63 protein-coding genes (2 of these 63 cut by a window edge) are annotated in these 54,007 nt (G+C 65.7%); 52 read left to right on the top strand and 11 right to left on the bottom strand.

Features of this window, described 5'->3' with window-relative positions:
* From rpsL to rplQ, 33 genes are all read left to right on the top strand, one after another.
* Positions 1 to 33: the end of a 30S ribosomal protein S12 gene (gene rpsL, locus ACF66B_RS06430; RefSeq protein WP_111432137.1), read on the top strand. It extends 339 nt beyond the left edge of the window; the window shows 33 of its 372 coding nt (coding positions 340-372); its start codon lies off the left edge, out of view; its stop codon occupies positions 31 to 33.
* Between the two features lie 12 nt (positions 34 to 45).
* Positions 46 to 516 carry a 30S ribosomal protein S7 gene (gene rpsG, locus ACF66B_RS06425; RefSeq protein ID WP_111432136.1) on the top strand — a complete coding sequence of 157 codons (471 nt, stop codon included), beginning with the start codon at positions 46 to 48 and terminating at the stop codon, positions 514 to 516.
* Between the two features lie 24 nt (positions 517 to 540).
* Entirely contained in the window at positions 541 to 2,658 is a 2,118-nt protein-coding gene (fusA, locus tag ACF66B_RS06420; protein WP_111432135.1) for an elongation factor G, read from the top strand.
* A 47-nt stretch (positions 2,659 to 2,705) separates the two neighbouring features.
* Entirely contained in the window at positions 2,706 to 3,881 is a 1,176-nt protein-coding gene (tuf, locus tag ACF66B_RS06415; protein ID WP_392664398.1) for an elongation factor Tu, read from the top strand.
* An 81-nt stretch (positions 3,882 to 3,962) separates the two neighbouring features.
* On the top strand, positions 3,963 to 4,271 hold the full coding sequence (gene rpsJ / locus ACF66B_RS06410) for a 30S ribosomal protein S10 (RefSeq protein ID WP_111431876.1): 309 nt from the start codon (positions 3,963 to 3,965) through the stop codon (positions 4,269 to 4,271).
* Between the two features lie 11 nt (positions 4,272 to 4,282).
* Entirely contained in the window at positions 4,283 to 5,017 is a 735-nt protein-coding gene (rplC, locus tag ACF66B_RS06405; protein ID WP_111431875.1) for a 50S ribosomal protein L3, read from the top strand.
* Positions 5,014 to 5,634, top strand: a complete 621-nt coding sequence (rplD, locus tag ACF66B_RS06400; RefSeq protein WP_111431874.1) for a 50S ribosomal protein L4 — start codon at positions 5,014 to 5,016, stop codon at positions 5,632 to 5,634. The genes rplC and rplD overlap by 4 nt, the downstream gene beginning before the upstream one ends.
* Positions 5,631 to 5,927, top strand: a complete 297-nt coding sequence (locus ACF66B_RS06395) for a 50S ribosomal protein L23 (protein ID WP_111431873.1) — start codon at positions 5,631 to 5,633, stop codon at positions 5,925 to 5,927. Before rplD ends, ACF66B_RS06395 begins: the two co-directional genes overlap by 4 nt.
* Positions 5,928 to 6,080: 153 nt before the next feature.
* Positions 6,081 to 6,917 (top strand): 50S ribosomal protein L2, encoded by an 837-nt coding sequence (gene rplB, locus ACF66B_RS06390; RefSeq protein ID WP_111431872.1) that lies wholly within the window; start codon positions 6,081 to 6,083, stop codon positions 6,915 to 6,917.
* 12 nt (positions 6,918 to 6,929) lie between these two features.
* Positions 6,930 to 7,208, top strand: coding sequence for a 30S ribosomal protein S19 (gene rpsS, locus ACF66B_RS06385; protein ID WP_111431871.1), 279 nt, complete (start codon positions 6,930 to 6,932; stop codon positions 7,206 to 7,208).
* A gap of 3 nt (positions 7,209 to 7,211) precedes the next feature.
* Positions 7,212 to 7,595 (top strand): 50S ribosomal protein L22, encoded by a 384-nt coding sequence (gene rplV / locus ACF66B_RS06380; protein WP_111431870.1) that lies wholly within the window; start codon positions 7,212 to 7,214, stop codon positions 7,593 to 7,595.
* Positions 7,595 to 8,296, top strand: coding sequence for a 30S ribosomal protein S3 (gene rpsC / locus ACF66B_RS06375; RefSeq protein ID WP_111431869.1), 702 nt, complete (start codon positions 7,595 to 7,597; stop codon positions 8,294 to 8,296). The genes rplV and rpsC overlap by 1 nt, the downstream gene beginning before the upstream one ends.
* A 26-nt stretch (positions 8,297 to 8,322) precedes the next feature.
* Positions 8,323 to 8,736 carry a 50S ribosomal protein L16 gene (rplP, locus tag ACF66B_RS06370; RefSeq protein ID WP_111431868.1) on the top strand — a complete coding sequence of 138 codons (414 nt, stop codon included), beginning with the start codon at positions 8,323 to 8,325 and terminating at the stop codon, positions 8,734 to 8,736.
* Positions 8,737 to 8,831: 95 nt separating this feature from the next.
* A complete protein-coding gene (gene rpmC / locus ACF66B_RS06365; protein WP_111431867.1) occupies positions 8,832 to 9,038 on the top strand; it encodes a 50S ribosomal protein L29 in 207 nt (68 codons plus the stop codon).
* A gap of 2 nt (positions 9,039 to 9,040) precedes the next feature.
* Positions 9,041 to 9,286, top strand: coding sequence for a 30S ribosomal protein S17 (gene rpsQ, locus ACF66B_RS06360; protein WP_111431866.1), 246 nt, complete (start codon positions 9,041 to 9,043; stop codon positions 9,284 to 9,286).
* Positions 9,287 to 9,367: 81 nt separating this feature from the next.
* Positions 9,368 to 9,736 carry a 50S ribosomal protein L14 gene (gene rplN / locus ACF66B_RS06355; protein ID WP_111431865.1) on the top strand — a complete coding sequence of 123 codons (369 nt, stop codon included), beginning with the start codon at positions 9,368 to 9,370 and terminating at the stop codon, positions 9,734 to 9,736.
* Positions 9,736 to 10,050: a 50S ribosomal protein L24 gene (rplX, locus tag ACF66B_RS06350; protein WP_111431864.1), complete on the top strand. Its 315-nt coding sequence runs from the start codon at positions 9,736 to 9,738 to the stop codon at positions 10,048 to 10,050. Before rplN ends, rplX begins: the two co-directional genes overlap by 1 nt.
* A complete protein-coding gene (gene rplE / locus ACF66B_RS06345) occupies positions 10,043 to 10,594 on the top strand; it encodes a 50S ribosomal protein L5 (RefSeq protein ID WP_111431863.1) in 552 nt (183 codons plus the stop codon). The genes rplX and rplE overlap by 8 nt, the downstream gene beginning before the upstream one ends.
* Before the next feature lie 15 nt (positions 10,595 to 10,609).
* Positions 10,610 to 10,915, top strand: coding sequence for a 30S ribosomal protein S14 (gene rpsN, locus ACF66B_RS06340; protein ID WP_111431862.1), 306 nt, complete (start codon positions 10,610 to 10,612; stop codon positions 10,913 to 10,915).
* 12 nt (positions 10,916 to 10,927) lie between these two features.
* A complete protein-coding gene (gene rpsH, locus ACF66B_RS06335) occupies positions 10,928 to 11,326 on the top strand; it encodes a 30S ribosomal protein S8 (protein WP_111431861.1) in 399 nt (132 codons plus the stop codon).
* 10 nt (positions 11,327 to 11,336) lie between these two features.
* Complete coding sequence (rplF, locus tag ACF66B_RS06330; protein ID WP_111431860.1) at positions 11,337 to 11,870, top strand: 50S ribosomal protein L6; 534 nt, start codon at positions 11,337 to 11,339, stop codon at positions 11,868 to 11,870.
* An 11-nt stretch (positions 11,871 to 11,881) separates the two neighbouring features.
* Complete coding sequence (rplR, locus tag ACF66B_RS06325) at positions 11,882 to 12,241, top strand: 50S ribosomal protein L18 (RefSeq protein ID WP_111431859.1); 360 nt, start codon at positions 11,882 to 11,884, stop codon at positions 12,239 to 12,241.
* A 12-nt stretch (positions 12,242 to 12,253) separates the two neighbouring features.
* A complete protein-coding gene (gene rpsE / locus ACF66B_RS06320; RefSeq protein ID WP_111431858.1) occupies positions 12,254 to 12,823 on the top strand; it encodes a 30S ribosomal protein S5 in 570 nt (189 codons plus the stop codon).
* Positions 12,824 to 12,834: 11 nt separating this feature from the next.
* Positions 12,835 to 13,023 carry a 50S ribosomal protein L30 gene (rpmD, locus tag ACF66B_RS06315; protein WP_111431857.1) on the top strand — a complete coding sequence of 63 codons (189 nt, stop codon included), beginning with the start codon at positions 12,835 to 12,837 and terminating at the stop codon, positions 13,021 to 13,023.
* 228 nt (positions 13,024 to 13,251) lie between these two features.
* Positions 13,252 to 13,701 (top strand): SgcJ/EcaC family oxidoreductase, encoded by a 450-nt coding sequence (locus ACF66B_RS06310; protein ID WP_111431856.1) that lies wholly within the window; start codon positions 13,252 to 13,254, stop codon positions 13,699 to 13,701.
* A gap of 213 nt (positions 13,702 to 13,914) precedes the next feature.
* Positions 13,915 to 15,111, top strand: a complete 1,197-nt coding sequence (locus ACF66B_RS06305; RefSeq protein ID WP_111431855.1) for a hypothetical protein — start codon at positions 13,915 to 13,917, stop codon at positions 15,109 to 15,111.
* A 155-nt stretch (positions 15,112 to 15,266) separates the two neighbouring features.
* Positions 15,267 to 15,752 carry a 50S ribosomal protein L15 gene (rplO, locus tag ACF66B_RS06300; RefSeq protein ID WP_111431854.1) on the top strand — a complete coding sequence of 162 codons (486 nt, stop codon included), beginning with the start codon at positions 15,267 to 15,269 and terminating at the stop codon, positions 15,750 to 15,752.
* 114 nt (positions 15,753 to 15,866) lie between these two features.
* A complete protein-coding gene (secY, locus tag ACF66B_RS06295; RefSeq protein ID WP_111431853.1) occupies positions 15,867 to 17,231 on the top strand; it encodes a preprotein translocase subunit SecY in 1,365 nt (454 codons plus the stop codon).
* The gene (locus ACF66B_RS06290) at positions 17,228 to 17,794 is read left to right on the top strand and encodes an adenylate kinase (RefSeq protein WP_111431852.1); all 567 of its coding nucleotides are present in this window, start codon (positions 17,228 to 17,230) and stop codon (positions 17,792 to 17,794) included. The genes secY and ACF66B_RS06290 overlap by 4 nt, the downstream gene beginning before the upstream one ends.
* Before the next feature lie 328 nt (positions 17,795 to 18,122).
* Positions 18,123 to 18,491: a 30S ribosomal protein S13 gene (gene rpsM / locus ACF66B_RS06285; protein ID WP_111431851.1), complete on the top strand. Its 369-nt coding sequence runs from the start codon at positions 18,123 to 18,125 to the stop codon at positions 18,489 to 18,491.
* 12 nt (positions 18,492 to 18,503) lie between these two features.
* Complete coding sequence (gene rpsK, locus ACF66B_RS06280) at positions 18,504 to 18,893, top strand: 30S ribosomal protein S11 (RefSeq protein ID WP_111431850.1); 390 nt, start codon at positions 18,504 to 18,506, stop codon at positions 18,891 to 18,893.
* Between the two features lie 122 nt (positions 18,894 to 19,015).
* A complete protein-coding gene (locus tag ACF66B_RS06275) occupies positions 19,016 to 20,032 on the top strand; it encodes a DNA-directed RNA polymerase subunit alpha (RefSeq protein ID WP_111431883.1) in 1,017 nt (338 codons plus the stop codon).
* A 121-nt stretch (positions 20,033 to 20,153) separates the two neighbouring features.
* Positions 20,154 to 20,576 (top strand): 50S ribosomal protein L17, encoded by a 423-nt coding sequence (gene rplQ / locus ACF66B_RS06270; protein ID WP_111431849.1) that lies wholly within the window; start codon positions 20,154 to 20,156, stop codon positions 20,574 to 20,576.
* 235 nt (positions 20,577 to 20,811) lie between these two features.
* Here the strand turns inward: rplQ and ggt are convergent, their stop codons facing one another.
* Positions 20,812 to 22,542 (bottom strand): gamma-glutamyltransferase, encoded by a 1,731-nt coding sequence (gene ggt / locus ACF66B_RS06265; RefSeq protein ID WP_111431848.1) that lies wholly within the window; start codon positions 22,540 to 22,542, stop codon positions 20,812 to 20,814.
* Positions 22,543 to 22,710: 168 nt separating this feature from the next.
* On the opposite strand from ggt, the gene mfd reads away from it, so the two are divergent.
* The 3 genes from mfd to ACF66B_RS06250 all read left to right on the top strand — a co-directional run bounded on the left by mfd (position 22,711) and on the right by ACF66B_RS06250 (position 27,605).
* A complete protein-coding gene (gene mfd, locus ACF66B_RS06260; RefSeq protein ID WP_111431882.1) occupies positions 22,711 to 26,187 on the top strand; it encodes a transcription-repair coupling factor in 3,477 nt (1,158 codons plus the stop codon).
* Between the two features lie 77 nt (positions 26,188 to 26,264).
* A complete protein-coding gene (locus ACF66B_RS06255) occupies positions 26,265 to 27,092 on the top strand; it encodes a hypothetical protein (protein ID WP_111431847.1) in 828 nt (275 codons plus the stop codon).
* Between the two features lie 99 nt (positions 27,093 to 27,191).
* Positions 27,192 to 27,605, top strand: a complete 414-nt coding sequence (locus tag ACF66B_RS06250; protein WP_111431846.1) for a hypothetical protein — start codon at positions 27,192 to 27,194, stop codon at positions 27,603 to 27,605.
* A 41-nt stretch (positions 27,606 to 27,646) separates the two neighbouring features.
* On the opposite strand, the gene ACF66B_RS06245 is transcribed toward ACF66B_RS06250, so the two are convergent.
* Positions 27,647 to 28,117, bottom strand: coding sequence for an Lrp/AsnC family transcriptional regulator (locus tag ACF66B_RS06245; protein ID WP_111431845.1), 471 nt, complete (start codon positions 28,115 to 28,117; stop codon positions 27,647 to 27,649).
* 102 nt (positions 28,118 to 28,219) lie between these two features.
* Here ACF66B_RS06245 and ACF66B_RS06240 point away from each other — a divergent pair, with 102 nt between their 5' ends.
* Positions 28,220 to 29,392, top strand: a complete 1,173-nt coding sequence (locus ACF66B_RS06240) for an MFS transporter (protein WP_111431844.1) — start codon at positions 28,220 to 28,222, stop codon at positions 29,390 to 29,392.
* Between the two features lie 118 nt (positions 29,393 to 29,510).
* Here the strand turns inward: ACF66B_RS06240 and xth are convergent, their stop codons facing one another.
* Entirely contained in the window at positions 29,511 to 30,290 is a 780-nt protein-coding gene (gene xth / locus ACF66B_RS06235; protein WP_111431843.1) for an exodeoxyribonuclease III, read from the bottom strand.
* A gap of 317 nt (positions 30,291 to 30,607) precedes the next feature.
* On the opposite strand from xth, the gene ACF66B_RS06230 reads away from it, so the two are divergent.
* A complete protein-coding gene (locus tag ACF66B_RS06230) occupies positions 30,608 to 32,476 on the top strand; it encodes an ATP-binding protein (protein WP_111431842.1) in 1,869 nt (622 codons plus the stop codon).
* A gap of 63 nt (positions 32,477 to 32,539) precedes the next feature.
* Here ACF66B_RS06230 and erpA read toward each other — a convergent pair whose 3' ends face one another.
* A complete protein-coding gene (erpA, locus tag ACF66B_RS06225; protein ID WP_111431841.1) occupies positions 32,540 to 32,872 on the bottom strand; it encodes an iron-sulfur cluster insertion protein ErpA in 333 nt (110 codons plus the stop codon).
* A 74-nt stretch (positions 32,873 to 32,946) separates the two neighbouring features.
* Here erpA and ACF66B_RS06220 point away from each other — a divergent pair, with 74 nt between their 5' ends.
* From ACF66B_RS06220 to ACF66B_RS06180, 9 genes are all read left to right on the top strand, one after another.
* The gene (locus ACF66B_RS06220) at positions 32,947 to 34,098 is read left to right on the top strand and encodes a deoxyguanosinetriphosphate triphosphohydrolase (protein WP_111431840.1); all 1,152 of its coding nucleotides are present in this window, start codon (positions 32,947 to 32,949) and stop codon (positions 34,096 to 34,098) included.
* A gap of 205 nt (positions 34,099 to 34,303) precedes the next feature.
* Entirely contained in the window at positions 34,304 to 35,434 is a 1,131-nt protein-coding gene (locus ACF66B_RS06215; protein WP_111431839.1) for a TRAP transporter substrate-binding protein, read from the top strand.
* A gap of 68 nt (positions 35,435 to 35,502) precedes the next feature.
* On the top strand, positions 35,503 to 36,075 hold the full coding sequence (locus ACF66B_RS06210; RefSeq protein ID WP_111431838.1) for a TRAP transporter small permease subunit: 573 nt from the start codon (positions 35,503 to 35,505) through the stop codon (positions 36,073 to 36,075).
* Positions 36,076 to 36,108: 33 nt separating this feature from the next.
* The gene (locus ACF66B_RS06205; RefSeq protein WP_111431837.1) at positions 36,109 to 37,527 is read left to right on the top strand and encodes a TRAP transporter large permease subunit; all 1,419 of its coding nucleotides are present in this window, start codon (positions 36,109 to 36,111) and stop codon (positions 37,525 to 37,527) included.
* Positions 37,517 to 38,884, top strand: coding sequence for an amidase (locus tag ACF66B_RS06200; RefSeq protein WP_111431836.1), 1,368 nt, complete (start codon positions 37,517 to 37,519; stop codon positions 38,882 to 38,884). The genes ACF66B_RS06205 and ACF66B_RS06200 overlap by 11 nt, the downstream gene beginning before the upstream one ends.
* Entirely contained in the window at positions 38,881 to 39,042 is a 162-nt protein-coding gene (locus ACF66B_RS06195; RefSeq protein ID WP_392664377.1) for a hypothetical protein, read from the top strand. The genes ACF66B_RS06200 and ACF66B_RS06195 overlap by 4 nt, the downstream gene beginning before the upstream one ends.
* Before the next feature lie 77 nt (positions 39,043 to 39,119).
* Positions 39,120 to 40,022 carry a D-amino acid aminotransferase gene (locus ACF66B_RS06190; RefSeq protein ID WP_111431835.1) on the top strand — a complete coding sequence of 301 codons (903 nt, stop codon included), beginning with the start codon at positions 39,120 to 39,122 and terminating at the stop codon, positions 40,020 to 40,022.
* Positions 40,023 to 40,042: 20 nt separating this feature from the next.
* Entirely contained in the window at positions 40,043 to 40,738 is a 696-nt protein-coding gene (locus ACF66B_RS06185) for an HAD family hydrolase (RefSeq protein WP_111431881.1), read from the top strand.
* A gap of 98 nt (positions 40,739 to 40,836) precedes the next feature.
* Positions 40,837 to 41,583 (top strand): hypothetical protein, encoded by a 747-nt coding sequence (locus ACF66B_RS06180; RefSeq protein WP_111431834.1) that lies wholly within the window; start codon positions 40,837 to 40,839, stop codon positions 41,581 to 41,583.
* Between the two features lie 75 nt (positions 41,584 to 41,658).
* Here ACF66B_RS06180 and ACF66B_RS06175 read toward each other — a convergent pair whose 3' ends face one another.
* From ACF66B_RS06175 to ACF66B_RS06145, 7 genes are all read right to left on the bottom strand, one after another.
* Positions 41,659 to 43,260, bottom strand: a complete 1,602-nt coding sequence (locus ACF66B_RS06175) for an alpha-amylase family glycosyl hydrolase (RefSeq protein ID WP_111431833.1) — start codon at positions 43,258 to 43,260, stop codon at positions 41,659 to 41,661.
* Between the two features lie 86 nt (positions 43,261 to 43,346).
* The gene (locus tag ACF66B_RS06170) at positions 43,347 to 45,008 is read right to left on the bottom strand and encodes an alpha-glucosidase (protein ID WP_392664373.1); all 1,662 of its coding nucleotides are present in this window, start codon (positions 45,006 to 45,008) and stop codon (positions 43,347 to 43,349) included.
* 58 nt (positions 45,009 to 45,066) lie between these two features.
* Entirely contained in the window at positions 45,067 to 46,071 is a 1,005-nt protein-coding gene (locus ACF66B_RS06165; protein ID WP_111431832.1) for a sn-glycerol-3-phosphate ABC transporter ATP-binding protein UgpC, read from the bottom strand.
* A 16-nt stretch (positions 46,072 to 46,087) separates the two neighbouring features.
* Positions 46,088 to 46,921 (bottom strand): carbohydrate ABC transporter permease, encoded by an 834-nt coding sequence (locus ACF66B_RS06160; protein WP_162683439.1) that lies wholly within the window; start codon positions 46,919 to 46,921, stop codon positions 46,088 to 46,090.
* Positions 46,918 to 47,901 (bottom strand): carbohydrate ABC transporter permease, encoded by a 984-nt coding sequence (locus ACF66B_RS06155; protein ID WP_392664371.1) that lies wholly within the window; start codon positions 47,899 to 47,901, stop codon positions 46,918 to 46,920. The genes ACF66B_RS06160 and ACF66B_RS06155 overlap by 4 nt, the downstream gene beginning before the upstream one ends.
* Positions 47,902 to 48,059: 158 nt before the next feature.
* Positions 48,060 to 49,343: an ABC transporter substrate-binding protein gene (locus tag ACF66B_RS06150; RefSeq protein WP_111431830.1), complete on the bottom strand. Its 1,284-nt coding sequence runs from the start codon at positions 49,341 to 49,343 to the stop codon at positions 48,060 to 48,062.
* A gap of 146 nt (positions 49,344 to 49,489) precedes the next feature.
* A complete protein-coding gene (locus ACF66B_RS06145) occupies positions 49,490 to 50,524 on the bottom strand; it encodes a substrate-binding domain-containing protein (RefSeq protein ID WP_111431829.1) in 1,035 nt (344 codons plus the stop codon).
* Between the two features lie 216 nt (positions 50,525 to 50,740).
* Here ACF66B_RS06145 and ACF66B_RS06140 point away from each other — a divergent pair, with 216 nt between their 5' ends.
* From ACF66B_RS06140 to ACF66B_RS06120, 5 genes are all read left to right on the top strand, one after another.
* Complete coding sequence (locus ACF66B_RS06140) at positions 50,741 to 51,166, top strand: heme-binding protein (protein WP_111431828.1); 426 nt, start codon at positions 50,741 to 50,743, stop codon at positions 51,164 to 51,166.
* A gap of 180 nt (positions 51,167 to 51,346) precedes the next feature.
* On the top strand, positions 51,347 to 51,940 hold the full coding sequence (locus ACF66B_RS06135) for a TetR/AcrR family transcriptional regulator (protein WP_392664368.1): 594 nt from the start codon (positions 51,347 to 51,349) through the stop codon (positions 51,938 to 51,940).
* The gene (locus ACF66B_RS06130) at positions 51,922 to 52,914 is read left to right on the top strand and encodes an MDR family oxidoreductase (protein ID WP_111431826.1); all 993 of its coding nucleotides are present in this window, start codon (positions 51,922 to 51,924) and stop codon (positions 52,912 to 52,914) included. Before ACF66B_RS06135 ends, ACF66B_RS06130 begins: the two co-directional genes overlap by 19 nt.
* Positions 52,915 to 53,033: 119 nt before the next feature.
* Complete coding sequence (locus ACF66B_RS06125) at positions 53,034 to 53,603, top strand: peroxidase-related enzyme (RefSeq protein WP_111431825.1); 570 nt, start codon at positions 53,034 to 53,036, stop codon at positions 53,601 to 53,603.
* A gap of 222 nt (positions 53,604 to 53,825) precedes the next feature.
* Positions 53,826 to 54,007, top strand: the 5' end (the start) of a protein-coding gene (locus ACF66B_RS06120) for a M10 family metallopeptidase C-terminal domain-containing protein (RefSeq protein WP_111431824.1). 1,264 nt of this gene lie beyond the right edge of the window; the window shows 182 of its 1,446 coding nt (coding positions 1-182); its start codon is at positions 53,826 to 53,828; its stop codon lies beyond the right edge, outside the window.

The following is a 54,007-nucleotide window of genomic DNA, read 5'->3' as shown; positions in this document are numbered from 1 at the left end:
CGCTCGAAGTACGGCGCGAAGCGTCCGAAATAAGGAGAGCGAGAGATGTCGCGACGTCACAGCGCAGAGAAGCGCGAGATCCTGCCGGACGCCAAATATGGCGACCGCGTGCTCTCGAAGTTCATGAACAACCTGATGTACGACGGCAAGAAGTCTGCCGCCGAAGGCATCGTCTATGGCGCGCTTGACCGCGTCGAGCAGAAGCTGCGCCGCGCGCCGGTGGAAGTGTTCCACGAAGCGCTCGACAACGTGAAGCCCTCGGTCGAGGTCCGCTCCCGCCGCGTCGGCGGTGCGACCTACCAGGTGCCGGTCGAAGTGCGCCCCGAGCGCCGCGAGGCCCTGGCGATCCGCTGGCTCATCAAGGCGAGCCGCGCCCGCAACGAGCACACGATGGAAGAGCGCCTCGCCGGCGAGCTCCTCGACGCCGCGAACTCCCGTGGCGCGGCCGTGAAGAAGCGCGAAGACACCCACAAGATGGCCGATGCCAACAAGGCATTCAGCCACTACCGCTGGTAACCAGAGAGATTCAGGAGCCCCACGATGGCCCGCGACTATCCCCTCGAAAGATACCGCAATTTCGGGATCATGGCGCATATTGACGCCGGCAAGACCACCACGACCGAGCGGATCCTGTTCTACACCGGCAAGTCGCACAAGCTTGGCGAAGTGCACGACGGTGCTGCGACCATGGACTGGATGGAGCAGGAGCAGGAGCGGGGCATCACCATCACCTCGGCTGCGACGACCACCTTCTGGGAGCGCACCGAAGACGGCAAGACTCCGGACAGCCAGAAGCACCGCTTCAACATCATCGACACCCCCGGCCACGTTGACTTCACCATCGAAGTCGAGCGTTCGCTTGCCGTGCTCGACGGTGCCGTCTGCGTGCTCGACGCCAATGCCGGTGTTGAGCCCCAGACCGAAACCGTGTGGCGCCAGGCCGACCGCTACAAGGTGCCGCGCATCGTGTTCGTCAACAAGATGGACAAGATCGGTGCGGACTTCTTCAACTGCGTCCACATGATCAAGGACCGGACCGGCGCGATCCCGTGCCCGATCCAGCTCCCGATCGGTGCCGAAAACGAGCTTGCGGGCCACATCGACCTCATCACCATGGAAGAATGGGTGTGGGAAGGTGAGGATCTGGGCGCGACCTGGGCGCATCACCCGATCCGTCCCGAGCTGGCCGACAAGGCCGCCGAGATGCGGGCCGAGATGATCGAGATCGCCGTCGAGATGGACGACGACGTGATGGAGGCCTACCTCGAAGGCGAGGAGCCCGATGTCCCCACGCTGCGCCGTCTGATCCGCAAGGGCACGCTCGAGATGAAGTTCGTGCCCGTCCTTTGCGGCTCGGCGTTCAAGAACAAGGGCGTGCAGCCGATGCTGAACGCCGTGATCGACTTCCTGCCGAGCCCGCTCGACGTGCCCGCCTACATGGGCTTCCTGCCGGGCGACGAGGAAGAAGTGCGTAACATCGCCCGCTCGGCGGACGATAACCAGCCCTTCTCGGCGCTGGCCTTCAAGATCATGAACGACCCGTTCGTCGGTTCGCTCACCTTCACCCGCATCTACTCGGGCATGATCAAGAAGGGCGATCAGCTCCTGAACTCGACCAAGGGCAAGGCCGAGCGCGTCGGGCGCATGATGATGATGCACTCGAACAACCGCGAAGAGATCGATGAAGCCTTTGCCGGCGACATCATCGCGCTTGCCGGTCTGAAGGACACCACGACGGGCGACACGATTTGCGACAAGGCAAAGCCGGTCGTGCTCGAAACGATGACCTTCCCCGATCCGGTGATCGAGATCGCCATCGAGCCGAAGACCAAGAACGACCAGGAAAAGATGTCGCAGGGCCTGCAGCGCCTCGCGGCAGAAGACCCGTCGTTCCGCGTCGAGACCGACATCGAAAGCGGTCAGACGATCATGAAGGGGATGGGCGAGCTTCACCTCGACATTCTCGTCGATCGCCTGAAGCGCGAGTTCAAGGTCGAGGCCAACATCGGCGCGCCGCAGGTTGCCTATCGTGAAACGATCAGCAAGCAGGCCGAAATCGACTACACGCACAAGAAGCAGTCCGGCGGTTCGGGCCAGTTCGCCCGCGTCAAGCTCGTCATCACCCCGACCGAGCCCGGCGAAGGCTACAGCTTCGAGAGCAAGATCGTCGGCGGCTCGGTTCCGAAGGAATACATCCCCGGCGTCGAGAAGGGCATCCAGTCCGTCATGGATTCGGGTCCGCTCGCGGGCTTCCCGGTCATCGACTTCAAGGTCGCGCTGATCGACGGTGCGTTCCACGACGTCGACTCGAGCGTTCTCGCCTTCGAGATCGCGGCGCGTGCGGCAATGCGTGAAGGCCTCAAGAAGGCCGGCGCGAAGCTGCTCGAGCCGGTGATGAAGGTCGAGGTCGTGACGCCCGAGGATTACACCGGCGGCATCATCGGTGACCTCACCAGCCGCCGTGGCCAGGTCCAGGGCCAGGACACCCGCGGCAACGCGATCGCGATCGCCGCGATGGTCCCGCTTGCGAACATGTTCGGCTACATCAACACGCTGCGCTCGATGTCCTCGGGCCGTGCGCAGTTCACGATGCAGTTCGACCACTACGAAGCGGTGCCGCAGAACATTTCGGATGAGATCCAGGCCAAATACGCCTGAGCAGGAACAAGCGGGCCCCGGGTCCCGGAGAATGAAGGAGAGCCATTATGGCGAAGGCAAAGTTTGAGCGCACGAAGCCGCATGTTAACATCGGCACGATCGGCCACGTTGACCACGGCAAGACGACGCTGACGGCGGCGATCACGAAGTATTTCGGTGACTTCAAGGCGTATGACCAGATCGACGCGGCCCCCGAGGAAAAGGCGCGCGGGATCACGATCTCGACGGCGCATGTGGAGTATGAGACGGACGCGCGTCACTACGCCCACGTCGACTGCCCCGGCCACGCGGACTACGTGAAGAACATGATCACGGGCGCGGCGCAGATGGACGGCGCGATCCTGGTGGTGAACGCGGCCGATGGCCCGATGCCGCAGACCCGCGAGCACATCCTGCTGGCCAAGCAGGTCGGTGTTCCGGCGATGGTGGTGTTCCTCAACAAGGTCGACCAGGTCGATGACGAGGAGCTTCTCGAGCTCGTCGAGATGGAAGTGCGCGAGCTTCTGACCTCCTACGAGTTCCCGGGCGACGACATCCCGATCATCGCGGGCTCCGCGCTGGCGGCGATGGAAGGCCGTGATCCGGAAATCGGCGAGAACAAGATCCGCGAACTGATGGCGGCGGTCGACGAATACATCCCGACGCCCGAGCGTCCGGTGGACCAGCCCTTCCTGATGCCGGTCGAGGACGTGTTCTCGATCTCCGGCCGCGGCACCGTGGCGACGGGCCGCATCGAGCGCGGCATCGTGAAGGTGGGCGACGAAATCGAGATCGTCGGCATCCGTCCGTCGAAGAAGACCACCTGCACCGGTGTCGAGATGTTCCGCAAGCTGCTCGACCAGGGCCAGGCGGGCGACAACGTCGGCCTCCTGCTGCGCGGCGTCGAGCGTGAAGGCATCGAGCGCGGCCAGGTGCTCTCCAAGCCCGGCTCGGTCACCCCGCACACCAACTTCGAGGCGGAAGCCTACATCCTCACCAAGGAAGAAGGCGGACGGCACACCCCGTTCTTCGCCAACTACCGCCCGCAGTTCTACTTCCGCACCACCGACGTGACCGGAACCGTGGAACTGCCGGAAGGCACCGAAATGGTGATGCCGGGCGACAACCTGAAGTTCAACGTCGAACTCATCGCCCCCATCGCCATGGAAGAAAAGCTCCGCTTCGCCATCCGTGAAGGCGGCCGCACCGTCGGCGCAGGCGTCGTCTCCAAGATCATCAAGTAAGAGGGCGAAAGCCTTCCCCCGCAGCCGGGGCACATGTCCCGGCTGCGCTGTTTCAACCCATGAGCCCAAGAGGCGCCAGACATGCAAGGTCAGAATATCCGCATCCGGCTGAAGGCCTTCGATTACCGGGTGCTCGACGCGAGCACGGCCGAGATTGTGAATACGGCCAAGCGTACCGGCGCGCGGGTGCGCGGTCCGATCCCGCTGCCGAACAAGATCGAGAAATTCACCGTTCTGCGTGGTCCCCACGTGGACAAGAAAAGCCGTGAACAGTTCGAGATCCGCACGCACAAGCGGCTCCTCGACATCGTCGATCCGACCCCCCAGACCGTGGACGCGCTCATGAAGCTCGACCTGGCGGCGGGCGTCGACGTGGAAATCAAGCTCTGAGGTTGCGAGATATGCGTTCCGGAGTTCTAGCCAAGAAGCTGGGTATGACCCGGCTGTTCCTGGAGGATGGTCGGCAGGTTCCCGTCACCGTCCTGCAGATGGAAAATGTTCAGGTCGTCGCGCAGCGCACGGCCGAGAAGGATGGCTATTCGGCCGTTCAGCTCGGTGCGGGCTCCGCGAAGGCGAAGCGGACGAGCCAGGCCATGCGCGGTCATTTCGCGAAGGCCCAGGTCGAACCGAAGCGGAAGCTCGCCGAGTTCCGCGTGAGCCCCGAAAACCTCATCGAGGTCGGTGCCGAGATCACGGCGGACCACTACGTGTCCGGCCAGTTCGTCGACATTGCCGGCACCTCGATCGGTAAGGGCTTTGCGGGCAGCATGAAGCGGCACAACTTCGGCGGTCTGCGCGCCTCGCACGGCGTGTCGATCAGCCACCGCTCCCACGGTTCGACCGGCCAGTGCCAGGACCCCGGCAAGGTGTTCAAGGGCAAGAAGATGGCCGGCCACATGGGGGCCGTGCGCGTCACGACCCAGAACCTTGAGGTCGTCCGCACCGATGCCGAGCGCGGCCTCATCATGGTGAAGGGCGCCGTGCCCGGCTCCAAGGGCGGCTGGGTCACCATCAAGGACGCGGTGAAGAAGGCTGCGCCCAAGGATCTTCCGATGCCGGCCGCGATCCGTGCCGCTGCGCAGGAAGCTCCGGCCGAGGCGCCTGTGGAAGCCCCCGAAGGAGGCGCTGAAGAATGAAGATGGATGTGATCAAGCTGGACGCGAGCCCGGCGGGGTCGATCGAGCTCGACGAGTCCGTCTTCGGGCTTGAGCCCCGCGCGGACATCCTGCACCGCGTCGTCCGCTGGCAGCTCGCAAAGCGCCAGCAGGGCACGCATTCGGTGCTGGGCCGTTCCGACGTCAGCTACTCGACGAAGAAGATCTATCGCCAGAAGGGCACGGGCGGCGCTCGCCACGGCTCGCGCAAGGCGCCGATCTTCCGCAAGGGCGGCACCTACAAGGGGCCGACCCCGCGCAGCCACGCCCATGACCTGACCAAGAAGTTCCGGGCGCTCGGTCTGCGTCACGCGCTCTCGGCCAAGGCCGGGGCAGGGGATCTGGTCGTGATCGAGACGGCGGAGATCGCGGAAGCCAAGACCCGCGTTCTTGCGAAGACCATCGGCGATCTCGGCTGGAAGAAGGTCCTGATCATCGACGGCGCCCAGGTGAACGAGGAGTTCGCCCGCGCCGCTCGCAACATCGACGGGCTCGACGTGCTGCCGAGCATCGGTGCGAATGTCTATGACATCCTGCGCCGCGACAAACTCGTGCTGACCCGGGCCGCTGTGGAAGCGCTGGAGGCGCGACTGAAATGAGCGTGAATCCGGATCTCTACGACGTCATCCGCAAGCCGATCATCACCGAGAAGGCCACCATGGCCTCCGAGGCTGGTGCCGTCGTCTTCGAGGTGAGCATCGACGCGACGAAGCCGCAGATCAAGCAGGCGGTCGAGACGCTGTTCAATGTCAAGGTGAAGGCGATCAACACCGTCCTCACCAAAGGCAAGGTGAAGAAGTTCCGCGGCCGTCCCGGCCGTCGGCGCGACGTGAAGAAGGCCTATGTGACGCTCGTCGAGGGCAACACCATCGACGTGACCACCGGTCTTTGATTTCCGGGCCTTCTCACTGGTCTTCGGAGCGGGGCTCTGCTATAGGGCCCCACCCCTCGGAAAACCGAGTCGCGTTCTTCGCCGCCCCCCGGGCGGCGAGCGAGTTTAAATCGACCCCCGCAAGGGGAAACTAGCAACGGAAGACAGCAAGACATGGCGTTAAAATCGTACAAGCCGACGACGCCGGGCCAGCGCGGGCTGGTTCTGATCGACCGTTCCGAGCTTTGGAAAGGCCGCCCCGTGAAGTCCCTCACCGAGGGGCTTTCGTCGAAGGGCGGCCGGAACAACACCGGACGGATCACCATGCGCCGCCGTGGCGGCGGCGTGAAGCGGCTCTATCGCATCGTGGATTTCAAGCGGCGCAAGTTCGACGTGCCGGCGAAGGTGATCCGCATCGAATACGACCCGAACCGGACCGCGTTCATCGCGCTCATCGGGTATGCGGACGGCGAGCAGGCCTACATCCTCGCGCCCCAGCGGCTCGCGGTGGGCGACAACGTGATCTCGGGTGCCAAGGCCGACATCAAGCCGGGCAACGCGATGCCGTTCTCGGCCATGCCCATCGGCACGATCGTCCACAACATCGAGATGAAGCCGGGCAAGGGCGGCCAGATCGCGCGCGCCGCCGGCACCTATGCGCAGTTCGTCGGCCGTGACGGCGGTTACGCGCAGGTCCGTCTCTCCTCGGGCGAGCTCCGCATCGTGCGCCAGGAATGCATGGCCACCGTTGGCGCGGTCTCGAACCCCGACAACTCGAACCAGAACTTCGGCAAGGCCGGCCGCAACCGCCTCAAGGGCATCCGCCCGAGCGTCCGCGGCGTCGTCATGAACCCGATCGACCACCCCCATGGTGGTGGTGAGGGTCGGACCTCCGGCGGCCGCCACCCGGTCACCCCGTGGGGCAAGCCGACCAAGGGCGCCCGTACGCGTTCGAACAAGACGACCGACAAGTTCATCCTGCGGTCGCGTCACCAGAAGAAGAAGCGGTAAGGAGCCTCACACATGGCACGTTCTGTCTGGAAAGGCCCCTTCGTCGATTCCTACGTCCTGAAAAAGGCCGAGAAGGTTCGGGAATCGGGCCGCAACGAAGTCATCAAGATCTGGTCGCGCCGTTCGACCATTCTGCCCCAGTTCGTGGGGCTGACCTTCGGCGTCTACAACGGCAAGAAGCACATCCCGGTGAACGTCTCCGAGGATATGATCGGTCAGAAGTTCGGCGAATACAGCCCGACCCGTACCTACTACGGGCATGCGGCCGACAAGAAAGCGAAGCGGAAGTAAGACATGGGCAAGGAAAAGAACCCCCGCCGCGTCGCGGACAATGAAGCGATCGCCGTGAGCCGCATGCTGCGCACGAGCCCGCAGAAGCTGAACCTCGTCGCCGCGATGATCCGCAACAAGCCGGTCGAGAAGGCGCTTGCCGATCTCACCTTCTCCAAGCGCCGCATCGCCGAGGACGTGAAGAAGACCCTGCAGTCCGCGATCGCGAACGCCGAGAACAACCACGGCCTCGATGTCGACGAGCTCGTCGTCGCCGAAGCCTGGGTCGGCAAGAACCTCGTGATGAAGCGCGGCCGTCCGCGCGCCCGCGGCCGGTTCGGCAAGATCATGAAGCCGTTCAGCCAGGTCACGATCAAGGTGCGTCAGGTCGAAGAGGAGCAGATCTAATGGGTCAGAAGATCAACCCCATCGGCCTGCGCCTGCAGGTCAACCGCACCTGGGACAGCCGCTGGTTCGCCGACGGTGCGGAATACGGCAAGCTTCTCCATGAAGACCTCGCCGTCCGCGACTTCGTGAAGAAGAACTGCGCTCAGGCCGGCGTCAGCCGCGTCGTCATCGAGCGTCCGCACAAGAAGTGCCGCGTCACGATCCACGCTGCCCGTCCCGGTGTCATCATCGGCAAGAAGGGCGCGGATATCGAGGTGCTGCGCAAGAAGCTCTCGAAGCTGACCGATTCCGAGCTGCACCTCAACATCGTCGAGGTCCGCAAGCCCGAGATCGACGCCGCGCTCGTTGCCGAGAACGTGGCCCAGCAGCTCGAGCGCCGCGTGTCCTTCCGCCGCGCCATGAAGCGCGCGGTGCAGAACGCCATGCGCATGGGTGCGCTCGGCATCCGGATCAACGTGGCCGGCCGTCTCGGCGGCGCGGAAATCGCCCGGACCGAGTGGTATCGTGAAGGCCGCGTGCCGCTGCACACGCTGCGCGCCGACATCGATTACGCGCTCGCGGAGGCCAAGACGGCCTACGGCATCATCGGGATCAAGGTCTGGATCTTCAAGGGCGAGATCATGGAACATGATCCTCAGGCCCGCGATCGGCGCCAGGCGGAACTTCAGGAAGGGGGCATGCGTCCGCAGCGTGGCCGCTGACGCACTGACCCCTCGGGAGAGAGAGAATGCTTTCACCTAAGCGCACGAAATTCCGCAAGCAGCACAAGGGCCGGATCCATGGCCTCGCGAAGGGCGGTTCGGACCTCAACTTCGGCCATTACGGTCTGAAGGCGGTCGAGCCCGAGCGTATCACTGCGCGTCAGATCGAGGCAGCCCGCCGGGCGCTCACCCGTCACATGAAGCGTCAGGGCCGGGTCTGGATCCGGATCTTCCCCGACGTTCCGGTGTCGAAGAAGCCCACCGAAGTCCGTATGGGTAAGGGCAAGGGTTCCGTCGAATACTGGGCGGCCAAGGTCAAGCCGGGCCGTATCATGTTTGAGATTGACGGCGTTGCCGAAGATGTGGCAAAGGAAGCGCTCCGCTTGGCAGCGATGAAGCTGCCGGTCAAGTGTCGCTTTGTCACACGCGAAGACTGGTGAGGAATGGCCCCGGCTCGGTTCGGGGCTATTGCTCTTTTTGATTTGGAACAGCGCCGGGGCGTGCCTCGGTAGCTTCTGATGAAGGGAATAGGGCCATGAAACCGGCCGAGCTTCGGGACAAGACGCCCGACCAGCTGCGTGATGAACTCGCGAAGCTGAAGAAAGAATCCTTCAACCTGCGCTTCCAGCAGGCGACCGGCCAGCTCGAGAACACCTCGCGCATGCAGTCCGTCCGCCGCGAAGCCGCGCGGGTGAAGACCATCCTGAACGAAAAGGCCGCTGCCGCGGCGGGAGAGGCGTAAACATGCCCAAGCGCATCCTGCAAGGCACCGTGACGAGCGACACGAACGAGCAGACGGTGACCGTCTCGGTCGAACGTCGCTTCACGCACCCGGTGCTGAAGAAGACCGTCCGTAAGTCGAAGAAATACCGTGCGCATGACGCCGAGAACCGCTTCAAGGTGGGCGACTCCGTTCGCATCATCGAATGCGCGCCGGTCTCGAAGAACAAGCGTTGGGAGGTCCTGGTGGACGCCGCCCCCGAGGCGTGATCCATCAAGCCCTTCCAGCATAGTCGAAACCGCGGGGCGCCCGGATTGGGATGGGTGTCCTCGCAGGTCGGGAGATAGCTTATGATCCAGATGCAGACCAATCTGGATGTCGCTGACAACTCCGGCGCCCGCCGGGTTCAGTGCATCAAGGTCCTGGGTGGCTCGAAGCGGAAATACGCTTCCGTCGGCGACATCATCGTGGTGTCGGTCAAGGAAGCCATTCCGCGCGGCCGCGTGAAGAAGGGCGACGTGCGCAAGGCCGTCGTCGTGCGCACCGCCAAGGAAGTGCGCCGCGAAGATGGCACCGCCATCCGCTTCGACCGCAATGCCGCCGTCATCCTCAACAACCAGAACGAGCCGCTTGGCACCCGTATCTTCGGGCCGGTGGTTCGCGAACTGCGCGCGAAGAACTTCATGAAGATCATCTCGCTCGCGCCGGAGGTGCTGTAATGGCTGCAAAACTCCGCAAGGGCGATAACGTGATCGTTCTCGCCGGCAAGGACAAGGGCAAGAAGGGCGAGATCAGCCAGGTTCTGCCCAAGGACGGCAAGGCGATCGTCTCCGGCGTCAACGTGGCCGTGCGCCATCAGCGCCAGAGCCAGACGCATCAGGGCGGCCGTATCGCCAAGGAAATGCCGATCGACCTCTCGAACCTCGCGCTCGTCGATCCGAAGAGCGGTGAAGCCACCCGCGTGGGCTTCCGCATCGAGGACGGCAAGAAGGTTCGCTTCGCCAAGAAATCGGGGGAGGTTATCAATGGCTGAGTATACGCCCCGCCTGCAGCAGCAGTATGTCTCCGACATCCGCGCTGCGCTGAAGGAAGAGTTCGGCTACAAGAACGACATGCAGATCCCGCGGCTCGACAAGATCGTGCTGAACATGGGTGTCGGCGAAGCCGTTTCCGACTCGAAGAAGATCCGTGCGGCGGAAGCCGATCTCGCGCTGATCGCCGGCCAGAAGCCGATCGTGACCAAGGCCAAGAAGTCGATCGCCGGCTTCAAGGTGCGTGAAGAGATGCCGCTCGGCGTAAAGGTCACCCTGCGCCGCGACCAGATGTACGAGTTCCTCGATCGTCTGATCACGGTTGCGATGCCCCGCGTCCGCGACTTCCGCGGCGTGAACCCGAAGAGCTTCGACGGCCGTGGCAACTACGCCATGGGCCTCAAGGAGCACATCGTGTTCCCCGAGATCAACTTCGACAAGATCGAACAGGTCTGGGGCATGGACATCGTGATCTGCACCACGGCGAAGACCGACGCCGAGGCGCGCTCGCTGCTCAAGCATTTCAACATGCCGTTCACGGCCTGAGGCGCGGAGAGAAACATGGCAAAAGTCAGCATGATCGAGCGCCAGAAGAAGCGTGAGGCACTCGTCGAGAAATACGCCGCGAAGCGTGCGGAACTGAAGGAAATCGCGAAGGACGAAAGCCGTCCGATGGAGGAGCGTTTCAAGGCGCGCCTCAAGCTCGCGAAGCTTCCCCGCAATTCGTCGCCCACCCGGCTCCACAACCGGTGCGAAGTGACCGGCCGTCCGAAGGCCTACTATCGCAAGCTGCGCATGTCGCGTATCGCGCTGCGCGACCTCGCCTCCAAGGGCCAGGTTCCCGGCATGGTCAAGTCGAGCTGGTAAGGGGAGAGACACATGTCAGTGAATGATCCCATCGGCGATATGCTCGCCCGCATCCGCAACGCCTCCATGCGCGGCAAGTCCACGGTCCGCACGCCCGCCTCGAAGATCCGCAAGTGGGTCCTCGACGTGCTGCAGTCCGAAGGCTACATCCGCGGCTACGAGGAAGTGAAGAACGAGCGCGGTCTCGGTGAAATCGAGATCTCGCTCAAGTATTTCGACGGCGAATCGGTGATCCGCGAACTGCGCCGCGTCTCCACGCCCGGCCGCCGCGTCTACACCAGCGTCAAGGAAATGCCGCAGGTCCGCCAGGGCCTCGGCGTCGCGATCGTCTCGACGCCCAAGGGCGTCATGTCCGATGCACAGGCCCGCTCCGCGAATGTCGGCGGCGAAGTCCTGTGCATGGTGTTCTGAGGAGGGGTGCATGTCTCGTATTGGTAAGAAACCGGTCGAGCTGCCGAAGGGCGTGACCGCGTCCCTCTCCGGCCAGACCATCGAAGTGAAGGGCCCGAAGGGCACCCGCACCTTCACCGCAACCGACGACGTGACCATCACGATCGACGGCGACACGGTGAAGGTCGATCCGCGCGGCAAGTCCAAGCGGGCGCGCCAGCAGTGGGGCATGTCGCGGACCCAGGTCGCGAACCTCGTTGCCGGTGTGACCCAGGGCTTCAAGAAGGAACTCGAGATCAACGGCGTCGGCTATCGTGCTCAGGTTCAGGGCAAGACCCTGAAGCTCGCGCTCGGCTACAGCCACGATGTCGATTTCGCGATCCCCGATGGTGTCACCATCACCGCGCCGAAGCCCACGGAGATCATCGTCGAGGGCAACGACCAGCAGGTCGTCGGCCAGGTGGCGGCGAATATCCGCGAATGGCGCCGGCCCGAGCCCTACAAGGGCAAGGGGATCAAGTACAAGGGCGAGTTCATCTTCCGTAAGGAAGGCAAGAAGAAGTAGGAGCGCTAGACATGGCGAACAGCAAGAGAGACCTGTTCCAGAAGCGCCGTCTGCGCACCCGGAACAAACTGCGCAAGCTTGCGGGCGGCCGCCCGCGGCTGAGCGTCCATCGGTCTTCGAAGAACATCTCGGTGCAGCTCATCGACGATGCGCAGGGCCGGACGATCGTTGCCGCCTCGACCCTCGAGAAGGATCTTGGCTTCGTGGGCAAGAACAACAAGGAAGCGGCGGCCAAGGTCGGTGCCGAGATCGCGGCGCGCGCCAAGGCGGCCGGGGTCGAGGAAGTCTATTTCGACCGCGGCGGTTTCCTGTTCCACGGCAAGGTCAAGGCCTTGGCGGATGCCGCCCGCGAGGGCGGACTGAAATTCTAAGGGGGTACCGGAATGGCTAGAGAAGACAACCGCCGGGATCGCCGCGACCGCGACGAAACCCCGGAATTCGCCGATCGCCTCGTTGCGATCAACCGCGTTTCGAAGACCGTGAAGGGCGGCAAGCGCTTCGGCTTTGCCGCGCTCGTGGTCGTGGGCGACCAGAAGGGCCGCGTCGGCTACGGCAAGGGCAAGGCCCGCGAAGTGCCCGAGGCGATCCGCAAGGCGACCGAACAGGCCAAGCGGCAGATGATCCGCGTGCCGCTCCGCGAGGGCCGGACGCTGCATCACGACATGTATGGCCGCCACGGTGCAGGCAAGGTCGTGCTCCGCACGGCTCCCGCCGGCACCGGCATCATCGCGGGCGGCCCGATGCGTGCCGTCTTCGAGATGCTCGGCGTGCAGGACGTGGTCGCGAAGTCTCTGGGGTCGCAGAACCCCTACAACATGATCCGGGCGACCATCGAAGGCCTGAAGCGCGAAACCAGCCCCCGCATGGTGGCACAGCGCCGTGGCCGCAAGGTCTCCGACATCCTGCCGAAAACGGCCTCCGACGCGCCGGCTGACGCCGCTGCGGAAGCTTGAGGAGCGAGCCCATGGCAAAGACCATCGTCGTGAAGCAGATCGGTTCGCCGATCCGCCGTCCGGCCGTCCAGCGCCAGGTCCTGGTCGGCCTCGGCCTCAACAAGATGCACCGCACCCGCGAGCTCGAGGATACGCCCTCGGTGCGCGGCATGGTTGCGAAGATCCCGCATCTCGTCGAGATCGTGGAAGAGCGCGGCTGAGCCGCAGGCGTCCAGCCTGAAGAGATCCGGAGCGCCTCGCGGGAAACCGCGGGGCGTTTCGCCGTTTTCAGGGCCGGAATTTCCGGCCGGAGGCGTATCGGCAGGGCCGGTTCTGCGCTAAGCTCCTCGGGCCCAGTGGGGCCCGCTCGTGAGCCGGAGAGGGCCCCCCGGGAGCCAGAGGCCCGGTGGCCGGTCCGGCCGCACGGGCACAGCCAGGGAGGAGAGACCATGAACAGGATCTGCCGGACGGCCCTTGCCGCGGCCGTCGTCTTGCAGGCGGCCACGCCGGTCCTTGCCGACACGGGCGAGATGGAAGCGGCGCAGGCGCGCTGGGAGGCGGCCTTTGCCGCCGGCGACGGCGCTGCGGCCGCGGCCGATGTCTTCACCGAGGATGCCCGCCTCCTGCCGCCCGGGGCTCCGGTCGTCGAGGGGCGCGAGGCGATCGCGGCCTACTGGCAGGGCGGCTGGGACGCCGGCGTCAAGGATCTGAAGCTCGGGCTCATCGCGGTGGACCGGCCGAGCGACGACACCATGATCGAGACCGGCACCTGGACGGTGACCGTGCCCACCGAGGACGGCAGCACCATGGAGGTGAGCGGCAAGGCCCTCGTGATCTGGAAGAAGGAGGCCGACGGCGTCTGGCGCATGGCCCAGGACATGTGGAACGGCGACAGCTAGGCCCGCCACGACCCTTTCGGATTGCGCGGCCCCCTGAAGCGGCACCAAGGCCCCCTTGAGGGGGTCGCGCCCCAAGTCCTCGGTTTGGTGTTCCGGTCCCCGCCCATGCCTCAGGGCCGGGTGGGGCAGGGGCGCGGCCCGCTCTTGCCCCCGGGCGCCGCATCCGCGATCCTGAGAGGCGCGCAAGGCACGGCAACAGGTTAACGGGGGCGCATGACACTCGCATTTCTGCTGACCGCAGCCGGGGGGCTTGCCTTCCTGCTGCTCTCGCCCTTTTCGCGCACGCCGCTCTGGCGCGCCACCGTCACGCCGCTCGCCTCGATCATCGGCAGCGGCTTTCTCGTCTCCGCACCGCTTCTCGCCCGCGAGTTCGGCGGTTTCGCCGCACCCGCCATGGCGCTGCTGATCGGCGTGGCAGCCCTCATCGGCTGGACCATCCGCTACAACATCCGCGTCGTCGAGCCCGAGCTCGCCCGCGGCCATGACCGCCTGCTCGCCTCCTTCGAGGAGTTGAGCCATCTCGCGCTCGTCTTCGCCTATTTCATCTCCGTTGCCTATTATCTCTCCCTGCTCGGCCATTTCCTCCTCGAGGCCGCCGGGGTGCAGAACGGCGCGCTCGCCAACGGCATCGCAATCGCGCTCGTCGCGGGCCTCGGCCTGCTCGGCTGGAGCGGAGGGGCGGCGCGCGTCGCCTCCGTCGAGCGCTATGCCACCGCCCTCAACCTCTCGGTCATCGCGGGCTTTCTCGTGGCGCTCGCCGTCTTCGGCCTCACGCGCCTCCGGGAAGGGGCCTCCGTCCTGCCGCCGCCGGGCCATCTGAGCCTCGGCACGCTGCCGGTGCTCCTCGGCCTCCTCATCGTGGTGCAGGGCTTCGAGACCACGCGCTTCATGGGCGCAAGCTTCCCCGCCGAGATCCGCATCCAGGCGATGCGCAATGCGCAGGCGATCTCGGCGGTGGTCTATATCGTCTTCTTTCTGCTTCTCTCGCCGCTCTTTCCCGAGCTCCAGAAGGGCGACGGCGTGGCGGCCGTCATCTCCGTCTCGGCCGCCGTGGCCGCGATCCTGCCCCTCGCGCTCACGGTGGCCGCCACCGGCAGCCAGCTCAGCGCCTCCGTCGCCGACAGCATCGGCGATGTCGGCCTTATCCGCGAGCTCACCCATGGCAAGGTCGATGCCCGCCACGCCTATGTCCTCATCGCCGTGGTCGGCGTCGGCCTCCTTGCGGCAACGCGGGTCGCGGGCGTGATCGCGCTCGCAAGCCGCGCCTTCGCGCTCTTCTACATGCTGCAGTGCCTCGTGGCCTGGGAGGCCGCGCGCAAGCGCCCCGCAGACAGGCGCAAGTCCTGGGCCTTCCTCGCGCTCGCGTTCACCTCCGGCGCGGTCTTTCTCTTCGGCACCTCGGCCGGTTAGCCCGCCGGATGCGCTCCCCCCTTGAAACGCGCGCCCGGCCCGTGTAAAGGCCGCGGGTGCTCCCGGTCCGGGAGCCGGTACTCTATTCGCATGACATGCCGTGGCCGTCCCATTTCCGTCGCTGGCGGGGCGCGTCCGGCTCGAGGAGAAGCGACATGAAACTGAACGAACTGCGCGACAATCCCGGCGCAACGAAATCCCGCAAGCGCGTCGGCCGCGGCCCGGGCTCCGGCCTCGGCAAGACCGGCGGCCGCGGCATCAAGGGTCAGAAGTCCCGTTCGGGCGTGGCGATCAACGCCTACGAGGGCGGCCAGATGCCGCTCTACCAGCGCCTGCCGAAGCGCGGCTTCAACAACATCAACGCCAAGCGCCACGCGGTGATCAACCTGGGCCTGCTCCAGAAGTTCATCGACGCCGGCAAGATCGACGCGACCGCGCCGGTCGACGAGGATGTGCTGATCCAGAGCGGCCTCGTGCGCCGCAAGCGCGACGGCATCCGCCTGCTCGCCAAGGGCGAACTGACCGCTTCGGTCAACCTCACGCTCACCGGCGCCTCCAAGGCGGCCGTCGAGGCGATCGAGAAGGCCGGTGGCAGCTTCACGGCGCTTGCGCCCGCGAAAGCCGAAGCTCCCGCCGAATGAGACTTGTGGTCGCCCGCCGGGCGGCCTAAGTCATAGCCGACTTTTTGCGCCGCCGGTGCCGCGGGGACCCATTCCGAGACCCTAGCCCGGCGGCGAGCTTTTGGGAGGGCCTTCATGGCATCGGCAGCAGAACAGATGGCCGCCAACCTCAGCTGGGGCACCTTCGGCAAGGCCAAGGATCTCCAGCACCGCATCCTTTTCGCCATCGGCCTGCTCATTGTCTACCGGGTGGGGACCTACATCCCCGTTCCGGGGATCGACGCCGCCCGACTGGCTGCGTTCTTCGATCAGGCGAGCGCCGGAATCGGGGGCATGCTCAACATGTTCACCGGGGGTGCGGTCGGCCGGATGGCGATCTTCGCGCTCGGCATCATGCCCTACATCTCGGCCTCGATCATCATCCAGCTCATGGCCTCGATGGTGCCGAGCCTGATGGCGCTCAAGAAAGAGGGCGAGGCGGGCCGCAAGAAGATCAACCAGTATACCCGCTACGGCACCGTCTTCCTCGCCACCTTCCAGGCCTACGGGCTCGCGGTCGGGCTCGAGGCGGAGAACATGGCGCATGATCCGGGCTGGTTCTTCCGCATCAGCGTCGTCATCACGCTCGTCGGCGGCACCATGTTCCTGATGTGGCTCGGCGAGCAGATCACCTCGCGCGGCATCGGCAACGGCATCTCCCTCATCATCTTCACCGGCATCGTCGCGAACTTCCCCGGCGCGCTGGCCCGCTTCTTCACCCAGGGCCGCACCGGGGCGCTGAGCCCGGTCGTCATCATCGGCGTCATCATCATGGCGGTGCTGGTGGTGGCCTTCGTGGTCTTCATGGAGCGCGCGCTCCGCAAGATCCACATCCAGTATCCCAAGCGCCAGGTCGGCATGAAGGTCTATGGCGGCGAGAGCTCGCATCTGCCGGTCAAGGTGAACCCGGCCGGCGTGATCCCGGCGATCTTCGCCTCCTCGCTGCTGCTCCTGCCTGCGACGATCACCACCTTCTCGGGGGCGGCCGCCAGCGGCGGCAACGGCTTCCTGAGCTATGTCGCGGCATACATGGGCCGTGGCCAGCCGCTGCACATCCTCTTCTTCGGCGCGCTGATCGTGTTCTTCGCCTACTTCTATACCGCGAACGTGGCGTTCAAATCCGACGACGTCGCCGACAACCTCAAGAAGCAGGGCGGGTTCATTCCCGGCATCCGGCCGGGCCAGAAGACGATCGAATATCTCGATTACGTCGTCTCGCGCATCCTGGTGATCGGTTCGGCCTATCTCGCCGCCGTCTGTCTTCTCCCCGAGGTGCTCATCTCCCAGCTTTCTGTGCCATTCTACTTTGGAGGCACTTCCCTGCTGATCGTCGTGTCGGTAACTATGGACACCATCACGCAGATTCAGTCACATCTGCTTGCTCATCAGTATGAGGGGCTGATCGAGAGGTCGCAGCTACGCGGCAGGGGAAACAAGGGACGGAGGAAAACTCGGCGATGAACATTATACTGCTTGGCCCGCCGGGCGCCGGCAAGGGCACGCAGGCACTGCGCCTCGTGGCAAATCACGGACTGATTCAGCTTTCCACCGGAGACATGCTCCGGGCGGCGGTTGCCGCGGGATCGGAAGTCGGACTGAAGGCGAAGGCGGTGATGGAGGCGGGCCAGCTCGTGTCCGACGACATCGTCATCGGCGTCGTCTCGGAACGTCTTGACCAGCCGGACACGAAGAACGGGGTGATCTTTGACGGCTTTCCGCGCACCACGGCCCAGGCCGAGGCGCTCGACAAGCTTCTCGCCGAGAAGGGCATGACCCTCGATGCCGTGGTCGAGATGCAGGTGGATGACGAGCTTCTCGTCGGCCGCATCGAGAAGCGTGCCGCCGAAACCGGTGGCACCCGCGCCGACGACAATGCCGAGACGCTGAAGAAGCGCCTCAAGGTCTACCATGCCGAGACGGCGCCGCTCATCGACTACTACCGCGGCACCGGGAAGCTCAGGACGGTCGACGGGGCGAAGAGCATCGACGACGTGACCTCGGCGATCTCGGGCGTCCTGGCCTGACCGCCGCGCGGGAGCCCGCGTTTTGGCTCCCGCCCGTGCAACACCATTCCTGCGACCCGGCCCCCGGCCGGGTCGCCTCGTTTTCGGGGGAAAGAACCCCGGTTTCCGGCCTTGCATCTTTGCGCAAATCCGCCCTTGACGGCAGGTTCACGGTTTCTATACTCCGCGCTCTCTCCGGAAGGAGAGTCGTTCCCTCTACATTTCACCTCGGGGACGCGGGATGTCTGGCCCAGGGAGTTGGGTATCGGGAGCCTGCCGCAGGGCGGCGGGCATTGGCATATGAGAAAGGGCCTCTTGAGGGGGGCCGAGATGGAACGGAGCTTGAACCTTGGCGCGCATAGCTGGCGTTAACATTCCGACGAACAAGAGGGTGCTGATCGCGCTCACCTACATCCATGGCATCGGCCGCACGAGCGCGCAGGCGCTGTGTGATTCACTCGAGATCCCCGCCGACCGCCGCGTGAACGAACTGAGCGATGCGGACGTGCTGCGGATTCGCGAGTATATCGACGCGAACCTGATGGTCGAAGGCGACCTTCGGCGCGAGAAGCAGATGAACATCAAGCGGCTGATGGACCTCGGCTGCTACCGCGGCCTGCGTCACCGCCGCGGCCTGCCGGTGCGCGGACAGCGGACCCACACCAACGCTCGTACCCGCAAGGGCCCGGCGAAGGCGATCGCAGGCAAGAAGAAATAAGGGGCGCGAGCAATGGCACGTGAAAAGGCGCGCGTTAAGCGCAAGGAACGCAAGAATATTTCGACCGGCGTCGCACATGTGAACGCCAGCTTCAACAACACCAAGATCCTGATCGCGGATGCCCAGGGCAACGCGATCGCATGGTCTTCGGCCGGCACGATGGGCTTCAAGGGCTCGCGCAAGTCGACCCCCTATGCGGCGCAGATGGCCGCCGAGGATGCGGGCAAGAAGGCCCAGGAGCACGGCGTGCGCACCCTCGAGGTCGAGGTGCAGGGGCCGGGTTCGGGCCGTGAGAGCGCGCTGCGCGCCCTCAGCGCCGTCGGGTTCCAGATCACCGCGATTCGCGATGTGACCCCGATCGCGCACAACGGCTGCCGTCCGCCGAAGCGCCGTCGCGTCTGACGACATGAACATCGTCACCGTCCGGCCGGTTTCGGCCGGACGGTGACGAGTGCTTTTCCCTCGGGCGTTCGCGGGTCAATGGGATCTGACCGGCGGACAGGAATGGAGGACCAAGGCCAATGATGATCCATAAGAACTGGCAGGAACTGATCCGGCCGACCGCCCTCGACTTCAAGCCCGGTGCCGATCCGGAACGTCAGGCAACCGTGATTGCCGAACCCCTCGAGCGCGGCTTCGGCCTGACGCTGGGCAACGCGCTGCGCCGCGTGCTCATGTCCTCGCTCCAGGGTGCCGCGATCACCTCCGTGCAGATCGACGGCGTGCTCCACGAGTTCTCCTCGGTGGCGGGCGTCCGGGAAGATGTGACCGACATCGTGCTCAACCTCAAGGGCGTGTCGATCAAGATGGAGGTCGAGGGGCCGAAGCGGCTCGAGGTGCGGGCGACCGGCCCGGGCGTCGTGACCGCCGCCGACATCGTCGAGACCAACGGCATCCAGGTGCTGAACCGCGACCACGTGATCTGCCACCTCGATGACGGCGCCTCGCTCTTCATGGAGCTCGTCGTCGAGACCGGCAAGGGCTATGTCGCAGCCGACAAGAACCGCCCCGAGGATGCGCCGATCGGGCTCATTTCGGTGGATGCGCTCTTCTCGCCGATCAAGAAGGTCTCCTACAAGGTCGAACCCACCCGTGAGGGCCAGGTGCTCGACTACGACAAGCTGATGCTCTCGATCGAGACGGATGGCTCCATCAAGCCCGAGGATGCCGTGGCCTTCGCCGCGCGCATCGTCCAGGACCAGCTCTCCGTCTTCGTCAACTTCGAGGAGCCGCAGGCGGGCGTCCGTCAGGACGAGCAGGACGATCTCGAGTTCAACCCGCTTCTGCTCAAGAAGGTGGACGAGCTCGAGCTTTCGGTGCGTTCGGCCAACTGCCTCAAGAACGACAATATCGTCTACATCGGGGATCTCATCCAGAAGACCGAGGCCGAGATGCTGCGCACGCCGAACTTCGGCCGCAAGTCTCTCAACGAGATCAAGGAGGTTCTCACCTCCATGGGTCTCCACCTCGGCATGGAGATCATCGACTGGCCGCCCGAGAACATCGAGGATCTGGCCAAGAACTACGAAGATCAGTTCTGATCTTCCGCCCGCGGGGCCCCGTCAGGGGCCCCGTCGGCAGACGGGCATTCCCGCCCCAAGGAGCGCGGTCCCACGTCAAGGGCCGCCGGACAAAGCAAAACGACTGAAACGGAGATAGAAAATGCGTCACGGTAACGGTTACCGCAAGCTCAACCGCACCCACGAACACCGCAAGGCGCTGTTCGCCAACATGGCCGGCAGCCTGATCGAGCACGAGCAGATCAAGACCACCCTGCCGAAGGCGAAGGAACTGCGCCGCATCATCGACAAGCTCATCACGCTCGGCAAGCGTGGCGACCTGCATGCCCGCCGCCTCGCGGCCTCGCAGCTCAAGCAGGACCAGCATGTCGCGAAGCTCTTCGAGGTGCTCGGCCCCCGCTACGCGTCGCGCAACGGCGGCTACTGCCGCGTGCTGAAGGCGGGCTTCCGCTATGGCGACATGGCGCCGATGGCGATCATCGAGCTCGTCGACCGTGACGCCGACGCCAAGGGCGCCGCCGACAAGGCCCGCGTCGCCGCCGAAGAGGCGCTCGCAGAGGCATAAGCGGCCCTGCGTCCGGCTCCCGAGACCGGACGCGCGCGACAGATCAGGACTATCCGGCGGCGTGGAGGGAAACCTCCGCGCCGCTTTGCTTTCCGGCGGACGGCCGCGCTCCCGGCGCAGAACATCCGCGCGCGCTCCCGGCGTCTTCGCCGGCGACGGCCAGCGCGCCCGCGCTCGCGCCCGCGCCGCCGGGTCGAGGCGGCGCGGGGGCAGGGGGCCGCTTGCCGCGGCGGAGCTACTGCCCGAGCGCCTCGCCCTCGCGCCGCTTGTCGGCCGCGCCGATGAGCCCCTCCGGCGTGATGGCGATGGCATGAAGCCCGGAGTTGAGATCGCGGATCTTCGTCTCGTGCCCGAGGCCCGCCAGCGCATCGGCCATCGCCTGCGCTTCCGGGCCTTCCTCGATATCGGCCGGGCCGTTGCGGCTCAGCACATGCGGCCGGTCCACCGCCTCCTGCGGGTCGAGCCCGAAGTCGAGAATGCCCACAAGCGCCTGCGCCACGTAGGGAATGATCCGCGAGCCCCCCGGCGAGCCCACCAGCAGCACCGGCACGCCCTCCTCGAGCACCACCGTCGGCGCCATCGAGGAGCGCGGCCGCTTGCCGGGCTCGACGCGGTTCGCCACCGGCTTGCCGTCCTCTTCCGCCACGAAGGAGAAGTCGGTCAGCTCGTTGTTGAGCAGGAAGCCGTTCGTCACCACCTGCGAGCCGAAGCCCTGCTCGATGGTCGTGGTGGCCGAGACGACATCGCCCCCGGCATCGACGATCACGAAATGCGAGGTGCCGTGCTCGGGCGCCGCGAGCCCCGGCGCACGCAGCGCCGCCTCGTCCCAGGGCGGCTCACCCGCCGTGGCCTCGCCCATCGCATGCTCGGGATCGATCAGCTCCGCCCGGCCCGCGAGGTAGTCCGGATCGAGCAGCCCCTCCGGCATGTCGACGAAATCGCTGTCGGCCATGTAGAGCCCGCGATCCGCGAAGGCGAGATTGGCCGCCTCGAGGAAGAGATGCGTCGCCGGAACCCCTTCCCCCATCGCCGGGAGATCCCAGTGCGAGAGGATCCCGAGCATCTGCCCCACGGTCAGCGCGCCGGAGGAGGGCGGCCCCATGCCGCAAACCTCCCAGCTGCGGTACTCCATGCAGACCGGGTCGCGCTCGATCACCCTGTAGCCCGCCAGATCCTCCAGCGTCATCACGCCGGGGTTGGTCTCGGTCTTCACCGCCGCCACGATGTCCCGCGCGATCGCGCCGTGGTAGAACGGCCCGATCCCGTCCGCGGCGATCAGCCGCAGCGTGCGGGCGAAGTCCGGATTGCGCAGCGTCTCGCCTTCCTGGAGCGGCGTGCCGTCCTCGTGGAAGAAGAGGGCGCGCGCCCCGGGAAAGCTTGCGAGCCCCTCGGCCTCGGCGATCGAGGCCGCAAGCCGCTGCGAGACCGGAAAGCCCTCCTCGGCCATGGCGATCGCCGGCTCGAAGAGCGTGGCCCAGGGCAGCTTGCCATAGCGCTCGTGCACCATCTTCATGAGCGCGAGCGTCCCCGGCACGCCGACCGACTTGCCGCCCGGCACGGCGGCGAAGAAATCCATCGGCTCGCCCTCCGGCGTCAGCCAGTAGTCGGGGCCGGCCGCCGCGGGCGCGGTCTCCCGCCCGTCGAAGGACGTGAGCCGCCCGAGCGCGGCATCGCCGTAGAGCAGGAAGGCGCCGCCGCCGATCCCCGAGCTCTGCGGCTCGACGAGGTTGAGCACCATCTGCACGGCCACCGCCGCATCCGCGGCCGAGCCGCCCGCCTCGAGAATGTCGTAGCCCGCCTCCGCCGCCAGCGGATGGGCGGCGGCGACCATGAAATCCTGAGCCTCGGCCGAGACGCGCTCGGTCAGGGCGGTGGTCGCTTCCGGCTGCGGCGTCTGATCCTCGGCCCAGAGCGCCGGCGCCCCGGCCATGAGGCAGAGCACTGCCGTTTCCACAATCCTGCGCATGACTGTCCCCCTGTTCCCGTTGCATGCCCGCCGGACGCGTCTCTGCGCGCTTGAGCGGGCGGCGCGTAATGCACCACTGCGACAATCTCCGAAAGGTAGAGCACCGGGCCCCGCATGGGAAGGCGCGGCGCGCTTGTCACGCCTCGCGCCGTGCGCTACCTCGCCTGCATGAAAGCGCGCAGGCCCCTCTCCCCCGGCCGCCTCGTCGTCGGCGGCTGCCCCGAAGGATTCGACGCCCATCACCTCGTCGAGACGGTGACGCGCGCCGAAGGCCCGGTGATTCACGTCGCCCGCGACGACGCCCGGCTCGCCGCGCTCCGCGCCTCGATCCGCTTCTTCGCGCCGCAACTGCCGATTCTCACCTTCCCGGCCTGGGATTGCCTGCCCTACGATCGCATCTCGCCCAATGGCGACATCTCGGCGGCCCGCATGGCGACGCTCGCGGCCCTCGCCCGTGGCTTCGACCGCCCGGCGGCGATCCTCACCACCGTCAATGCCGCAACCCAGAAGGTTCCGGCCCGCGCGGCGCTTCGCGATGCGAGCTTCGTCGCCCAGGTCGACCGGCGGATCGATGTGGGCAAGCTCCGCGCCTTCCTCGTGCGCATGGGCTACACCCAGACGCCCACCGTCACCGACAAGGGCGAGTTCGCCGTGCGCGGCGGCCTGATCGACCTCTTCCCGCCGAGCTCGCGCACGCCCATCCGGCTCGACCTCTTCGGCGACGTGCTCGAAAGCGCCCGCCGCTTCGAGCCCGAGAGCCAGCGCACCACCGAGAGCGTGAAGCGCGTCGAGCTCGCGCCCGTCTCCGAGGTCATGCTCGACGACGAGGCGATCCAGCGCTTCCGCACCGAATACCGCACCCGCTTCGGCGCCGCGGGCCACGACGATCCGCTCTACGAGGCGATCAGCGCCGGCCGCAAACATCAGGGCTACGAGCACTGGCTGCCCTTCTTCCACGAGCGCCTCGAGACGCTCTTCGACTACCTCCCCGAGGCGCCGGTCCTGCTCGATGACCAGTTCGGCGCCGCCCACACCGCCCGCTGGGCCGCGCTTGCCGAGCAGTACGAGGCCCGCACCGCCGCGCTCGGCGCGAAATCGAAGCTCGGCACCGTCTACAAGCCCGCGCCGCCGGAGCTCCTCTATCTCGACGAGGCCGCCTTCGACGCCGCCCTCGGCCCGGCGCGCCCGCGCCACGAGCTCTCCGCGCTGCCCCGCCATTCCGGCCCCGGCGTGATCGACGCGGGCGGCCGCATCGGCCGCGATTTCGCCCCCGAACGCCAGCAGGAGCAGGTGAGCCTCTTCGGCGCGCTCGCCGATCACATCAGGGCCCGGCGCAAGTCCGGCAATGTCGTCGTCGCGAGCTATTCCAAGGGCGCGCGCGAACGCCTCGAGGGGCTGCTGTCCGACAGCGGCATCGCCGATGCCCGCGAGATTACCCGCGCCTCCGAGATCGAGGGCAAGGGCGGCCTCTTCCTCGCCGTCTGGGGCCTCGAACACGGCTTCGAGGCCCCCGGCCTCACGGTGATCGCCGAACAGGACGTGCTGGGCGACCGGCTGATCCGCGCGCCCAAGCGCCGCAAGCGCGCCGAGAACTTCCTCACCGAGGCCGCGGGCCTCACCCCCGGCGATCTCGTCGTCCACGTCGATCACGGCATCGGCCGCTACAAGGGGCTCGAGACCGTCACGGCGGCCGGCGCGCCGCACGAATGCATCGCGCTCGAATACGCCGGCGGCGACAAGCTCTTCCTGCCGGTCGAGAACATCGAGCTGCTCTCGCGCTACGGCCACGAGGAGGGCCTCCTCGACCGGCTCGGCGGCGGGGCCTGGCAGGCCAAGAAGGCCAGGCTCAAGGAGCGGATCCGCGACATGGCGGAGAAGCTCATCCGCATCGCGGCCGAACGCGCGCTCCGCAAGGGCCCCGTCCTCGCGCCGCCCGACAATCACGGCTGGGAGGAGTTCTGCGCCCGCTTCCCCTATGCCGAGACGGAGGATCAGCTCAACGCCATCGCCGACGTGCTCGAAGACCTCGACAGCGGCCGGCCGATGGATCGCCTCGTCTGCGGCGACGTGGGCTTCGGCAAGACCGAGGTGGCGCTCCGCGCGGCCTATGTCGCCGCCATGTCCGGGGTGCAGGTCGCGGTGATCGCACCGACGACGCTGCTCGCCCGCCAGCATTACAAGGGCTTTGCCGAACGCTTCCGCGGCCTTCCCGTCCGCGTCCGCCAGCTCTCCCGCTTCGTGCCCGCGAAAGAGGCCGCCGAGACCCGCAGGGGGCTCGAGAACGGCGAGATCGGCATCGTCGTCGGCACCCATGCCCTTCTGGCGAAGAACATGAAATTCGCCAACCTCGGCCTTCTCATCATCGACGAGGAGCAGCATTTCGGCGTCGGCCACAAGGAGCGCCTGAAGCAGCTCCGCTCCGACATCCACGTCCTCACCCTGACCGCCACGCCCATCCCCCGCACGCTCCAGATGGCGCTCTCCGGGGTGCGCGAGCTCAGCCTCATCGCCACGCCCCCGGTCGACCGCCTCGCCATCCGCACCTATGTGAGCGAGTTCGACCCGGTGACGGTCCGCGAGGCGCTTCTGCGCGAGCACTACCGCGGCGGCCAGTCCTTCTACGTCGTCCCCCGCATCTCCGATCTCGCCGAGGTCGAGAGCTACCTCCGCGAGCACGTGCCGGAGGTGAAGCATGTCACCGCCCACGGCCAGATGGCCGCGACCGAGCTCGACGACCGGATGAACGCCTTCTACGACGGCAAATACGACGTGCTGCTCGCCACCACCATCGTCGAGAGCGGCCTCGACATCCCGGCCGCCAACACCCTCATCGTCGAGCGCGCCGACATGTTCGGCCTCGCCCAGCTCTACCAGATCCGCGGCCGCGTCGGCCGCTCGAAGCTCCGCGCCTATGCCTTCTTCATGACCGAGCCGCGAAAGCCGCTCACGCCCCAGGCCGAGAAGCGCCTGCGCGTCCTCGGCTCGCTCGACAGCCTCGGCGCCGGCTTCACGCTGGCAAGCCAGGATCTCGACATCCGCGGCGCCGGCAACCTCCTCGGCGAGGAGCAGTCCGGCCAGGTCCGCGAGGTGGGCTTCGAACTCTACCAGGAGATGCTCCAGGAGGCGATCGCCAAGCTCCAGTCGGGCGACGCCGGGCTCGCCGACGAGGGCGAATGGTCGCCCCAGATCAATCTCGGCGTCCCCGTCCTCATCCCCGAGACCTACGTGCCGGATCTCGATGTCCGCCTCGGCCTCTACCGCCGCCTCTCCGCGCTCGAGAACAAGGTCGAGATGGAGGGCTTCGCCGCCGAGCTCATCGACCGCTTCGGCCCGATCCCGGCCGAGGTCGAGACGCTGATGCTCGTCGTGCGCATCAAGGCGATGTGCAAGCGCGCCGGCATCGCCAAGCTCGACGGCGGTCCCAAGGGCGCCACCGTCCAGTTCTGGGGCGACAAATACGCCAACCCCGCCGGGCTCGTGGAGTTCATGCACGAGCAGAAGGGCCAGGCCAAGGTCAAGGACAACCGCATCGTCCTCCGCCGCGACTGGGCCGATGCGGCCACGAGGCTCCAGGGCGCCTTCGCCATCGCCCGCGACCTCGCCCGCCACGCCGCGCCGCCCGACAAGGCCAGAAAGAGCGCCTGATCCGGCGATCGGCCGCCTGCGGATTTTGAGCCCGCCGCCAGACGTGCTATCCTTCCCCCCGCAGGGGAGGGTTCGCCATGGACACGCAAGAGGTCTGGGGCACGACGGTCCGGTATTTCGGCAACCACGCGCAGCAGCGGATGCAGCGGAGCGCGCACCACCTCTGGACCCTGCTGCACAATGATCCGGCCTTCGGCTACGAGGGGCGCAGCGTCGGCGTCGATGGCGCCTCGCCCCGCGATGTGCCGCTGCTCGCCGCCCTTGCGCGCGTGCAGGGCGCGAGCATCAGCCACTACACCCATCCCGAGGACGAGGCGGCCCTCGTCCGCGATTTCACCGCGCAGGGCTTCGCCACCGACCACTGGGATCAGTTCATGGGCAACGAGGCCTGCCTCGCCGCCTGCCGGGCCGAGGTGCGCAAGAGGCCGATCCCGGAAAGCTACCGGCTGCACCGGATCACGCCCGAAACGGCCCCCCACTGGTTCGACCGGCTCGCCGAGACCGCGCTCGCCTGCCACGTCCTGCCGCCCGCCTCGACCGTCCTGACCGCCGAGACCCAGCGCGCCGTCTGCCTCTTCCTCGAGGCCCCCGACGGGCAGGTCGCCGCCTGCGCCGGGGCGGTGATGCGCAACCACCGCGAGAGCCCCTACGGCACCGCGTCCTGGTGGGGGATGCTCGCGGTCCGCGAGGCCGACCGGGGCAGGGCGCTCTCGCTTGCGCTCGGCGCCCGCGTCGCGCTCCACATGCACGAGACCTTCGGCGCCGACACGTTCTACACCGGCGTCCGGCGCGACAACGCGGTCTCCCGGCATGTCTGCGCGCGGCTCGGCGTGGTCGAGAGCGGCCTCGGCTGCCTCGCGGTGCTCGACCCGGAGGCCTTCGGCGGCGCAGGCTTCACCAAGTGACCGCGGGGGCCGGGCGCCCGCATCCCGCACCCGGAGGCAAAAACGGTTCGGCCTGATGCGATTTTGCCGTAGCCTTCCCCCGAAACGGTGGAGGACGGGATGGACGCAGGCACGACGGATCTCATCGAGACGACGCTCCGGCACATGAGTTTCAGCTATTACGGCTGGTTCGCGGTCTATGTCGGGCTCGGCGTCACCGCGGTGATGCTGCCGGGGCTCGCCGCGGTCGGCATCGGCTCGCCCGAAACCCAGCGCCGCCTCGCCGCCGCCGCCGCGCTCGTCGCCGCGACCTTCGCCTTTCTCAAGCCGCATGAATACGCCACCGGCTTCGATGTCGGAAAGCGCCTCGTCTGGCAGACCGAGATCGCCTGGCGGCTCGGCACCATCGACGAGGCCGAGGTCGCCCGCCGCCTCGAGGAGGCCGTGGCGGTGACGACCTTCCGCTATGGCGGCAAGGCCTCCGCCAGCAGCTCGGCGCTCGAAGACCTCTTCGATCAGTCCGCGGGGCTCTAGGGCGGATCCGCGTCAGGGCCCCGGCGCCCGATCCCCCGGTCTCAGAGCGGCGTGATCCCCGCCTGAACCGGCCGCTCGAGATAGGTCGAGAGCGCGACGTAGCTTTTCGTCGAGATGACCTCGGGCAGGGCATAGAGCCGCGCCAGCAGCGCCTCCAGCGCCTGCGTGCTTTCCATCCGCACCTTCAGGATCATGCAGGTGTCGCCGGTGACGGAATGGATTTCCTCGACCTCCGGCAGCTCCTCGATCTGCATCAGGGCATCGGTCTTGCCCCAGCCGGTCGTGTTCACATGCACGAAGGCCAGAAACCGCTTTCCGGTCATCGCCGGATCGAGCCGGGCGGTGATCGCCCGGATGCGGCCGCTGGCCTTGTATCGCTTCACCCGCTCGTGCACCGCCGGCGCCGACAGCCCGACGGCCTTGCCGAGATCGGCATAGCTCTGCTCGGCATTCTCGGTCAGCAGCCCTAACAGGTTTCGGTCGATCTGATCGAGGCCGAAGGTGTCTTTCATGGATGTCCGAACCACATTCGATTTTTCCGGGGTAATGCGGAACAGGGTATCAAGCCCGGGCCGCCGCGTCTATTGGTCCGGAAAAAGCCGGAGCCCCGCGAAATGAACCCTGTATGGCTGTTGATGTGTTCCATCGGCATTGTCGGATCGAACTCGCTGGTCCTGAGCCCGATCGCGGCCGATGTCGCGGCATCCTTCCCCGCGCGCTCCGCCCCCGATGTCATGATGGCCTCTGCCGTCTATGGGGCGGGCACGGCGCTGAGCGCGCTGGTGCTGGCCCCGAGGGCGGACCGGATCGGCCTGCGCCGCGCCCTCTTCCGGGCGCTGGCGATTCTTGCCGCGGCCCTCGCGCTCAGTGCCCTGGCGCCCGTGCTGGCGGTTCTGGTGCTCGCGCAGGCGCTTGCGGGCGTGGCCGCCGGTCTCGCGTTGCCGGCGGTCTACGGGCTCGCGGCGGAGGTGGCGCCGCGCGGCCGCGAGAGCGAAACCCTCGGCAAGGTCCTGACCGGCTGGACGCTGAGCCTCGTGGCGGGGGTGAGCCTCTCGGCGGTTCTGGCCGATGTCCTGCACTGGCGCGCCGTCTTCGCGCTCCTCGCCGCCATGAGCCTTCTCGTCCTGATCGCGCTGCACCGGTCGGCCCTGCCGGAGGGGGCCGCGGGCGATGGCGCGCGCATCTCGCCCCTCGCGGCGCTCCGCATCCGCGGCCTCGCGCCGATCCTCCTCGCCGTCGCGGGCTACATGATGGCCTTCTACGGCCTCTATGCCTTCCTCGGGACGCATCTGACGGCCAGGCTCGGCCTCACGACCACCGTGGCCGGGCTTGCGGCCCTCTCCTACGGCCTCGGGTTCGGCCTCATCGCGCCGCTTGACCGGCTGATCGACCGGCACGGGGCCGGGCGATCGGCGCCTCTGGTGTTTGCCGCGCTGCTCTGCGTCTATCTGGGGCTTGCCCTCGCCGCGCCCTCAGGTCTCGCGATCCTTGCGGTCTGCCTCCTCTGGGGCGGCGCGAACCATCTCGGCCTCAACATCCTCGTCGGCCAGCTCACCGCGCTCTCGCCCGCCCGGCGGGCGACGATCCTCGGCCTCTACGGCGCCGTGAGCTACGGCGCCATGTTCCTCGGCACCGCGCTCTTCAAGCCGGTCTTCGAGGCGTCGGGCTTTGCCGCCACGGCCCTGCTCTCGGCGCTCTGCCTCGCGCCGGCCGTCATCGGCGCGGCATGGCGCGGGCGAAGGGCCCTGCAACCGGAGCTGTCCCGGGCGACCGAATCCGGCCGGTAGCGCCGCCGTCCTGTCGCCCCGCTTGGGAGGCGATTCATGATATGTTAACTAGGAAAATCGAGTAAAATCAAAGCGATTTTTTCCGTTTCACGGTGAAAAGCCCCGGTTTCACCGTGCCTCAGAGGTCGAGCTCGACCCAGATCGGCACATGGTCCGAGGGTTTTTCCCGCCCCCGGATCTCCTTGTCGATCCCGCAGCCGACCAGCCGGTCGGCGGCCTGCGGGGTGAGCAGAACATGGTCGATCCGGATGCCGTTGTCCTTCGGCCAGGCCCCGGCCTGATAGTCCCAGAACGTGTAGATCCCGCCCCTGGCCTCGACGCTCCTCAGCGCATCGGTGTAGCCGAGATTGGTGATCCGCCGGAACGCCGCCCGGGTCTCGGGCAGGAAGAGCGCATCATCCTTCCAGACCGCCGGGTCATGGCAATCCTCGGGCTGCGGGATGACATTGTAATCCCCTGCGAGCAGCGCACAGTCCTCGCCCGCGATCAGAGCCTCCGCCCGGGCCCGGAGCCGCTCCATCCAGCCGAGCTTGTAGTCGTATTTTGGCCCCGGTGCGGGGTTTCCGTTGGGCAGATAGAGCCCGCAGACCCGGATCGCCTCCCGCCCGACCACCGTCGCCTCGATCCAGCGCGCCTGCTCGTCCCCCTCGTCACCGGGCAGCCCCCGGCTCACATCCTCGAGCGGCAGCCGCGAAAGGATCGCCACCCCGTTGAAGCTCTTCTGGCCATGGGTCTCGACCTGATACCCCGCGTCCTCGATCTCCGTCCGCGGAAACGCCTCATCGACCGACTTGATCTCCTGAAGCACCACCACATCCGGTGCGGCCTCCTTCAGCCAGTCCAGCAGGGCGGGCAGGCGTGCCTTGACGCCATTGATGTTGAATGAGGCTATTTTCATCGGATGTCTGATCCCGGCGCGGTTCGGCGCGACCCTAGGCAAGGCCCTGCGCCCCTGCAAGCCCGGCAGGGTGATCCGTGGCAATCTCGCCATTTTTGTCCCGCGGCCTTGATAGATTTTAAATATCTTCGGGTGCAGTGTCCGCTGGTTCGGAGTGGAGGCGCTGACAGCAGAATCGGGATGCGGCCCCGTTCACGGTGGTTCGACCGTGACATCCCGTTTTCGCTGGCAGGGGTTTTCGCTCCGGCAGGATGTCGCGACGGATCCCCCGGGTTCGCTGCGGCGTTGCCCTTCGAACGACGGAGCCCGACCAGATAATGCGAGCAGGCAAACGGGAACCCTCCCCGAACCGCCACTGGAATCCTCAGTTCTCGCGGCTCGGCGCCTCGATCGTCATGCTTATCGTGGTGAGCATCTTCGTCGCGGCCACGGCACTTACCCTCTTTGGCAGCCTCAAGGAGCGGCAGCGCGGCATCCGCGCCGCGGCGCGCGAAAGCGTCGTCTGGGGCGTCTTCCAGGCCCGCCTCGAGATCAAGGATTTCATCGAGGCGATGCAGGGGATCGAGCTCGACCCGAGTTCCAAGACAATCGACAAGGCCTTCGTCCGCTATGACGTGCTCTACAGCCGGGCAGGCCTGCTCGAGGAAGGGGCCTATGCCGATCATGCCCGGGCCTATCCCGAGATCGCCGTCCTGACCGACCGGATCCATTCCGGCATTCTCGATCTCGCACCGGTCATCGACGGGCTTTCGCATGACCCGGCCGCGGTCCAGGCCGTCCTGCCGGATCTCCTGCGCCAGGCCCGCCTGATCGACGCGGACATGAACCGGCTCACCCAGCTTGCCAAGGCCAGCAGCAACGAATCCGCCGTCGGCGACCGCGAGCAGCTGAGCGCGCTCTATGCCCGCATGGGCATCGCCTTCGTGATCCTCGTGGTGGTGATCGGCGTCATCGTGCTGCTCCAGGGCATCCAGGTCCGGCAGATCGCCCGTGCGGCACGCGCTGCGGAGGCCGGAACGCGGGCCAAATCCGCGTTCCTCGCCACCATGAGCCACGAGATCAGGACCCCGCTCAACGGCATCATCGGCATGGCCGATATCCTCAATCGCACCAAGCTCGACCCCGAGCAGGTCGAGCAGGTCGCGGTGATCCGGCATTCGGGGCTGCTGCTGCGGGATGTGATCAACGACATCCTCGATTTCTCAAAGGTGGAATCGGGCCATATCCATATCGAGAAGCAGCAATTCGCGCTCGAGGAAGTCATCCATACCGTCCGCTCGGTGATCCTGCCGCGCATGGAGGGCAAGGATGTGGTGATGGAATTCGACGTCCCGGACGTTGTGCTCGAAAACGACCCCGTCCGGCTGCGGCAGGTTCTGATCAATCTGGTCGGAAACGCGCTCAAGTTCACCGAACGGGGGCGGATCCGCCTCACCGCGATCCGCATTCCCGACAACCGGCTGCGCTTCGAGATCGAGGATACCGGCATCGGCATCGCGCCCGAGGCGCTGCCGAAGCTCTTTCGGGAATTCAGCCAGGTCGAGAACGGCCTCGCGCGGCGTTTCGAGGGCACGGGGCTCGGGCTTGCGATCAGCAAGCGGCTGGTGGAAGCCATGGGCGGGCGCATCGGTGTGCACAGCGTGCCCGGTGAGGGCAGCCGTTTCTGGTTCGAGATCGCCGCCGGCCAGATCCACGACCGCGAGAGCGTCACCGGCCCGGCCGCCGTATCCGATCGCGAGCGGGTCTGGTCGCTTGCCGGCCATGTGCTCGTTGTCGAGGACAACGCGACCAACCAGCTTGTGACCTGCGGCCTCCTGAAACAGCTCGGACTTCGCTCGACGGTGGCAGAGAACGGCGAGGTCGCGCTGAAGCTCCTCGCGAGCGGCGATTACGATCTCGCACTCATCGACATGCAGATGCCGATTCTCGACGGGGTCGCGACCGCGCGGCGCGCGCGCGCGGACGGGATCCGGATGCCGCTGGTCGGGCTTTCGGCGAACGTGCTGGTTTCCGACCGTCAGGCCTGTCTGGATGCGGGGATGGACGATTTCATCTCGAAGCCGGTGACCCTCGACAAGCTGGGCGCGGCCATGGCGCGCTGGCTGCCGGATGCAACGTCAGGGGGAACGACGCCGGCGCGGCCGCACCGGCCAGGGGCCCCCTCGATCAGGGACGCCCTGGCCTGAGCGGAAGGCGCGGCTGATGTCTTGCCGGGCCTTGTTTTGCCCGGCGAGAGTGCTTTCCCCGGATCAGACGGAGAAGCTGGTGCCGCAGCCGCAACTCGAGCTGGCATTGGGATTGTTGATGACGAAGCGTGCGCCGATCAACTCTTCGGTGAAGTCGATCTCGGCATTGCCGAGGAACTGGAGGCTCGTTGAATCGATGAGCACGCGCGCGCCATCCTTCTCGAGCACCAGATCGTCCTCGGCGACCTCGTCGTCGAGCTTGATGGCGTATTGGAAGCCCGAGCAGCCACCGCCCTCGATCGCGATCCTCAGTGAGCGGTCGGCTTTTCCACCGTTGATCTCGCGGATGCGATCATAGGCGCGGTCGGTGACCCGGGGCGGAATGGAAAGCTCCATCTTTCGGCCCTTGGTTCTATGCGTTACGAGGGGAAGGTAAGCGTCGTGCACGCCCGACACAAGGCCAGCCCGAGATGACCGCACTTTTCGCGACCAACCCCGAGATGAGCCGGGGGCGTCTGTTTCCCGAAGAAGCGTCCGCCCACCGGTCCTGCTTCCAGCGCGATCGCGACCGCATCATCCATTCCTCGGCCTTCCGGCGGCTCAAGCACAAGACCCAGGTCTTCGTCGAGCACGAGGGCGACTACTATCGCACGCGCCTCACCCATTCGATCGAAGTGGCCCAGGTCGCGCGGACCATCGCGCGCTCTCTGGGGCTCAACGAGGAACTTGCCGAGGCGGTGGCTCTCGCGCACGACCTCGGGCATCCGCCCTTCGGGCATACCGGCGAGGACGAGCTGCAGGCGCTGATGGAGCCCTATGGCGGCTTCGATCACAACGCGCAGGCGATCAAGATCGTGACCGCACTCGAGGCGCATTACGCGGAGTACGACGGGCTCAACCTCACCTGGGAGACGCTCGAGGGGATCGCGAAGCACAATGGCCCGGTGACTGGCGAGATCCCCTTCGCGCTGGGCGATTTCAACGAGATATTCGATCTCGAGCTCGACACCCATGCAAGCGCCGAAGCGCAGGTGGCGGCACTCTCCGACGACATCGCTTACAACAACCATGATCTGGCGGACGGGCTCCGGGCCGGGCTCTTCACGCTCGAGGATCTCCGCTGCCTGCCGATGATCGGCCGCTGCATCGCCGAGGTCGATGCCCGCTGGCCGGGGCTGGCGCCGGGACGCCGCGAGCATGAGGCGTTACGCCGCTTCTTCGGGCTTCTGGTCGAGGATGTGCTCGCGACGAGCCGCCAGCGGATCGCGGAATTCGCGCCCAAGGATGCGGAAGCCGTGCGCCATCTCGGCACGCCGGTGGTGCGCTTCTCGCAGGGCACCTTCGCGGAGCTCAAGGAGATCCGGGTCTTTCTCTATCACCGCATGTACCGGCAATGGGGCGTGCAGCGGATGCGGCGCAAGGCGAAGCTCGTGGTGAAGGAAATCTTCGACATCTTCACCGAAGCGCCCGGCCTCATGCCCGACGACTGGAATTCCAAGCCCGGCCTGAGGGCGGGGCCGGTGGAGCGGGCCCGGATCGTGACCGATTACATCGCCGGGATGACCGACCGCTTCGCGCTTCAGGAGCACCGCCGGCTGACCGACCCGATGGTCAAGGCCTGACTTTCCTACAACTGCGACTTGTGTCGGTGTTTGCGGTATCGCCGGAAACGCCGACGATGGCGTGCTGTCTTCAGGCTGTTTCAGGTCATCTGTCGGAAACCAATATAATACAATTTGTCTTGCCCAATGGGTGGCCCTGCCTGATAGTTTGAGTTCAAACCGATCGCCAAAGATCGGAAAAGAATGAAGATTGGGAGGAATATTCATGCCTGAACAGAAAACGGTGTCACGCCGTTCCTTTCTCCGGAGCGGTGCTGTCGCGGGAGGCGCGGCCGCGGCAAGCGGGCTCGCCGCGCCTGCGGTCCTCGCGCAAAGCCCGGTCGTGATGAAGATGCAGACCTCCTGGCCTGCCTCCGATATCTGGATGGATTTTGCGCGGGAATATGTGACCCGGGTCGAGGCGATGTCGAACGGACGCCTCAAGGTCGATCTTCTGCCCGCGGGTGCCGTGGTTGGCGCCTTCCAGGTGATGGACGGCGTGAGCGACGGGGTGATCGATGCCACGCACACCGTCTCGGCCTACTGGTATGGCAAGCACAAGGGCGCCTCGCTCTTCGGCACCGGGCCGGTCTTCGGCGGCTCCGCGACGACGATGCTCTCGTGGTTCTATCAGGGCGGCGGCTCCGATTTCTATCAGGAGCTCACCCAGGAAATTCTCGGGCTCAACGTCGTTGGTTTCTACGGCTTCCCGATGCCCGCTCAGCCGCTCGGCTGGTTCAAGGGCGAGGTGAACACCGCGGCCGACCTGCAGGGTTTCAAGTATCGCACGGTGGGCCTCGCGGCCGACCTGATGCAGTCGCTTGGCATGAGCGTCGCGCAGCTTCCGGGCGGCGAGATCGTGCCGGCCATGGAGCGCGGGGTGATCGACGCCTTCGAGTTCAACAACCCGTCCTCGGACCTGCGCTTCGGCGCGCCGGACGTCGCGAAGAACTATTACCTGTCGTCCTATCACCAGGCTTCCGAATCCTTCGAGTTCACCTTCAACCGGGACTTCTTCGAGGATCTCGATCCGGATCTGCAGGCGATCGTGCAATATGGCGTCGAGGCAGCCTCGACCTCGAACACGGCGCTTGCCATGCGGGCCTATTCGTCCGACCTCAGAAAGCTCCAGGACGAGCGCGGCGTCACCGTCCACCGCACGTCGCAGGATATCCTGAAGGCCGAGCTCGATGCCTGGGACACGCTGATCCCCAAGCTCGAGGAAGACGACTTCATGCGTCGGGTGCTCGACAGCCAGCGTGACTGGGTCCAGCAGGTGACCTTCTACGAGCTGATGAACGCGCCGGACTACGCGCTCGCCTACAACCACTACTTCCCGGACACGCTCAAGACCTGAGCTCGCCGGCCCGGGTGGCGGCTGCCTCCCGGGCCGATCCGTTCCGTGCGAAGAGAGGGAAGCGCGTGATGATCGCCTATATCCGCTTTGCCGACCGGCTTTCGGCCTGGTTCGGCAAGACCTTCGGCTGGCTGATCCTGCTCATGACCTTCGGGGTAAGCTACGAGGTCTTTGTCCGATACGTCCTCAATGCCCCGACATCCTGGTCGCTCGACGTGTCCTTCATCATGTATGGCACGCTCTTCATGATGGGCGGGGCCTACACGCTCTCGCAGGGCGGGCATGTACGCGGGGATTTCATCTACCGGCTCTGGCCTCCGCGGGTGCAGGCGGCGGTGGATCTGGTGCTCTACCTGCTCTTCTTCTTTCCCGGCGTGCTCGCGCTCATCATCACGGGCTGGAAATACGCCTCGCGCTCGTGGAGCTATGGCGAGGTGAGCATCAACAGCCCCGCGGGCGTGCCGATCTTCCAGTTCAAGATGGTGATGGTGGCGGCGGGGGTGCTGCTCTTCATCCAGGGCATCGCGCAGATCCTGCGCTGCATCCATTGCCTCAAGACGGGTGGCTGGTTGCGCGCGGAAAGCGACGTGGTGGAAACCGAGGAAATGCTGATGGAGCGGGGTGGCGATGACCATATCTGAAAGAGGTCACGCTCTGGCCCGGGGCGGCGCGCGATGACCGATCCGCAGGTCGCCCTGATGATGCTCGGGCTCTTCATCATCATCGTCTTTCTCGGCTTTCCGATCGCCTTCACGCTCATGGCGATGGGCATCGGCTTCGGCTACTACGCCTATTTCGATGCCGACCGCATGTGGCGGGCCTACAACCGGCTGGAGGAGGGGGCGGGTGACTGGGACCGATGGTCACTCTGGCTGGACGGGTTCTTCAACAACCGCATCTTCGATCTCTTCGTGAACCAGACCTATACGGTCATGTCGAACGACGTGCTGACCGCGATCCCGCTCTTTCTCTTCATGGGCTACATCGTCGAGCGGGCGAACATCGTCGACCGGCTGTTCTCCACGCTCAACATCGCCGCGCGCAATGCGCCGGGTTCGATGGGGGTAGCGGCCCTCATCACCTGCGCGCTGTTCGCGACCGCGACCGGCATCGTCGGGGCGGTGGTGACGCTCATGGGGCTTTTGGCACTCCCGGCCATGCTCAAGGCCCGCTACGACAAGAGTTTTGCAAGCGGCATCATCTGCGCGGGCGGCACGCTCGGGATTCTGATCCCGCCCTCGATCATGCTCATTGTCTATGCCGCGGCCTCGGGTGTCTCGATCGTGCGGCTCTATGCCGGGGCGCTGCTGCCCGGTTTCCTGCTCGTCGGCCTCTACATCATCTACGTGGTGGGGCGCGCCATTCTCCAGCCCTCGAGCGCGCCGAAGCCGAGCCGCGAGGAGGTGCCCGAGGTCCGGGTCGGGCGGCTCGTGGTGATGCTGCTCACGTCCTTCGTGCCGCTCGCGGTGCTGATCCTCGCGGTCCTCGGCTCGATCCTCTTCGGGCTTGCGACCCCGACCGAGGCCGCCGCGATCGGCGCGCTGGGCGGATTCCTGCTTGCGCTCGGCTACCGCGCGCTCACCTGGCAGCGGCTGCGCGAGAGCGTCTATCTCACGGTCCGCACGACGGCGATGGTCTGCTGGCTCTTCGTCGGCTCCTACACCTTCTCCTCGGTCTTCTCCTATCTCGGCGGCGAGCAGGTGATCTCGGATTTCGTGACAGGGCTGAACCTATCGCCCATCGCCTTCCTGATCCTGGCGCAGCTCATCATCTTCCTGCTCGGCTGGCCGCTCGAATGGTCGGAAATCATCATCATCTTCGTGCCGATCTTCCTGCCGCTGCTGCCGCATTTCGGCATTGATCCGCTGTTCTTCGGCATCCTTGTCGCGCTCAACCTCCAGACGAGCTTCCTGACACCGCCCATGGCGATGTCGGCCTATTATCTCAAGGGTATCGCGCCCCCGGATGTCGCGCTTGTCGATATCTTCAAGGGCGTGCTGCCGTTCCTGCTCATGGTGTTTCTTGCAATGGCAATCGTCTACATCGCGCCTGACATCGTCTTCTGGCTGCCGAATGCCTTCTATGGCGGGTAAGGCGGCACGGATCGCGGGCCTGCGGGCGCAGGACCTGCGCGCAGGCATCGCCAAGGGGGCGCTCCGGGTGGAGGAGGTCGCCGAGGCGCTGATCGCACGGGTGGCCGAAACCGAGCCCGGCCTGTCGGCCTGGGCCTGGTTCGATCCGGATTTCGTGCGCAGCCAGGCAAGGGCGCTCGATGCGCATCGCGCCGCCGGGCGGCCGCTTGGCGCGCTTCACGGGCTGCCCGTCGGGGTCAAGGATGTGATCGATACGGCCCGGATCCCGACGGAAAACGGCACGGTGATCGATGCGGGCCGGATCCCGGCGGAGGATGCCTTCGTGGTCTCGCGGCTGAAGGCCGCAGGCGCGATCGTCTTCGGCAAGACGCGGACAACCGAGCTTGCCTTCCTCGCGCCCGGCCCGACGCGCAACCCTGCCAATCCGGCACACACCCCCGGCGGGTCGTCCTCGGGCTCCGCGGCCGCGGTGGCGTCCGGGCAGGTGCCGCTGGCGCTCGGCACCCAGACGGCGGGGTCGGTGATCCGCCCTGCGGCCTTCTGCGGCACGGTCGGCTTCAAGCCGAGCTTCGGGGCGATCCCGCGCACGGGCGTGCTGGCCCAGGCCCCGAGCCTCGACACGATCGGTGTCTTCGCGCGCAGCGTCCCGGACGCCGCACTGCTTGCGGAGGTGCTCTTCGGCGATGATCCGCGCGATGCCTCGACCACGCCCACGCCGCCGCCGCGGCTCTTCGAACTTGCCTCGGCGCCGCCGCCCGTCGCGCCGGTCTTTGCGCTCGTGCAGCCGCCGGGCTGGGAGCGGGCGGAGGAGGAAACGCGCCTTGCCCTCGCGGAGGTGGCGGGCCTGCTCGGCGAGCAGTGTTTCGAGGTCGCGCTCCCCGGTGCCTTCGCGGAAGGTTCTGCGGCGCGGGAATGCATCCAGCTCGCGGAACTCTCGAAGTGCTTCTACGGCTACGAGCGCCGGGGCAGGGCGCAGCTTTCCACCGAGATGCAAGGCGCGCTCGACCGGGGCAAGGCGATCCCGGCGCGCGACTACATCGCCGCACTCGACTGGCGCAGGATTCTCAACGCCGCGCTCGAGGAGGTCTTTGCCCGCTGCGATGCGATCCTCGTGCCCGCCGCGCCCGGCCCGGCGCCGGAGGGGCTCGGCACGACCGGCGATCCGGTCTTCAACGGGCTCTGGACGCTCTGCGGCACGCCGGCGGTGACGATCCCGGTACTGGAAGCCTCGAACGGGCTCCCCATGGGGCTGCAGCTCGTGGGGCGGCGGGGCGATGACGGGCGGCTCCTGCGCAGTGCGCGCTGGCTCATGGAGCACCTCCGGGGCGATGACAGCGGACAGGGAGATCTCCGATGACCGGCTATCTGATGCGGATCGTGGCCTTTGCCCTGCTGTCGGGCTTTCTCGTGATCCTGGTCTGGCATGTGCCCCGGCTCGATCTCGGCGGCGTGGTCGCGGTGACCCTGCTCCTTGCCGCCTACGATCTCTTCATCGCTCCGAGCGACAGCCGCTGAGGCAGGGCGGCGCCCGCGCCCTTTTCCTCGCGTCAGGGCGGCTCTAGGCTCGCTCCGAACCGGAGGGAGGGAGTGGCATGACGGAAGAGCTCATCACGCATCAGGCCGAGGAGGATGCGCGGAACGATTCGATCCTGATCTGGGTCGATGGCCGGCTCCTTCCGCGCGCGGAGGCGGTGGTTTCCGTCTACGACGCCGGGTTCATGCTCGGCGACGGCGTCTGGGAGGGGCTGCGCCTCTACGATGGCCGCTGGGCGTTTCTCGAGGATCATCTCGACCGGCTGTTCGAGGCGGCGAAGGCCATCGACCTCGATATCGGCCGCGACCGCGCGGGCGTGGTCGCGGCGCTACGGGAGACGCAGGCAGCAAACGGGATGGTGACGGATGCCCATGCGCGGCTCATGGTCACCCGCGGGGTCAAGACGCGCCCCTTCCAGCATCCCGGGCTCTCGCAGCGCGGTCCGACGATGGTCATCATCATGGAGCATTCGCGGCCGCAGATCCCGCGCCCGGTCCGGCTCGCCACCGTGCCGCATCTGCGCGGGCTGCCGATGACGCAGGATCCGAAGCTCAATTCGCATTCGAAGCTCAACTGCATTCTCGCCTGCATCGCGGCAGAGAAGGCGGGGGCGGACGAAGCGCTGATGCTCGATGTCCATGGCTTCGTGAACACGACCAACGCCTGCAACTTCTTCATTGTCCGCAAGGGCGAGGTCTGGACCAGCACGGGAGACTACTGCATGAACGGCATCACGCGTGCGAAGGTCATCGACATCTGCCGGGCGAACGGCATACCGGTCTTCGAGCGCAACTTCTCGCTGGTCGAGACATACGGCGCCGACGAGGCCTTTCTCACCGGCACCTTCGGTGCGCAGACGCCGGTGGGGGAGATCGACGGCAGGGTGATCGGCTCCGGGCAGAACGGTCGCCCGGTCACGGAGCGGATCCGGGCGCTCTACAAGGCGCTGGTGGCGGCATGAGCGACACGATCCGCATCGCCATGTGGTCGGGGCCGCGCAATCTCTCGACCGCAATGATGTATTCCTTTGCCGCGCGCGGCGATTGCGCCGTGGTGGACGAGCCGTTCTATGCGGCCTATCTCGCGCTGAGCGGGCTACCGCACCCGATGCGCGCGGAGATCCTCGCCGCACAGCCGAACGACCCCGCCGGTGTCGCCGAGGCGCTGCTCGCCAGGGTGGAGCAGCCGGTTTTCTATGCCAAGCACATGACCCACCACATGCTGCCCGGCGTGCCGCGCGACTGGATGGCGGCCTGCCGCAACGTCTTCCTGATCCGGCATCCGGCGCGGGTGGTGGCTTCCTACGCGCGAAAGCGCGAAGCCCCGACGCTCGCCGATATCGGCTTCGTCCAGCAGGCCGAGCTCTTCGACGAGGTTGCAGACCGGACGGGAGCGGCACCGGTCGTGGTCGATTCCGCCGATATTCGCGCCGATCCGGCCGGGGCGCTCATGGCACTCTGCGCAGCGATCGGGATTCCCTTCACTGAAAGGATGCTGCGCTGGCCGCGCGGTCCGAAACCCTTCGACGGCGCCTGGGCACCGCACTGGTATGGCGCAGTGCATCGCTCGACCGGCTTTGATGGAGCGGAGGAGGCGCTGCCGCGGCTCGAGGGGGCGTATGCCCGCCTCGCCGAAGAGGCGCTTCCCTATTACGAGAAGTTGGCGGCCTGTCGGTGACAGCAAGGCGCGTGCCGTCTGTCGTGATGCCCCGTTTGAGAGTATGATCGTCCGATCGCGGCTACATGGGGGCAATCCCAGCCGCGGAGGAGCTGGCCATGACACGTATCGCGATTTCTGCAGGTCTCGCCCTGCTGGCCGCGGCCCCTGCCGCCCGTGGGCAGGCCGTCGAGACAACAGCCACGATCTATGCCTGGCTCCCGGCGGTGGAGGAGACGCTTCAGGATGGCGTCGAGATGAATGCGGACCGGAGCACGATCCTCGACAATCTCGATTTCGCGCTGATGGGCGAAGTCGTCCAGCGGCGCGGCGAGTGGCTCTTCGCCTTCGACGGCTTCTATTCCGATCTTGGCAAGTCTGCGGACGTAGGGCTGCCGATTTCGCCCGGCGATCCGGATAATCCCGATGAGATCGACGCGGCGCTCGATTTCTCCACCAGCACCACGATCTTTTCCGCCATGGCCGGGCGCCGGATGGTGAATCGCCCGGAGTTCGAATTCTTCGGCACGCTGGGCCTGCGCTACACGCACTTCGAGACGAGCTTCACGGCGGAAGCCGGGGATCAGGCCTTTCGCATCAACACGAATGACGATCTTCTGGACGTGATCGCGGGCGTTCGCGGCACCTACCGGATCGACGAGCGCTGGGCGCTGCCGTTTGTCGCCGATATCGGCACGGGTTCGTCGGACTTCACCTGGCAGGCCTTTGGCGGCGTCAGCTATTCCGTCGGGCGGCATTCCTTCACCGGGGGCTGGCGGCACATGGCCTGGCAGCTTGGCGATGGCGGATATATCGAGGACATTGCCTATGACGGGCCAGTTCTCGCCTATTCCTACCGCTTCTGACGCAGGTCTCTTCCGCGTCGGGCACGGGAACGGCCCGCCGGGAAGGCGGGCCGCATTGGCTGCTGTTTCCAGCCGTCAGCGCTTGAGGATCAGAGCCTCGTGCGATGCGATGGTGGCCGGGGTGCCATCGGCATCGCCGCGCTCGCTCCGCGACGACAGGATCAGCCGGCCGGAGACGTTGATCGGTTTTTCCTCGCCGGAGAAGTTGAGGCAGATGGTCAGGACGTCATCGCCGAGAACGCGCTCGTAGACATAGACATCGTTCTGACAGGAAACGGTCCGGTAGGCCCCGGTGACGAGCGCAGGTTCGGCCCGCCGGAGGCGGATGAGCGCCCGATGGAAATTGAGAACCGAGTTCTTCGCGCCGGATTGCGTCGCCACATCCGCGCCCTGCGGCGCATGCAGGGGAAGCCAGGGGGTGCCGGTGGTGAAGCCCGCCGTCGGGCCCGGCTCCCATGGCATGGGCGTGCGCACGGGATCCCGCCCGAGACCGATGCCCGGAACCTGCTTTTCCCAGGGGTCCTGCACGGCGTCATGCGGGATATGGGCATCATCGAGACCGAGCTCGTCACCCTGATAGATCGTCGGCGTGCCGCGCAGCGTGAGAAGCAGGGTCGCCGCAACCTTCGCCTGTGCCCGCCCGGCGCGGGAGGCGATGCGCGACCGGTCGTGGTTGCCGAGTACCCAGTTCGGCCAGGCGCCCTCGGGGAGCGCGGCCTCGTATTCCTCCACCATGTGCCTGATGTGCTCCGCGTTCCACGGGGAGTGCAACAGCGCGAAGTTGAAGGGCAGGTGAAAGCCGTCGAGGCTTTCGCCGTAGTAGCGCATGACGTCCTCGAAGCCGCCATAGGCCTCACCGATCAGGACGCGGTCGGGATAGGCATCCGAAACCTGCCGCATCTCCTTCACGATCTGGAAGCCTTCCTCCTGGTGCATGCCGTGGATGTGAATCTGGCTGCGCGCGGGGCCCATGTGCTCTTCCCAGATCGGGTTCGCCGGGTGATCGCCGCCATCGACAAAGGGTGCGACATGGCTGACGGCATCGACGCGGAAGCCGTCTACTCCGCGCTCGAACCAGAAGCGCAGCACGTTCAGCATTTCCGCGCGGACTTCCGGGTGGCGCCAGTTGAGCGCAGGCTGCGAGGAGAGGAAGATGCTCAGGTAATACTGACCGGTCGCTTCATCCCAGGTCCAGGCCGGGCCGCCGAATTCGCTGATCCAGTTGTTGGGCGGGCTGCCGTCGGGCTTCGCATCACGCCAGATATACCAGTCGCGCTTCGGATTGTCGCGGGACGCGCGGCTTTCCTGGAACCAGGGATGCTGGTCCGAGCTGTGGCTCGGCACGAAATCGAGCAGCAGCTTCAGGCCGCGGGCATGGACCGCTTCGCGCAGCGCATCGAAATCCTCGAGCGTGCCGAAGATCGGCTCGATATTGCAGTAGTCCGAGATATCGTAACCGAAGTCGTCCATCGGCGAGGGGAAGACGGGCGAGATCCAGATCGCTTCCACGCCGAGATCCACCAGATGGTCGAGGCGCGAGGCGATGCCGCGCAGGTCGCCAATCCCGTCGCCGTTGGAATCCTGGTAGGAGCGGGGGTAAATCTGATAGACGATGCCGGTCTTCCACCACTCCGTCGTGGCGGTCTGGGTCTTCAGGTCGGCTTGATCGAAACTCATGGATACACCTCGAAAAAAGAGAGTTTCAGTCACTGCGGGTGCCACACGCCACCGAAGGCCGGGGCGCGGGGCGTCGTTTTGGGGCGTCAGTCCTTCAGGATCGCGAAGGCCTCGTAAGGCGCGAGGAGGATGCGTCCTGAAAGGCCCGAGCGCGGCGCGTCGCTCGCGATGAGCGATCGTCCTGCAATCGCAAGGCCCTCGGGCACATCGAAGGCGACCTGCTCTCCGGTGAAGTTCGCGACCACCGCGAGCCGGTCCGGGCCGAGGGTGCGGGCATAGGCAAAGACCGCCGGGTGATCCTCGGCAAACGCGTTGTAGTCGCCAAAGGAGATGATCGGCAGATCGCTGCGCAGGCGGGCGAGCTTTCGGTAGTGCTCGAAGATGCCCTTCGGATTGGCGCGGTCTGCCGCCACGTTGATCTCGGTGTGGTTCGGGTTCACGGCAAGCCAGGGTGTGCCGGTGGTGAACCCCGCCGCCTCGCCGGCGGTCCATTGCATCGGCGTTCGGGCGTTGTCGCGACCGTTCGCATTCGCCCCGGCCAGGAATTCCGCGGCGCTCAGGCCGAGGTCCTGCTGCAGGGTGAAATTGTTGCGGATCTCCACATCGTTGAACTGCGAGATATCGTCGAACGTCATGTTTGTCATGCCGATCTCCTCGCCCTGATAGATGTAGGGCGTCCCGCGCATGAGGTGGAGCACGGTCGCGAGCATCTTTGCGCTCGCGATCCGCCCCTCGCCGTCATCGCCATAGGTCGAGACCGCGCGCGGCAGGTCATGGTTGCTCCAGAAGAGCGAGTTCCAGCCGTCCTCGGCCAGCGCCTTTTGCCAGGCGTTCAGGATGCCCTTGAGCTGGCGCAGATCGACCGGCCGCGCCTTCCACTTGCCGTGCACCGGATCGAGAAACGCAGTGATGTGCGAGAACTGGAACACCATCGAGAGCTCGCCCCGGTTGCGGCCCGAATAGAGCAGGGCGTTGCCGAGATTGGCGCTCCAGGCTTCACCCACCGTCACCACGTCGCGCCCGGCGAGGGTCTCGCGGTGCATTTCCTGGAGATAGTCGTGGAGGCGCGGCCCATCGGCGGTGATACCGCGGTCCACTTCCTTGGCGATGAGGTCGATCACGTCCATCCGGAACCCGGCGATGCCGCGATCGAACCACCAGTTCATCATCTCGTAGACAGCCTTGCGGACCTCCGGGTTCTCCCAGTTGAGATCCGGCTGCTTGCGGTCGAAGAGGTGGAGGTAATATTGGCCGGTTGCCTCGTCGAGCGTCCAGGCCGGGCCGCCGAAGTGCGACTGCAGATCGTTGGGGTAGCCGCCATCGGGCGCGGGATCGCGCCAGACATAGAAGTCGCGGAAGGTCGAGCTGCGCGAGGCTCGCGCATCCTGAAACCAGGCGTGCTCATCGGACGTGTGATTGACCACCAGGTCCATCACGATGCCGATGCCTCGGGCGCGGGCCTCGGCGATCAGCTGATCCATGTCGGCAAGGGTGCCGAATTCCGGGGCGATGTCGCGGTAATCCGAGATGTCATAGCCGTTGTCGGCCATCGGCGACGCAAAAACCGGCGAAAGCCAGACGAACCCGATACCCAGATCACGCAGATGGTCGAGCTTCGAGATGATGCCGGGAATGTCGCCGATCCCGTCGCCGTTGCTGTCGCAGAAGCTGCGGGGATAGATCTGGTAGGCTGTCGCGGTCTGCCACCAGGAGGCCTTGTTCTGCATCATGGGCGCTTGTTGCAGCATGAACGTCTGCTCCTGAGAGAAGGGGAATGCGGCGCGGGGAGACGCGCCGCGGTTGAGGTCAGTTGCAGGGCAGGCCCTGCGCGTCGAAACGGTAGAGATGCCCTTCGCGCGGACGAACCCCGACGCGCTGTCCGTAGGGGATGACCTGATGGCCGCCCTGACGCACGACCAGCGGCTGCTTTGCTCCCACATCGACGAAGAGGAAGCTGTCGGAGCCGAGATCCTCGGCATGGACCACCTCGCCGGTCCAGACCGGATCGGTTTCGGAGAGGTCGAGATGTTCGGGCCGAACGCCGAGGGTATTGCAGCGATAGCTGTCGGCGAAGCGACCTTCGAGGAAATTCATCGTCGGTGAGCCGATGAAGCCTGCCACGAAGGTCGAGTTCGGGCGTTCATAGAGCTCGGCGGGGGTGCCCACCTGCTCGACCTTGCCATCGCGCAGCACGCAGATCCGGTCGGCGAGCGTCATCGCCTCCACCTGATCGTGGGTCACGTAGACCATCGTCACGTTGTTCATGTCGTGGTGAAGCTTCGCGATCTCAAGCCGGGTCGCCACACGCAGCGCCGCATCGAGGTTGGAGAGCGGCTCGTCGAAGAGGAAGACCCGCGGATCGCGCACGATGGCGCGGCCGATCGCGACGCGCTGACGCTGGCCGCCCGAGAGCTGCTTCGGCAAACGGTCGAGCAGATGGCCGATCTGCAGCATTTCGGCTGCCTTCTCGACCCGCGCGCGGGTTTCCTCCTTGCCCGCCTTGGCGAGCTTCATGCCGAAGGCCATGTTGTCGTAGACGTTCATGTGCGGATAGAGCGCGTAGGACTGGAAGACCATCGCGATGCCGCGGTCGGAGGGAACCCGGTTGTTGACCCGCTCGCCGTCGAAGAGCATGTCGCCGGAGGTGATGCTGCTCAGCCCCGAGATCAGGCGCAGGAGCGTGGACTTGCCGCAGCCCGAGGGGCCGACGAAGACCATGAACTCGCCCTTCTGGATCTCGAGGTCGATCCCCTTGATGACGTCGACAGCGCCATAGGACTTCCGGACGTCGTGAAGCTGGATATGTGCCATGAGTATTGTCCCTGTTTCAGCCCTTGACCCCACCGGCCGTCAGGCCTGCGACGATCTTGCGTTGGAAGATGAGCACGAGAACGATCAGCGGTACCGTCACGATGACCGAGGCGGCCATGAGTGCGCCCCAGGGGGTCTCGTGGCTGGAGGCGCCCGAAAGCAGCGCGATGGCGACCGGAACCGTGCGTGTGGTTTCCGACGAGGTGAAGGTGAGCGCGAAGAGAAACTCGTTCCACGCGCCGATGAAGGCGAGGAGCCCGGTCGTCACCAGCGCCGGCCACAACAACGGCAGGAAGACGCGGGTGATGATGACCCAGGGTGTCGCGCCATCAACGATCGCGGCCTCCTCGATTTCGGTCGGCAGGTCGCGCATGAAGGTCGTCAGCACCCAGACCGTGAAGGGCAGGGTGAAGATGGTGTAGCTCAGGATCATCGCCCAGGGCGTGTTGTAGATCCCGATGAAGCGCACGAGCTCGAAGAGGCCCGCAAGCACCGCGATCTGCGGAAACATCGACACCGCGAGGATCGAGACGAGCAGCAGGCCCCGCCCACGGAAATCGACACGAGCCAGTGCGTAGGCTGCGGTGACGGCCAGGAAAAGCGCGAGCGCCACCGTGGTCGAGGCGATGAAGACCGAGTTCAGCAGGTTGCGCGGGAAGGTTCCCTTGCCGAGCACCGCGACATAGTTGGAAAAATCGAAGCTCGAGGGAAAGTAGGAGACCTCGAAGAGCGCCGTGCCGGTCTTGAAGCTCGTCAGGATCGCATAATAGAACGGAAAGACCGAAAAGACGAGAATGACGAGGACAAGCGCATAGAATGCCGTCTTCTTGAAGTAAGTCATTGGGTTCATTTGCTTTTCTCCCCGCCGAGGTCGACCTTGCCGAGCCAGATGTAGAGGGCCACGAAGATCGCGATGATCGCGAAGAGCAGCGACGACTGGGCCGAGCCATAGGCAAACTTGTCGAACTCGATCAGGTTCTCCCGGCTGATGATCGACATGGTCTTCGTCGCTGCGGAATTGGGCGTCAGGACATAGACGAGGTCGAACATCCGCAGCGCGTCGAGCATCCGGAAGATGACCGCCACCATGAGCGCGGGCCGGATGAGCGGCAGCGTCACGCGGAAGAACACCTTGACGGGGTGGATGCCATCGATCCTTGCCGCTTCGTAAATGTCGCCCGGCACCATCTGAAGGCCGGCGAGGCAGAGCAGCGCCATGAACGGCGTGGTCTTCCAGACATCGACGAGGATCACGGCAGCCATGGCCGTATCCAGATTCGCTGCCCAGGCGATCTTTTCCGAGATCAGGCCGAGATTGAGCAGGATGTCGTTGATGATCCCGAACTGGTCATTGAGCATCCAGCCCCACATCTTGGCGGAGACGATGGTGGGGATCGCCCATGGGATCAGGATCGCGGCGCGGACGAGGCCGCGGCCCGCAAAGCGCGCGTTGAGGACAAGCGCAACGACGAGCCCGAACATCGTCTCGAGCGAAACCGAGACGACGGCAAACTTCACCGTGTTCCAGACCGCATTCCACCAGGCCGGATCGACGAGGGTACCGCGCCAGATCACGCGCCCGGAGGAAAGCTGCCGGTAGGAGAGGTAGTTGTCGAAGCCCACCCATTTGCCACCGTGAAGATCGGTGAGCGAGGTGTCCGTGAAGGAAAACCAGATCGAACGCATGAGGGGCCAGGCCGCAACGCAGAAGAGCATCAGCAGCATGGGGGCGAGGAACCAGAAGGCTGCGCGCAGGCGTTGCTGTTCCAGGCTGGTCTCGCGGCCGTTCTTGGGGGCGGCGACGGGGACCGCGGTTGTGGGATGTGTCAAATCACGTCTCCTGGGATGGCGCGTGCCGGCCGCATGACGGGCCTTCTGGAACGCGGGACGGGATGCTGGTTGGGGCACACAGGGCGGGCAGCGGTCGGCCGCCCGCCCTTGCCGGCCTTGTCGCTCCGGGGGAGGAACGGAGCGGTTGGCGGCCGAACCTACCAGGCACTGCCCTTCAGATCGTCCAGGTCGAGCTCGAGCAGCTCGAGGTTCTCGGCGGCGGTTCCGTTGCCACCGAGCGTGTCGTGCACCGCGGACCAGAACTTCGCCGAGACCTCGTTGTATTTCTTCTTCGTCGGGGCGGACGGGCGCGGAACGGCGTGCATGAACACATCCTTCCAGGCCGGGATGATCGGGTATTTCGCCGCGATATCCGGGTCGTCATAGAGCGAGATCACCGTGGGCAGGTTGCCGGCCCGGAGCGCCAGCGTCTTCTGCGCCTCGGCACTCGAGAGATAGAGCGCAAGCGAGATCGCTTCGTCCTGATGCTCCGAGTATTTCGAGACCGCGACATTCCAGCCGCCGAGCGTCGCCGCGGAGCTGCCGTCCTCGCCGCCACGGGGAAGAGGGGCGGTATCGAACAGGCCCTTGATCGGGCTGTCTTCGGCGGAACCGAGCGCGTAGGCATAGGGCCAGTTGCGCATGAAGGCCGCGTTGCCGGTCTGCCAGACGCCGCGCGCTTCCTCTTCCTGATAGGCGATCACGCCGGGAGGCGAGATGGTTCCAACCCAAGAGGCTGCGAGGTCGATCGCCTCGACAGCCTTTTCATTGTTGACGGAGATGGTGCCGTCAGGCTCGACGATCTGTCCACCGCCGAACGACTTGATCCATTCGAGCGCATCGCAGGTCAGGCCCTCATAGGCGTTGCCCTGCCAGACGAAGCCCCAGAAATCGCTTTTGCCTTCGGCACGCTCGCCGTCCTGGATGAGCTGCGCGGTCTCGGTCAGCTCCTGCCAGGTCTCGGGCACCTTGGCGCCGTATTTCTCGAGCAGATCCTTGCGGTAATAGAGCGCCGGGGCATCCGTATAGAGCGGCAGGGCCACGAGCCGGCCGTCGGCAGTCTGGGATTCGATCACCGAGGGGAAATGCGCGTCGAGCGCGGCGCCAGCGCTCTCGCGAAGATCGACAAACTGCTCTGCAAGCTGCGGCGCCCAGATGACATCCGTCATGTAGAGATCGATGTCGGAGTTGCCGGCTGCGAGCCAGAGTCGATACTGCGCGAACTGGTCCGAGGTCGAAGCCGGCATCGGCACGAGCTTCACCGTGTTGCCGGTCTTTTCCTCCCAGGGCTTCACGACAGCTGCGAAGTCCTCGAAGAAGCTGCCGACGACACCTGCGGCAAACGAGACCTCCACCGCCCGCGCCGGGCCGGTGAAGGCGAGTGACAGGGCCGCGGCGGCGAGCGCGCCTGCAGGCAGAGTTCGTGCGTGGAATTTGAACATGTCTGAACCTCCCGATTCTGCTTCTGTCTTTTGCGTCCGGGCAGCGGGCCTGACGGGTCCGACTGTTTCCGGAAGCAATCCGAAACGTTTCGGTAACTGGATAACCGAATCAGTGGCGTTGTGTCAAACCGAAACCGGAGGAGGGTTCAGGCCGGGGGTGGAGCGGTTGATGCTCGCTCGATGAAGTCGAATGGAATGATCTTCTGGAGCGTTCCGATCGGCTTGCGGTTGATCGCACCGATCAGTGTGTCGGCAAGCGGTGCCCAGCTGTCGGCCAGAGGGGAGCGTGTGACCGTAAGTGCGGGGGCGAAGCTCTCGGGCGAAGCTGCAAGAATTGCGTCGTCATGCGCGATCACCGAGACATCCTCGGGCACGCGGAGCGAGAGCGACCCAAGCGCTTGATATACGCCCTTTGAAACCAACGTGTTACCACAAACTATCGCTGTTGGCGCGCGCGCTGGATCTCCGAACATCTGGATGGTTGCGGTCAGGCCGAGCGCTTCCGTCATGAACCCGTGGCGGATATGCGCGGGGTTCTCTTCGAGGCCGGCCTCGGCAAGGGCTCTGCGGAAACCGGCGAGCCGGAAGCGGCAGAATGCCAGCGGTTCCGGGCCGGAAATGAGCGCAATCCGTCGGTGGCCGAGTGCGGTGAGGTGGCTGGCCATCCGGTATGCCAAGCCCCGGTTGTCGACATCGACATAGGGGTAGGGTGGCTCCATCTCCCCCCGTCCGTGCACAACGAAGGGCACCTTGTGGGTGAGCAGGTGCTGGATTCGCAGGTCTTCCGGCAGCGGGTCGACGAGCACGAAGCCGTCGAGTGTCCCGCCCCGAAACAGGCGGTCATAGACCGGAATGATGTCTCCGGTGTCGGTTTCCGGGGTGAGATGCAGGACAAACTGAACATCCCGGGCGGAAAATGCCTCGGATAATCCGGTAACGGTTTCAAAGAATATGGTATTTTTTGCAATCCCCGGCAAATTCCGCGAAATGAACCCGACAACACCTGATCTTCCGGAAACTAGATTGCGTGCTGCTATATTTGGCGTGTAATTCAGAAGATCTGCAGCCTCCATAACCCGATCCCGGGTTTTCTTGCTTACATCAGGATAGCCATTGAGTGCGCGGCTTACCTGAGTGATTGACAGCCCGAGGTGGCGGCTGAGGTCCTTGAGGGTCGTCATGGGGCTTTTCCTGCAGTTTGTATGAGATGGTATACCATCTTCCCGGAGATCCAAAACCTTTCGGATATCAAGATATTCCAAAGCGTTTCGGGCGTTCTTTGGCGATCCTGGTTCGAGGGGCGGGGCGCCGCAGCCCCTTGCGATCCGCGCGGCTGTCGACTGAAGTGAGGGCGGGCCGCATCAAGCGGCCGGAGCCAACAGCCGGGAGGGAAGAGCATGTTGACGGTCAGGCGTCTCGACATTGCCGACGCGCGCAAGCTGATCGCGGGGGCGCGGGAAAGGGCGGATGCGATCGGTGTGCCAATGTGCATCGCGATTACCGACGAGAGCGGCGGCCTCGTCGCCTTCGAGCGGATGGACGGCGGCAAGGTCACGTCCAGCATCATCGCGATCGACAAGGCCTTCACCGCGGGCGGGGCGCGCAAGGCGACCCATGAATACGGGGCGGCGAGCCAGCCCGGTGCTCCGGCCTATGGTATCGCCTCCGCGATCAATGGCCGGCTCATGGTCGTGGGCGGCGGCTTGCCGGTGATCGTCGACGGCGAATGCGTCGGGGGTATCGGCGTGTCCTCCGGAACACCGGATCAGGACCGCGAGGTCGCGCAGGCGGGCATCGACGCCTTTCTTTCCGGACTGACCTGAGCGGGCGCGCGAGGCAGTTCCGCTGCCCGGACGTGCGGCTGAAAGGGCCGTGCGTTTCCGTTTTACTTTTATAGACGATCGGTCTATTAATTCGCCATGAACCAGAACACCCCCGTGCGACCCCGCCGCGGCCGTCCGCCAAAACCAGAGGGCCAGAGGCAGGCCATACGCGATCAGCTCTTGAGTTGCGGCGTCGCGACGCTGACCGAGAAAGGCTTCGCTGCGGTCGGGATCGATGAGATCCTCCGGGCCGCCGGCGTGCCGAAGGGGTCCTTCTACTACTATTTCGACAGCAAGGAGGCCTTTGGCAGCGCGCTCATTGCCGCCTATGGCACCTATTTCGCGCGGAAGCTCGATCGCTGTTTCGGGGATGAGACACGGCCGCCGCTCGCGCGGCTCGCAACCTTTGTCGAGGAGGCAAAGGCCGGCATGGCGCGCTTCAACTACCGCCGCGGCTGCCTGATCGGCAATCTCGGCCAGGAAATGGGCGCATTGCCGGAGTCCTTTCGCGCGCAGCTCGGCGCCGTCTTCGACGATTGGCAGGCGCGTACGGCCGCCTGCCTTCGCGCCGCACAGGCACAGGGGGAAATCCCCGCCGGTGAAGACTGCGATCGACTGGCGAAGATGTTCTGGATCGGATGGGAGGGGGCAGTGCTCCGCGCCAAGCTTGAGCGCAGCGCGGAGCCCCTAGACATATTTGCGCAAGGCTTCCTGTCGGCCCTGCGCGTTCAAAGACCGCAAACGGGGGAAATGCAATGTTCAAGGGAATCCTGATCGAAAAGGGCGATGCGGGCCAGTCGGCCACGCTGACGGAGATCGGCGAGGACGCACTGATGGAAGGCGACGTGACCGTCGATGTTGCCTTCTCGACGCTCAACTACAAGGATGCGCTCGCCATCACCGGAAAGGGGCCGATCGTCCGGCGCTTTCCCATGGTGCCTGGCATCGACTTCGCGGGCATCGTGAGCGCGTCTGATAACCCGGAGTATGCCGTCGGTGACCGCGTGGTGCTGAACGGCTGGGGTGTCGGCGAGGGCCATTGGGGCGGGCTCGCCGGCAAGGCACGGGTGCGCGGCGACTGGCTGGTCCCGCTTCAGGCGCCCTTCAGCCTGCGCGAAGCCATGGCCATCGGCACGGCGGGCTATACCGCGATGCTCTGCGTGATCGCGCTGGAAAAGAATGGCGTGACGCCCGACAAGGGCGAGATTCTGGTTACCGGCGCTGCGGGGGGTGTCGGCAGTGTTGCCGTGGCATTGCTTGCGAAGCTTGGCTTCCAGGTCGTGGCGATGACCGGCCGCCCGGAGGAGGCCACCTATCTCAAGGGCCTGGGAGCGCAGGAGATCATCGGCCGCGAGGGGTTCACCAGCCCCGGCCGCCCGCTTGCAAAGGAGCGCTGGGCGGGTGCCGTGGATGTGGTCGGCGGCCATGTTCTGGCCAATGTTCTGGCGGGCGTGAAGCGGAGTGGCGCTGTTGCGGCCTGCGGCCTTGCGGGCGGAATGGATCTTCCGACGACCGTTGCCCCCTTCATCCTGCGCGGCGTGACACTTGCGGGCGTCGACAGCGTGATGTGCCCGCGGGAGGAACGGCTCGAGGCCTGGCGGCGGCTTGCGAGCGATCTCGATCCCGGGCTTCTGGCTGAACTCACCCAGGAGGTAAGCCTCGACGGCGCAATTGAGGCCGCCGGGGAACTGATTGCGGGCCAGATCCGTGGCCGTATCGTCGTTCCGGTCAATCCCGAGCTCGGCTGAGCAACCGGGCGGCCGAAGCGCCGCCCGGACCATCCTCATGTGTCGCATGGCGACTGCAGAGCCGCGGTATCCCCCTTTCCATGATGGGATACCGCCCCATTTTTTCAGGACCCTTTCAGATGACCGACCATCCCGTCAGCCGGTTTCCGGTGCCCGCACTTGCCGACATGCCCGAAGATATTCGCGAGCGGATCCTGGCAGTGCAGGAAAAGTCCGGCTTCGTGCCCAACGTCTTTCTGGTTCTCGCGCATCGGCCGGACGAGTTCCGGGCGTTCTTTGCCTATCACGACGCGCTGATGGAGCGGCCGGGGAACCTCACGAAGGCCGAGCGCGAGATGATCGTCGTGGCCACCAGCACCGTCAATCAATGCCAGTATTGCGTGGTCGCTCATGGCGCTATCCTACGGATTCGAGCCAAGAATCCGCTGATCGCGGATCAGGTGGCGGTGAATTTTCGCAAGGCGGATATCACGGAGCGGCAGAAGGCGATGCTCGAGTTTGCGATGAAGGTTTCGCAGCGGGCGCATGAGGTGGGGGATGCGGATTTCGCGGCACTTGAGGCGCATGGATTCGATCGGGAGGATATCTGGGATATTGCTGGAATCTCTGCATTTTTCGGACTGTCGAACCGTATGGCGAACGTGACCAGCATGCGCCCGAACGACGAATTCTACAGCATGGCGCGCTGAGGCGGGGCACGCGGATCGGCGGTATGGATTCCGTATGGAATCGATATGGAATCCATATGGCAATCATATGGCAACGCCGGTCCGGCCCTGGTCTCTGATATCGCCTTCCGCGCGACTTCGAGGTGCGTATAACGATCTGGCCCGACTCTCCTGTTTCTGAGACCATCCGGCGGTTTTGACGATTTACCGATTTCCGGATCAGGGTTTTGTGGGGAGTGGGCGATGCCTTCACCAGTACAAACGATACTTACGGAAAACTTCTTCATCGACGCGATACTCGACGGCGGCATCCGGTGGCCGGGGCGCGGTGTCGTTCCGCTGACGGTGCATGTGGCGGGAGATGTCATGGCGCGGGGTGTCGACCGCGTGCACGGCTGGGAGCTTGCCGCCCTTGCCGCCGGGAC

This window comes from Amaricoccus sp. B4, from assembly GCF_043226085.1.
In the GTDB taxonomy this organism is placed as follows: domain Bacteria; phylum Pseudomonadota; class Alphaproteobacteria; order Rhodobacterales; family Rhodobacteraceae; genus Amaricoccus.
This window is presented reverse-complemented; position numbering and strand designations above follow the sequence as displayed.

Bases quoted from the DNA above. Each gene is read 5' to 3' on its own strand.
- rpsG (WP_111432136.1), top strand. From the start codon at position 46: ATGTCGCGACGTCACAGCGCAGAGAAGCGCGAGATCCTGCCGGACGCC.
- fusA (WP_111432135.1), top strand. From the start codon at position 541: ATGGCCCGCGACTATCCCCTCGAAAGATACCGCAATTTCGGGATCATG.
- tuf (WP_392664398.1), top strand. From the start codon at position 2,706: ATGGCGAAGGCAAAGTTTGAGCGCACGAAGCCGCATGTTAACATCGGC.
- rpsJ (WP_111431876.1), top strand. From the start codon at position 3,963: ATGCAAGGTCAGAATATCCGCATCCGGCTGAAGGCCTTCGATTACCGG.
- rplC (WP_111431875.1), top strand. From the start codon at position 4,283: ATGCGTTCCGGAGTTCTAGCCAAGAAGCTGGGTATGACCCGGCTGTTC.
- rplD (WP_111431874.1), top strand. From the start codon at position 5,014: ATGAAGATGGATGTGATCAAGCTGGACGCGAGCCCGGCGGGGTCGATC.
- ACF66B_RS06395 (WP_111431873.1), top strand. From the start codon at position 5,631: ATGAGCGTGAATCCGGATCTCTACGACGTCATCCGCAAGCCGATCATC.
- rplB (WP_111431872.1), top strand. From the start codon at position 6,081: ATGGCGTTAAAATCGTACAAGCCGACGACGCCGGGCCAGCGCGGGCTG.
- rpsS (WP_111431871.1), top strand. From the start codon at position 6,930: ATGGCACGTTCTGTCTGGAAAGGCCCCTTCGTCGATTCCTACGTCCTG.
- rplV (WP_111431870.1), top strand. From the start codon at position 7,212: ATGGGCAAGGAAAAGAACCCCCGCCGCGTCGCGGACAATGAAGCGATC.
- rpsC (WP_111431869.1), top strand. From the start codon at position 7,595: ATGGGTCAGAAGATCAACCCCATCGGCCTGCGCCTGCAGGTCAACCGC.
- rplP (WP_111431868.1), top strand. From the start codon at position 8,323: ATGCTTTCACCTAAGCGCACGAAATTCCGCAAGCAGCACAAGGGCCGG.
- rpmC (WP_111431867.1), top strand. From the start codon at position 8,832: ATGAAACCGGCCGAGCTTCGGGACAAGACGCCCGACCAGCTGCGTGAT.
- rpsQ (WP_111431866.1), top strand. From the start codon at position 9,041: ATGCCCAAGCGCATCCTGCAAGGCACCGTGACGAGCGACACGAACGAG.
- rplN (WP_111431865.1), top strand. From the start codon at position 9,368: ATGATCCAGATGCAGACCAATCTGGATGTCGCTGACAACTCCGGCGCC.
- rplX (WP_111431864.1), top strand. From the start codon at position 9,736: ATGGCTGCAAAACTCCGCAAGGGCGATAACGTGATCGTTCTCGCCGGC.
- rplE (WP_111431863.1), top strand. From the start codon at position 10,043: ATGGCTGAGTATACGCCCCGCCTGCAGCAGCAGTATGTCTCCGACATC.
- rpsN (WP_111431862.1), top strand. From the start codon at position 10,610: ATGGCAAAAGTCAGCATGATCGAGCGCCAGAAGAAGCGTGAGGCACTC.
- rpsH (WP_111431861.1), top strand. From the start codon at position 10,928: ATGTCAGTGAATGATCCCATCGGCGATATGCTCGCCCGCATCCGCAAC.
- rplF (WP_111431860.1), top strand. From the start codon at position 11,337: ATGTCTCGTATTGGTAAGAAACCGGTCGAGCTGCCGAAGGGCGTGACC.
- rplR (WP_111431859.1), top strand. From the start codon at position 11,882: ATGGCGAACAGCAAGAGAGACCTGTTCCAGAAGCGCCGTCTGCGCACC.
- rpsE (WP_111431858.1), top strand. From the start codon at position 12,254: ATGGCTAGAGAAGACAACCGCCGGGATCGCCGCGACCGCGACGAAACC.
- rpmD (WP_111431857.1), top strand. From the start codon at position 12,835: ATGGCAAAGACCATCGTCGTGAAGCAGATCGGTTCGCCGATCCGCCGT.
- ACF66B_RS06310 (WP_111431856.1), top strand. From the start codon at position 13,252: ATGAACAGGATCTGCCGGACGGCCCTTGCCGCGGCCGTCGTCTTGCAG.
- ACF66B_RS06305 (WP_111431855.1), top strand. From the start codon at position 13,915: ATGACACTCGCATTTCTGCTGACCGCAGCCGGGGGGCTTGCCTTCCTG.
- rplO (WP_111431854.1), top strand. From the start codon at position 15,267: ATGAAACTGAACGAACTGCGCGACAATCCCGGCGCAACGAAATCCCGC.
- secY (WP_111431853.1), top strand. From the start codon at position 15,867: ATGGCATCGGCAGCAGAACAGATGGCCGCCAACCTCAGCTGGGGCACC.
- ACF66B_RS06290 (WP_111431852.1), top strand. From the start codon at position 17,228: ATGAACATTATACTGCTTGGCCCGCCGGGCGCCGGCAAGGGCACGCAG.
- rpsK (WP_111431850.1), top strand. From the start codon at position 18,504: ATGGCACGTGAAAAGGCGCGCGTTAAGCGCAAGGAACGCAAGAATATT.
- ACF66B_RS06275 (WP_111431883.1), top strand. From the start codon at position 19,016: ATGATCCATAAGAACTGGCAGGAACTGATCCGGCCGACCGCCCTCGAC.
- rplQ (WP_111431849.1), top strand. From the start codon at position 20,154: ATGCGTCACGGTAACGGTTACCGCAAGCTCAACCGCACCCACGAACAC.
- ggt (WP_111431848.1), bottom strand. From the start codon at position 22,542: ATGCGCAGGATTGTGGAAACGGCAGTGCTCTGCCTCATGGCCGGGGCG.
- mfd (WP_111431882.1), top strand. From the start codon at position 22,711: ATGAAAGCGCGCAGGCCCCTCTCCCCCGGCCGCCTCGTCGTCGGCGGC.
- ACF66B_RS06255 (WP_111431847.1), top strand. From the start codon at position 26,265: ATGGACACGCAAGAGGTCTGGGGCACGACGGTCCGGTATTTCGGCAAC.
- ACF66B_RS06250 (WP_111431846.1), top strand. From the start codon at position 27,192: ATGGACGCAGGCACGACGGATCTCATCGAGACGACGCTCCGGCACATG.
- ACF66B_RS06245 (WP_111431845.1), bottom strand. From the start codon at position 28,117: ATGAAAGACACCTTCGGCCTCGATCAGATCGACCGAAACCTGTTAGGG.
- ACF66B_RS06240 (WP_111431844.1), top strand. From the start codon at position 28,220: ATGAACCCTGTATGGCTGTTGATGTGTTCCATCGGCATTGTCGGATCG.
- xth (WP_111431843.1), bottom strand. From the start codon at position 30,290: ATGAAAATAGCCTCATTCAACATCAATGGCGTCAAGGCACGCCTGCCC.
- ACF66B_RS06230 (WP_111431842.1), top strand. From the start codon at position 30,608: ATGCGAGCAGGCAAACGGGAACCCTCCCCGAACCGCCACTGGAATCCT.
- erpA (WP_111431841.1), bottom strand. From the start codon at position 32,872: ATGGAGCTTTCCATTCCGCCCCGGGTCACCGACCGCGCCTATGATCGC.
- ACF66B_RS06220 (WP_111431840.1), top strand. From the start codon at position 32,947: ATGACCGCACTTTTCGCGACCAACCCCGAGATGAGCCGGGGGCGTCTG.
- ACF66B_RS06215 (WP_111431839.1), top strand. From the start codon at position 34,304: ATGCCTGAACAGAAAACGGTGTCACGCCGTTCCTTTCTCCGGAGCGGT.
- ACF66B_RS06210 (WP_111431838.1), top strand. From the start codon at position 35,503: ATGATCGCCTATATCCGCTTTGCCGACCGGCTTTCGGCCTGGTTCGGC.
- ACF66B_RS06205 (WP_111431837.1), top strand. From the start codon at position 36,109: ATGACCGATCCGCAGGTCGCCCTGATGATGCTCGGGCTCTTCATCATC.
- ACF66B_RS06200 (WP_111431836.1), top strand. From the start codon at position 37,517: ATGGCGGGTAAGGCGGCACGGATCGCGGGCCTGCGGGCGCAGGACCTG.
- ACF66B_RS06195 (WP_392664377.1), top strand. From the start codon at position 38,881: ATGACCGGCTATCTGATGCGGATCGTGGCCTTTGCCCTGCTGTCGGGC.
- ACF66B_RS06190 (WP_111431835.1), top strand. From the start codon at position 39,120: ATGACGGAAGAGCTCATCACGCATCAGGCCGAGGAGGATGCGCGGAAC.
- ACF66B_RS06185 (WP_111431881.1), top strand. From the start codon at position 40,043: ATGTGGTCGGGGCCGCGCAATCTCTCGACCGCAATGATGTATTCCTTT.
- ACF66B_RS06180 (WP_111431834.1), top strand. From the start codon at position 40,837: ATGACACGTATCGCGATTTCTGCAGGTCTCGCCCTGCTGGCCGCGGCC.
- ACF66B_RS06175 (WP_111431833.1), bottom strand. From the start codon at position 43,260: ATGAGTTTCGATCAAGCCGACCTGAAGACCCAGACCGCCACGACGGAG.
- ACF66B_RS06170 (WP_392664373.1), bottom strand. From the start codon at position 45,008: ATGCTGCAACAAGCGCCCATGATGCAGAACAAGGCCTCCTGGTGGCAG.
- ACF66B_RS06165 (WP_111431832.1), bottom strand. From the start codon at position 46,071: ATGGCACATATCCAGCTTCACGACGTCCGGAAGTCCTATGGCGCTGTC.
- ACF66B_RS06160 (WP_162683439.1), bottom strand. From the start codon at position 46,921: ATGAACCCAATGACTTACTTCAAGAAGACGGCATTCTATGCGCTTGTC.
- ACF66B_RS06150 (WP_111431830.1), bottom strand. From the start codon at position 49,343: ATGTTCAAATTCCACGCACGAACTCTGCCTGCAGGCGCGCTCGCCGCC.
- ACF66B_RS06145 (WP_111431829.1), bottom strand. From the start codon at position 50,524: ATGACGACCCTCAAGGACCTCAGCCGCCACCTCGGGCTGTCAATCACT.
- ACF66B_RS06140 (WP_111431828.1), top strand. From the start codon at position 50,741: ATGTTGACGGTCAGGCGTCTCGACATTGCCGACGCGCGCAAGCTGATC.
- ACF66B_RS06130 (WP_111431826.1), top strand. From the start codon at position 51,922: ATGTTCAAGGGAATCCTGATCGAAAAGGGCGATGCGGGCCAGTCGGCC.
- ACF66B_RS06125 (WP_111431825.1), top strand. From the start codon at position 53,034: ATGACCGACCATCCCGTCAGCCGGTTTCCGGTGCCCGCACTTGCCGAC.